The sequence below is a fragment of the Oscillibacter sp. MSJ-31 genome (assembly GCF_018918025.1).
Lineage (GTDB): Bacteria > Bacillota > Clostridia > Oscillospirales > Oscillospiraceae > Hominicoprocola.
Genome location: NZ_JAHLPT010000018.1, coordinates 1 through 46289 on the forward strand (window position 1 = coordinate 1; position 46289 = coordinate 46289).

The window sequence follows — 46289 nt, forward strand, 5'->3', positions numbered from 1 at the left end:
AAAGCGCTTGGAAACGGTGTCGATGACGACGATGTTCTCCGGCGCTTCCTCGGCAAAGGAGCCGAAGGACTGCAGCGGCTCGCCGCCGTAGACGAACTCGCGGTACGCCTCATCGCCGATGAGGAACAGATCGTGCTTCTTGGCGAGGTCAACGAGCATCTTCATCTCGTCGTCCGTCAGCACCACGCCGGTAGGGTTGCCGGGGTTCGTGACCATGATGGCGCGGGTGTGCTCATTGATGAGCAGCTCGATCTTCTCGCGCTCGGCGTAGTGATAGCCCTCCTCGGGGCAGGTCGGGATGGGGGTGATGGACGCGCCGCAGGTGCGCACCATGGTGTTGTAGTTGGGGTAGAACGGCTCGGGGATGAGGATCTCGTCGCCGTCGTCGAGGATGCACTGGAGCGTGATGGCAAGCGCCTCGCTGCCGCCGGTGGTGATGTAGATCTCGCTCTTATCGAAGTGCATATCGAGCTTATCGTAGTAGCCCTTGATGGCGTCGATCAGCTCGGGGATACCGGGGGAGGGAGCGTATTCGAGCACGGGCTGCTCAAACTTGCGGATGGCTTCAAAAAAGGCGGGAGGTGTCTGCACGTCGGGCTGGCCGATGTTCAGGTGATAGACCTTGATGCCGCGCGCCTTGGCCGCCACCGCATAGGGGTGGAACTTACGCATCGGGGACTGGCCGCATTTTTCGACCTTGCTGGAAAACTTCATGAAAAATTCCTCCTCATTTTTTAGATACGCCTTGATCCCTGGAAAGTATTCATAACCACATGAAATTATATAATAGAACGAGTGAAAAAACAAGTCGGACGAGCGCCAAAAGCGCAGGAAAAAACTTAGGTAGAATGACTAACAGAGCATAAAAGTTCCGTTAAGCTTTGTTCACCTTCACCATAGACCGTAATGCCGTTCGCCTTCAGAAGCTCCGCCGTCACGCCGTCTCCGGCGGTGAGCGCGCCGGTGAACGTGCCGTCGTAAATTTCGCCGCTGCCGCAGCTCGGGCTGCGCTCCTTGAGCACGGCGGCGAGGACGCCCTCGCGCCGCGCCGTCTCCAGCGCACATTCCGCGCCGCGGCGGTATTCCGCGGTCACATCGCGCCCGTCCTTCCGCACCACGCACGCGCCGCGCCGCTCGCTCGGCGTGCGCGGCGTGGGCAGTCCCCCGAGTACCTCGGGGCAGACGGGGATCAGCTCGAACCGTTCCGCGAGAGCGCAAACGGCCTCGTTTTTCTTCGACTTGCCGTCATAGCGGCAGGGCGTGCCGAGCAGGCACGCGCTCACGAGCAGCTTCGGCTTCATCGTCCTACCTCCAGCGGTGCTCCGTTAAGCTGCGCGAGTACGAGCGTGTCGCCCTCATACTTGAGCTTGAGCGAGAAGAACGGTTCGTCCGTGTCGAGCAGCCGCAGGAAGATCTTGTCGCCCTCCCAAAGCCTGAGCTTCAAAAGCTCGCTCTTTTTGATCCATGCCAGTTCGCCCTCGTCGCACTCCTTCGGCGTGCCGGTCCAGCCGTCGGCGGTGAAGAGGTGCATATACTCCGTCTCGTAGCGATCGGAGACAAAGGTCACGAGACCGCGGTAGCGCCAGCGCGTGAGCGTCAGACCGGTCTCCTCCCGCGTTTCGCGCAGGGCGCAGTCCTCGGGCGACTCGCCGTCCTCAAATTTGCCGCCCACGCCGATCCATTTGTCGCGGTTGAGGTCATTCTCCTTTTTCGTGCGGTGCAGCATCAGATATTCGTCGCCGCGCTCGAGATAGATGAGCGTCGAGTTGACGGCGCGGAAGATGTTCGTTCCCATGGCGTGCCTCCTTGCATTTGCTTGCCCATAGTATAAAAGCGCGGCGGCGAAAATGCAAGCGCCGCGGACAGGCAAGTTTCCGCCCCCGCGCGCATACCCTTGCCTGACAGGGACAAACGCACAGGGAGGTAGCGCAATGGATGTGAACGGAAGGGAATATCTGGCCCGCATGGCGGAGCTGTTCGATCTGCCCGCCGACGTGGCGGCGGGACTGAGCCACATGGAGCTGCTCGGCGACCGACAGCTCCTTTTGGAGGGGCACGAGGGCCTGCTCGCCTACGGCACGGAGCTTATCGACGTGAGCGTGGGCGGCGCGGTGCTGCGCGTGACCGGCGAGGGGCTGACGCTCAAAAGCATGACCGAACGCGAGGTGCGCATCGGCGGACGCATCGACGGCGTTGAATTTCTGCGGTAGGGAGGAGGGAGAGGACTATGGATCGTGCGGCCCGACTGCTGCGCGGCACGCTGCGCGTGCGCGTGGAGAGCGCCTTTCCCGAGCGGGTGCTCAACCTCTGCGGCGCGCACGGCATCGCCTTTTCCGACCTCCGGTGGGAGAGCGCGAGCGCGCTGTCCTTCACCATCCGCGCCGCCGAGCGAAAAAAGCTCGAACGGCTCCTCGCGCCGCTCGACGCCGCGCTGACCGTCGAGCGCGCGGCGGGTGCGCCCTTTTTCCTGCGCCGCTTTCGCCGCCGCTATACGCTGCTCGCGGGGCTGGCGCTCATGCTCGCGCTGTTCTTTGTCAATTCCTTCTTCATCTGGGATTTCGAGGTCAGCGGCAGCGAGACCGTTCCGGCGGAAAAGATTCTGCGCGTGCTGGAAAAGCAAGGGCTGCGCCGCGGCAGCTTCGCCTACTCCTTCCGCCCGCAGGACATCTGCAACCGCGCCCTGCCGGAGCTGCCCGAGCTTGCGTGGCTGACGGTCAATGTCCGCGGCTGCCGCGCCTACGTCAGCGTTCGCGACCGCGTGCCCAAGCCCGAGCTGGCGGACGACCGCACGCCCACGAACGTCGTCGCGAAGCGCGACGCCCTCGTCACCGAGGTGCGCGCTTACGACGGCAGGGCGATGGTGAGGAAGGGCGGCACCGTCACGGCGGGTCAGCTCCTCATTTCCGGCGCGGTGCAGACCGAGGGGCCGGAGCGCCCGAACGTTCCGAGCCGCCTGCTCGCCGGGCGCGGGCAGGTCCGGGGCCGGACGTGGTATGAGCTTTCGATCCGGGTCCCGCTGCAATATGAGGAAAAGTGGTACACCGATGACGAAAAGCACAGCTATGCGCTGCTCGTGGGCGAAGGACGGGTAAAATTTGGCGCAAAAGGGAGTAGCAATTTGCAGGGCAGTTGTGATAAAATAATACATCAAACAAAATTATCTCTGCCCGGCGGTATGGCGCTCCCGCTCACCTGGGAGGAAACGACGCTGCACCCCTACGAAACGCGCACCGTCACAAGAACGCGCACAGAGGCCGAGGAGCTCGGCGCGCGGACGCTTTCGGCGTATCTTCTCACGAGGATCGACGGCACCGTGACGACGACGCGCGTCGCCTCGGCGGTGCAGGGGGATTGGCTGCTCGTCACGCTCTCGGCGGAATGTCTGGAGCAGATCGGCGAGACCGTGCCCATTTTAACGGATTGAACGCATTTTCCTGCGGCGCTGCCGCAGGAGCTTATGAAAGGACAAGCTTTTCTATGGAACAGCGCATCAGCATTGAACGCCTGGAGCAGGCGATCAACCTCTTCGGCTCGTTTGACGAGAATATCCGCCTCATCGAGTCGGAATTTCACGTCACCGTCGCCAACCGCGAGGGCGAGCTGCGCGTCAACGGCGAGCCGGAGGACACCATGCTCGCCTGCAAGGCCCTCTCCGCGCTTTTGACGCTCTCCAACCGCGGCGAGGCCATCAACGAGCAGAACGTCCGCTACGTCATCGGACTGGCCCGCTCGGGACAGGAGGAGAAGATCGGCGAGCTGACGCAGGATGTCATCTGCATCAGCGCCAAGGGCCGACCCATCAAGCCCAAGACCATCGGCCAGAAGGAGTATGTGGACTCCATTTCTCAGAATACCGTCACCATCGGCGTCGGCCCCGCCGGCACGGGCAAGACCTATCTCGCCGTCGCCGCCGCGGTCGCGGCGTTCCGCGAGCGGAAGATCAACCGCATCATTCTCACGCGCCCCGCGGTCGAGGCGGGCGAGCGGCTTGGCTTTCTGCCCGGCGACCTGCAGAGCAAGGTCGATCCCTACCTCCGCCCGCTCTACGACGCGCTCTTTGATATGCTCGGCGCGGAGACCTATCAGAAGTATCTCGAACGCGGCAACATCGAGGTCGCGCCTCTCGCCTATATGCGCGGCCGCACGCTCGACGACAGCTTTATCATTCTCGACGAGGCGCAGAACACCTCCTGCGAGCAGATGAAAATGTTCCTTACCCGCATGGGCTTCGGCTCGAAAATGGTCATCACCGGCGACGCGACGCAGATCGACCTGCCCGCCGATAAGCTGAGCGGTCTCAAGCAGGCGGTGCGCGTGCTCAAGAATGTCGAGGGCATCGGCATCTGCGAGCTGACCGATCAGGATGTGGTGCGTCACGTCATGGTCCAGCGCATCATCAAGGCCTACGCGGACTATGAGGATGCCCGGAACGAAAAGAGGAAACGATAATGGCAAAGAGACACTATATTCCCATCACCGCGGATGTACCCGGAGCAGGCGAGAGCAAATGCGCCTTCATCCGCAAGGTGATCCGCACGGCGCTTGCCGCCGAGGGCGTGGATTTTCCCTGTGAGATCGACGTGCGGCTGACGAACGACGAGGCCATTCACGCGATCAACCGTGAGATGCGGCAGGTGGACCGCGCAACGGACGTGCTGAGCTTTCCGATGTTCGAGCTTACCCCCGGCGAGCTTCCGGGCGAGGAGGACGCCGACCCCGGCACGGGCCTCGTCCCGCTCGGCGATATGGTCATCTCGCTCGAGCACGTCGCCGCGCAGGCGAAGGAATACGGACACTCGAACCGCCGCGAGCTTGCCTACCTTGTGACGCACTCCGTGCTCCACCTTTTAGGCTACGATCATCTGGACGAAGGCCCCATGAAGGCGCAGATGCGCGAGCATGAGGAAGCCATCATGAAGCGGCTGGACCTCGAGCGGTAGGATACGGAAAACGCTTGTACGCCGCAGCAGCGGCGACGCACAAAACAAGAATTGTTCAACATGAAAGAAAGTTGAGGATCACCTATGCAAAAGACAAAAACCGCCATGATCACCCTCTGCGGGCGTCCGAACGTCGGCAAGTCCAGCCTGACCAACGCGCTCGTCGGCGAGAAGATCGCCATTGTCTCCAATAAGCCGCAGACCACGCGCAACCGCATCTACGGCGTCGTGACCGAGGGCGATACGCAGCTCGTTCTGCTCGACACCCCGGGCTTTCACAAGCCGCGCAGCCGTCTGGGCGACTACATGGTCAAGGTCGCGCGCGATTCCATCGCGGACGTGGACCTTGTCGCCCTGCTCGTCGAGCCGGTGCCGCACGTCGGCATCCCCGAGCAGGAGCTGATCGAGAAGATCCGACAGTCGCGTCTGCCCGCCATTTTGTGCATCAACAAGATCGACACCGTTGCAAAAAAGGACGATCTGCTCGCCGTCATCGCCGCCTACAGCGAGGCGTACCGGTTCGACGCCATCTTCCCCATCTCCGCGCGCACGCGCGACGGGCTGGACGAGCTGCTGGACGAATTCAAGAAGTACGCCGTCGAAGGCCCGCAGCTCTTCCCTGACGGCATGACCACCGACCAGCCCGACCGTCAGGTCGTGGGCGAGATCGTGCGCGAAAAGCTGCTGCGCAACCTCGACAAGGAGATTCCGCATGGCACGGCCGTGGAGATCACGCGCTTCATCGAGCGCGACGACGAGGTCATCGAGGTCGACGCGACCATCTACTGCGAAAAGGCCAGCCACAAGGGCATCATCATCGGCAAGAACGGAGCGATGCTCAAAAAGATCTCCACCGAGGCGCGGCAGGATATCGAGCGCTTCATGGGCACGAAGGTTTACCTCGAGACCTGGGTCAAGGTCAAGGAAAACTGGAGAGATAATATGAACTACATCCGGAGCTTCGGCTACAACGACCAATAAAAATTTTCCAGCCATATTCTCCGCGCTTCTCCTCATGCTAACGCCGAGAGGTGAAGCAAATGGACAATGGCTACTATCGGCTTTTTCTGCAAACCGGGAATCCGACCTTTTATATGCTGGCAAAGCAAGCGGAGGAGTGTGAACAGCCGCCCAATGCCCGATAAACTTGTCACCCGCGGCCTCGTGCTCCGTGCAACGGAGACAAAGGAGGCCGACTACATCCTGAACGTCCTCACCGCGGAGCACGGACGGCTCGCCGTCATTGCGCGCGGCGCGCGGCGGCGCTCGAGCAAGCTCGCCGCGGCCTGCCAGCACCTTGCCTTTTCCGAGCTGGTGCTCTACCGCCGCGGGAGCTGGTACTATCTCGACGAGGCCTCGACCATCGCGCTCTTTGACGGCCTGCGCGCCGATCTGGAAAAGCTCTCCCTCGCGTCCTACTTCGCCGAAATGGCCGAGGCGGTCACGAGCGAGGACCTGCCCTCCGGCGAGGTGCTGTCCCTGCTGCTCAATTCGCTCTACGCGCTCGACACGCTGGACCGCCCGAACGAGCTGGTGCGCGCCGCCTTCGAGCTGCGCCTGCTCGCGCTCTCCGGCTATGAGCCGCTGCTCGATGACTGCGCCATGTGCGGTAGGGCCGATCCCGTCGAGCCGGTGTTCGACGCGGCGCAGGGCGTGGTGCTGTGCAAAAAATGCGCGGGACCGGCAGGCGGTCTGCCGCTCGACGCGGGAGCGCTCGCCGCGATGCGCCACATCGTCGGCGCGCCGTCCAAACGCCTGCTGTCGTTTACCTTAGAGCCGCCGTCCGACAAGCGGCTGAGCGCGGTGTGTGAGAGCTTTGCCGCCGTGCAGCTCGACCGCCGCTTCAGGACGCTCGACTTTTACAAATCCATAAGATCGACATAGGAAATCACCATGACAGAACTGTTTGAAAAATCCATCCGCGTGCTCGAGCTGCCGCAGCTTTTGGAGCGCCTTTCGCAAAAGGCGGTCAGCGAGGCGGCAAAGGAGCGCGCCCTGCGCCTGACGCCCTCCACGGATGCGGACGATGTGCGCCGCTTACAGGATGAAACGGACGCCGCCCGCGCCCTCATCGGCCTGCGCGGCAGTCCGTCGTTCTCCGGCGTGAAAGATGTGCGCGAGGCACTTGCCCGCGCCGAGCGCGGCGGTATGCTCAATCCCCGCGAGCTGCTGACCATCGCGGGACTGCTGACGAACTCCCGCCGCGTGCGGGAATACTACGAGGCCGACCAGGGCGAGGGCACCGTCCTCGACCGGATGTTCGACTCGCTCCACGCCAATCGCTTTTTAGAGGATAAGATCACGACCTCCATCCTCTCCGAGGACGAGATCGCCGACGCCGCCAGCCCCGAGCTGGCGGATATCCGCCGTCACAAGCGTGCGGCAAGCGCCAAGGGCAGACAGATCTTGCAGAAGATCATCTCCTCGCCCAGCTACAAGAGCACGCTGCAGGAGGCGCTCATCACGCAGCGCGACGGGCGCTTCGTCGTGCCCGTCAAGGCCGACCACCGCGGCGACCTGCCCGGCCTTGTTCACGACATTTCCGCCTCGGGCGCGACGCTCTTCGTCGAGCCGATGGGCGTCGTGCAGGCGAACAACGAGCTCAAGGAGCTGGAGGCCAAGGAGAAGAAGGAGATCGAGCGCATCCTCTTTGCCCTCTCCGCCGAGGCGGCGGGCTTCTCCGAGGCGATTCTCTGGGATTACGATATTCTCGTCCACCTCGACCTCATCTTTGCCCGCGGCGAGCTGAGCTACCAGATGGACGCCGCGCGGCCCGAGATCCGCACGGACGGCAGCGTTTCCCTCCGCCGCGCCCGCCATCCGCTGCTCGATCCCGCCAAGGCTGTGCCCATCGACATTGAGGTGGGCCGCAGCTTCGATACCCTCGTCATCACAGGCCCCAACACCGGCGGCAAGACCGTCAGCCTCAAAACGCTCGGTCTCCTCTGCCTGATGGCGCAGTGCGGACTGCACATTCCCGCGGGCGACCGCAGCGCGGTGAGCGTGTTCACCGGCATTCTCGCCGACATCGGCGACGAGCAGAGCATTGAGCAGAGCCTTTCCACCTTCTCCGCGCACATGAAGACCATTGTCAATATCCTCGACGAGGCGGACGGCGATTCCCTCGTCCTCTTCGACGAGCTGGGCGCGGGCACCGACCCGGTCGAGGGCGCGGCCCTCGCCATCGCGGTCATCGAGCACGTCCGCGCCCGCGGCGCGAAGGTCGCCGCCACCACGCACTACGCCGAGCTCAAGACCTTTGCCATGACCACGGCGGGCGTCGAGAACGCGAGCTGCGAGTTCGACGTGGAGACGCTTTGCCCCACCTATAAGCTCCTCATCGGCATCCCCGGCAAGTCCAACGCCTTCGCCATCTCCGCGCGGCTCGGCCTCGACCCGCGCGTCATCGAGACGGCGAAGCAGCAGATGGACGCGGAGAGCATCCGCTTCGAGGACGTGCTGACGCAGCTGGAGATCAAGCGCCAGCAGCTCGAAAAGGAGAAGGAGGAGATCGACCGCCTGCACGCGAAGCAGGAGGAGGACTCCCGCCGCGCCCGCGAGTTCCGCGCCCAGATGGAGCGCGCCAAGGAGAACGCCCGCAGCCGCGGCGAGGCTGAGGCCAAGCGCATCCTTGCCGACGCCAAGAGCGCGGCGGACGCCGCCTTCCGCGAGCTGGACGAGCTGCGAAAAGCGCAGAAAAAGCAGCTCGACGCGCAGGCGATGAACGAAAAGCGCGTCGAGATCGTCTCCGAGCTCAACGCCGCGCGCGAGCGCGCCGGTGTGCGCGACGAATCACGCGAGCCGATCCCCGCGCCGTCCCGTCCCATCCGCGCGGGCGACCTGGTGGAGATCCCCGGCACGAACCGCCCCGCCGAGGTCACCGCCGTCAAGGGCGACCGGCTCGTGCTCAAGGCGGGCGTTCTCTCCATGACGGTCAAGAACGACGAGGTGCGTTTGATCGAGGACGACGAGCGCGCCGCCATGAAAAAACCGTCCGTGCCCGCCTCGCCGACCCGCCGCATCCTCAACACCGCGGCAGCCGCCCGCGAGCTGGACCTGCGCGGCATGGAAACGCTCGAGGCCGAAAGCGTGCTGGAGAATTATCTCGACGCCGCCCGCCGCGCCCACCTCGAGACCGTCACCATCATCCACGGCAAGGGCACCGGCGCGCTGCGCAAGGCCGTGCAGGCATACCTGCGCCGCGATAAAACGGTCAAGTCCTTCCGCCTCGGCAATTACGGCGAGGGCGAGAGCGGCGTGACCGTTGTGGAGTTCAAGTGAGCACTGTCCGCCTGCTGCGGACAAACCGGCACTTTCGGCAGACTGCCCGAACGAAACACCCTGTTTTTCCCGAAGTTTGTAAAAAAGTGGATTGACGAATGGGGTTTGGATGGTATAATATACTCAATATCCCGTTAGTCTGATTTGGGAGGATGAGAGAATGGTTACACAGGAAGTCACCATCAACAATGAGGTTGGTCTGCACGCACGCCCCGCGACCTTTTTCATTCAGAAGGCCAACGAGTTCAAGAGCGGCATCTGGGTGGAGAAGGACGAGCGCCGCGTAAACGCCAAGAGCCTGCTGGGCGTGCTGTCCCTCGGCATTACGAAGGGCACCACCATCACCCTGCTTGCCGACGGCAGCGACGAAAAAGAGGCGGTCGCCGCACTCAGCGAGCTGGTTTCCGGCAACTTCGGCGAATAAACGATCATAGTTTCAAGGAAAGGCGGTTTCGCACAGGGCGGAGCCGCCTTTTTCCGCGGAAAGGAGGGAGCGCATGACCAAGGAGCAGCTGCTTGAAAAGGCCAACGACCTGCCGCTTGCTCCGGGCGTCTACCTGATGATGGACGCATCGGGCAAGGTCATCTACGTCGGCAAGGCGAAAAAGCTCAAAAACCGTGTCAGCCAGTATTTCCAGCTCGGCACGGGCCACAACGAAAAGACCCGCCGCATGGTCTCGCAGGTCGACCATTTCGACACCATCTTTGTCTCCAGCGAGTTCGAGGCGCTGATCCTCGAAAACTCCCTCATCAAGCAGCATCAGCCGCACTACAATATTCTGCTCAAGGACGATAAGGGCTACCCCTTCGTCCGCCTCTCCTGCGGGCCCTACCCGCGCTTCACGCTCGCCAACAAAACGGCGGATGACGGCGCGCGCTACTTCGGGCCCTTCGGCGCACGCGGCGAGACCCGCGCCGCCATCGACGCGGTCTGCGCCGCCTTCCGCCTGCCGACCTGCACGCGCCGGTTCCCGCGCGACATCGGGAAGGAGCGCCCCTGCCTCAATTACCACATGGGCCGCTGCGACGGCTTCTGCCGCGGCGAGCCGGACGCGGAGGAATATCAAAAGCGCATCGAGCAGGCGTGCTCGCTCCTCTCGGGTCACTATAAGACGCTCGCACGCGAGCTGAAGACCGAGATGGAGCACGAGGCGGAGCAGCTTCACTTCGAGCAGGCCGCCGTCCTGCGCGACCGCATCGCCGCCATCGAGGTGCTCGGCAAGCGGCAGAAGGTCATCGCCGGCGTTTGCGCCGACACCGACGTCTGGGGCCTCTACACGGGCGCCGCCAAGTCCGGCTGCGCTGTTGTCCACGTCGAGGATGGCAGCGTCACCGGCCGCGAGACGAGCATTTTCACTGCCCCCACCGACGAGACCGAGGCCGATACGCTCTCGGCGCTCCTGTCGCAGTATTACCTTCCGCGCGGCGTGCTGCCGCGGGAGATCCTGCTGCCCTTTGCCGTGGACGAGCTTTCCGGGCTGGAAACGGTGCTCACCTCCCGCGCGGGGCATCGCGTCACGCTGCGCGTGCCGCAGCGCGGCGAAAAGGCGGAGCTGCTTGCCATGGCCGAACGCAACGCCCGTGAGGAGGTCGAGCGCGTCACCACCGCCGCCGAGCGCGAGGACAAAACGCTCAGGAGCCTTGCCGCCATGTGCGGTCTGAGCGCCGCGCCAAAACGCATGGAATCCTACGATATTTCCAACACCGGCGCGAGCGACATCGTCGCGTCGATGGTCGTCTACGCCGGCGCGAGGCCGCTCAAGCGCGACTACCGCCGCTTTAAAATGAAGTCCGTCACGGCGCACCCCGACGACTACGCCTCGATGGAGGAGGTCCTGACCCGCCGCCTGCAGCGCTACGCTGACGGCGACGAGAAATTCGCGCCGCTGCCCGACGTGTTCCTCATCGACGGCGGCATGACGCACGCCGCTGTCGCGGAGAAGGTCTGCGCGGCGTTCGGACTGCACATTCCCATTTTCGGCATGGTCAAGGACGACCGCCACCGTACACGCGCCCTCACCACCGCCGAGGGCCATGAGATCGACCTGCACGCCGACCCCGCCGTTTTTGCCCTCATCGGGCAAATTCAGGAGGAAACGCACCGCTTCGCCATCACCTACCACCACGAGAGCCACACGCGCTCGTCCGTCGCCTCCGCGCTCGACGGCATCCCCAACATCGGCGAGGTGCGCAAGCGGAAGCTGCTGGCTCGCTTCAAGAGCGTCAAGGCCATCCGCGAGGCGGAGCTGCCCGCCCTGCAATCGGAGCTGGGCCGCGCCGCGGGCCGCGCGGTGTACGACCATTTTCACCCCAAGGAGGAAACGCCATGACCGGCAAGCTCTACGGCACGCTCGGTCCGAGCTGTGCCGATCCCGATACCCTGCGCGCCCTGCTGCGCGCGGGGATGCGCGGCGTGCGCTTGAACCTTTCCCATGGTCCCCTCGCCGAGCGTGCGCCGTGGCTGGAAAGCCTGCGCCGCGCCGAGACCGCGGAGGGCGTTTCCTGTGACTTGCTCATCGACCTGCAGGGCCCCGAGCTGCGCGTCGGCGCGCTTTTCGCGCCGCTGACGCTGCGCGAGGGCGATACGCTCACGCTCGGCGAAGCCTTTCCTGCCCCGCCGATCCTGACCGGAAATCTGCAAGACGGCGACGAACTGCTGCTCGACGACGGCGCGCTCTCTCTGCACGTTCTGGACGCGCGGGCGATGACCTGCCGCGTGGAGCGCGGCGGGGTGCTCCGATCCCGCAAGAGCCTTGCCGTCGCGGGCCGTGAGCTGCCCGCGAGCGCGCTCACGGAGATGGATATGGAAAATCTCCGCCATGCCAAGGAGTATGGCGTCACCGCGCTCATGCAGCCCTTTGTCCGCGGCGCGGACGATCTGCGCGCCGTGCGCGCCGCCCTGCGCGAGACCGGCGCGCAGGAGCTGAAAATTTTTGCCAAGATCGAGAACATGACCGGACTGCATCGGCTCGACGAGATCCTTCCGCTCGCGGACGTCGTTGTGATCGCCCGCGGCGACCTCGGCAACGCCATGCCGCTCTGGGAGCTGCCCCGCGCGCAGACGCTCATCGCAAGCAAATGCCGCGCGGCGAAGCGTCCCTTTATGGTCTCCACGCAGATGCTCCACTCGATGCACCACGCCGCCGTGCCCACGCGCGCCGAGGTCACGGACGTCTATCAGGCGGCGAGGAGCGGCGCGGACTATCTGCTCCTCACCGGCGAGACCGCCGTGGGCGAGTATCCGGTCGAGGCCATGACCTATTTTGCGAAAATCGCCGCGAACGGCTGGGCCGACGCGGAATGAGAAGGGAGGACGGAGAGATGGACAAGGCGCTGCTGCGCAATATCCCCAAGGTGGACGAGCTGCTCGCCCCCGTGCGTGCGCTCTGCCCCAACGCCTCATCCGCCGCCGTGACGGCGGCGGTGCGCCGCACGCTCGACGCGCTGCGGGAGAGCGTCCTTTCCGGCGAAGCGCCGGAGATACCGGAGACCGCGGCGCTCTGCGCCCTTGCCGCCGACGCCGTCCGCCGGGCGGAAACGCCCTCGCTCCGTCCGGTCATCAACGCAACCGGCGTCGTGCTCCATACGAATCTCGGCCGTGCCCGCCTGAGCGGGCGCGCGGCTAAAGCCGCGGCGGACGCCGCGGAGCACTATTCTACCCTTGAATACGATGTGGAAAGCGGCGGACGCGGCTCGCGCAATGCCCATGTCGAAGCGCTCCTCTGCCGATTGACCGGTGCGGAAAGCGCTTTGGTCGTCAACAACAACGCCGCCGCCGTGCTGCTGCTCCTCACGGCGCTGACCGCCGGCGGCGAGGTCGTCGTTTCGCGCGGCGAGCTGGTCGAGATCGGCGGCAGCTTCCGCGTGCCGGAGATCATGTCTGCCTGCGGCGCGACGCTGCGCGAGGTCGGCACGACCAACAAGACCCGCGCCGCGGACTATGCCGCCGCCATCGGCGAGCATACCCGCGCGCTGATGAAGGTCCACACCAGCAACTACCGCATCGTCGGCTTTACCGAGAGCGCGAGCCGCGAGGAGCTTGCCGCGCTCGCTCATTCCCGCGGCCTGCCGTTTTTCGAGGACCTCGGCAGCGGCAGCCTTTTTGACCTTGAAGCGTTCGGCATACACGGCGAGCCGACGCTGCAGGGCTCCGTCCGCGCGGGCGCGGACGCGGTCACCTGCTCGGGCGATAAGCTCCTCGGCGGCCCGCAGGCGGGTATCCTTGTGGGGAAAAAGTCCTGCCTTGACGTGCTCAAGCGCCACCCGCTCCTCCGCGCTCTGCGCGTGGATAAAATGACGCTCGCGGCGCTGGAGGCGACGCTCCGCGCCTATGCCGACGGCTCCGCTGCCTCCACGCTGCCGACCCTCGCCATGCTCGCGGCATCGACCGAGGAGCTGCGCGCGCAGGCGCGGACGCTCTGCGAGAAGCTGACGGAGCGCGGCATTTCCGCCGAGGTCCTCGCGGAGGAGGACGCGGTCGGCGGCGGCAGCGTGCCGGCGCAGACGCTGCCCGGGTTCGCCGCGGCGGTCACGCCGCGGCATTGCCGCATGGACGAGCTGGCGGAGCGCCTGCGGCAGCGCGAAACGCCTGTTGTCGCGCGCATTGCGCACGAACGGCTGCTGCTCTGCCTGCGCACCCTCCGGCCGGAGGAATACGACGAGCTCGTGCGCGCCGTCGCGGAGAGCGACCGATGAAGCACGTCGTCATCGGCACCGCCGGTCACGTCGACCACGGAAAAACGGCGCTGGTCCGCGCCCTCACCGGCGTGGACACCGACCGTCTGGCGGAGGAAAAGCGGCGGGGACTCACCATCGAGCTCGGCTTCGCGCGGCTCGACTTTCCCGACGGCAGCTGTGCCGGCGTGGTGGACGTGCCGGGTCACGAGAAATTCATCAAAACCATGCTCGCCGGCGCGGGCGGCATCGACCTTGCGATGCTTGTCGTCGCGGCGGACGAGGGCTTCATGCCACAGACGGTCGAGCATCTGAATATCCTCTCGCTTCTCGGCGTGCGCCGCGGCGTGGTCGTCCTCACCAAATGCGACCTCGCGGACGCCGACTGGCTCGTCATGGCGCGCGCGGAGCTCGCCGCGCGCGTGAAGGGGACCTTTCTGGAAAACGCGCCGGTCGTTGAGACCTCCGCCGCCACCGGGCAGGGGATCGAAGATCTGCGGGAAATGCTGCACGCCCTTGTGCGGCAGACGCGGGAAAAAAGCGCCCGCGTCCCGTTCCGTCTGCCCATCGACCGCGTGTTTTCGGTGGACGGCTTCGGCACCGTCGTCACCGGCACGCTCATCGAGGGCGCGCTGCACGTTGGCGGCGAGGCCGAGCTGCTGCCCTCCGGCACGCGCAGCCGCGTGCGCAATTTGCAGGTCCACGGGGAAAATACGGCGATCGCCGTCGCCGGTCAGCGCGTGGCGGTGAATCTGGCTGGCATTAAAAAGATTGACGTTATCCGCGGCGATACGCTGGCTGAGCCGGACAGCGTCCGCGTCTCGCGCCTGCTCGACGTGCGCCTTTCCTGCCTGCGGGATTCGGAGCGCACCGTTGAAAACGGCTCGCGCGTCCACTTCTGCCACGGCACGGCGGCGCGGCTTGCCAAGGTCGTGCTGCTTGACCGCGACGCCCTCGCCCCCGGCGAGAGTGCCTATGCCCAGCTCCGCTTCACCGAGGACGTCGCCGCGAAGTGCGGCGACCGCTTCGTGATCCGCTTTTATTCGCCGCTCGAGACCATCGGCGGCGGCATCATCCTTGACGACGCGCCTGCGCGTCATAAGCGGAACGACGCCGCGGTACTTTCCGCCCTCGCCGTGCGGGAAAACGGCAGCGGCGCGGAGCGCGTGCTGCAAGCGCTGACTGCCTTTGATACCGCGCTGCCCTCGGCGGCGCAGCTCGCCGCCCGCCTCGGCATGGAGGAGACGCGGCTCGCGCCGGAGCTTGACGCGCTGCTCGCGCACGGCGAGGCCGCCGCGCCGCTGCCGGGACGCTTCATTGCCTCTGCCGTGCTCGACGCGCTCTGGGCGCGCTGTGAGGCGCTGCTGACCGATTACCACGCAAAAAACCCGCTCCACGCGGGCATCCGCGCGGCGGAGCTGCGTCAGAGACTTTTCCGCGCTGTCGAGCCGGAGCGCGCAGATGCTCTGCTCGCGCTCTTTGCGCGCGAGGGGAAGCTCCGCTTCGCCGCGGAGCGCTACGCCCTCGCGGACTTTACCGTGCGCTACACCAGACGCCAGACCGCCTTGCGCGCCGAGCTGCTGGCGCTTTACCGCGCGGCGGACCTGCGTCCCGAGCGCACGGACCGCGTGCTCGCCCGCTTTGACGCAAAGGACCGCGCCGAGGCGGAGCGTGTGCTCGAGAGCCTGCTCACCGGCGGCGAGCTGATCGCGCTTGCGCCGCGGCTCTGCCTACACCGCGAGGTCTACGTGTGCGCCTGCGCGCTCGTGCGCGCTTATTTTGCCGACCACGAGACGCTCACGCTCGCGGCCTTCCGCGACCTCCTCGGCACCTCGCGCGACAACGCGCTGTTGGTGCTCGAATGTCTTGATCGGAACGGCCGCACAAGGCGGGAGGGCGATCTGCGCCGCCCGGGGCGGCGCCTGTACGAATAGCTTTTCCATGGGGGTGGATGGGTGCTGGTGTGCCCCGCGGTCTTCAAAACCGTCTGCGGGAGGCTCAAAACCTGCCGGATGAGTTCGATCCTCATACACCCTCGCCAGAAAAAAGGGAGAGCGGCGGCTCGGCTGAGCCGCCGCTCTCCTGCTCTTTTTGTTGCGGAAAGATACGATATCTTGTGGGAAATGGGCGATTCCTGCCGCAAAATGTTGTCATCGACACGCACGGCTTGACAAACGGCGGGGAATAGGGTATACTCCTCGGAGTTTAAAAGGTTACAAAATGGTTACAATAAAATGACAATTGTAACCATTTTGATGCGCCGCCTGTTCGGCGCACAGCAAACTTCGGAGGTCAACTATGTTAGCAAACTGGAAGAAGCGGGTCTTCCCGCTCAACCGGCGGCAGGCGGTTTTCGCCATGCTGCTGTGTCTGGTGCTGGCTGTGAACGCGGTCCCCGCTCTGCGCGCAAGCGCGCTCTACCTCATCACCGATGGCGAGGCGACCACGGCGGTCGAGCTGGCCGAGCCGGTGACGGCGGATAAACTGATCGTCGTCGGCGCGGCGGACGGCTCGGCCGAGCTGCGCTTTGAGGGCGGACACAAGGTCACAGTCACCCACGGTACGGACGCGGAGCAGTACGCCACCACCCGCACCAACGAAACAGCCGACGCGCTCTTAAAGCGCATGGGCATCTCGGTCGGCCCGATGGAGATGGTCAAGGTCGACGTGAGCGAGCCGGAGATCTTTATCGAGATCGCCGCGAGCTTCACCTACTACGAGACGCTCACCGAGCCGGCGGAGCACGCCACGGTCTACACCAGGAGCTATAAGGTCCCCAAGGGGGAGACGCAGGTCTGGCAGCAGGGCATGAACGGTACGCGCGAGGTGGTCTATGAGGTCGTTTACGCCGACGGCGAGCTGGTCTCGCGTCAGGCGGTCGCCGAGCAGAACAATACCAGCGTCACCGAGTACGCCTACGTCGGCACCCTCGTCAAGGAGGCGCAGGCGGGCGATACCATTGCCTCGGTCGTGAAGAACAGCGACGGCAGCGGCTATCTGCTCATGCAGTCCGGCGACGCGCTGCACTTCACCGGCTCGATGGAGGTCAAATGTACCGCCTACACCACCGGCTACGACGGGGTTGGCACCATCACCGCGACCGGCACCACGGTCGCGCGCGGCTGCGTGGCGGTGGACAAGAGCGTCATCCCGCTGGGGACGACCATGTTCATCACCTCCGGGTCCTACACCTACGGTATGAGCCATGCGGAGGATACCGGCGTGCGGGGCGCGAAGATCGACCTGTTCATGGACACCTACAACGAGTGCATCCAGTTCGGGCGGCGCAATTCCGTCGCCTATTTTCTCGACTGAGAGCATGAAAAAAACCGAGGGCGGCTGCCCTCGGTTTTCTTTTCGCTTTTCTCAGAACAGCAGCTCATAGAGCATCTTCACGAACAGCAGGCCCAGCACCAGAAACATCACGCTGCGGATCTTCTTGCTGCCGCCGCGGATGGCGTAGAGCGCGCCGAGATAATTGCCGGCGATGCTGCACGCGAGAGCGGGGATCGCCAGCGCCCAGAGCACCTGCCCGTGCAGGATCCACACCACGGCGGAGGCGGCGCAGGAGGCCAGGTTGCTCGCCTTGGCGCAGCCGCCCGCGGTGATGAGGTCGAGCGAGAGCAGCGCCGTGAAGCCGAGGATCATAAAGGTGCCGGTACCCGGGCCGACCAGCCCGTCGTAGCAGCCGAACACCAGTCCGATGAGGGCGGAGCGCAGCAGCTCCTGCCGCGGCGTATAAACGGGACGCTCCTCGGCGGGAATGTCCCGCCCGAAGTCCTTTTTGACGCTCAGAAAGACAGCCACGCAGGGCAGGGCCACGAGCATCAGCGTCTCGAGCGTCTGCTCGGAGATGAGGGCCGCCAGCTCCGTGCCGACAGCCGAGCCGATGAGCGCGCACACCGCCGCCGTGACGGCGGGACGCAGCAGGACCTTGCCGCTGCGGAAATACTTCAGCGCGGCGACGAGCGTGCCCGTGCCGTTGACGACCTTGTTCGTGCCGGCGGCCAGGTGGGCGGGGATACCGGCCATCAGATAGGCGGGCAGCGAGATGATCCCGCCGCCGCCGGCGACGGAGTCCACAAAGCCCGCGAGAAACACGAGCGGCAGGACGATGAGATAGGTGACAGGCGTCAGCTCCATAAAAACGACCTCTTTCTGCAAATATCGGCAGAATCATAGCACAGGCGCGAAAAAAATGCTACTCTTTTTCGCCCCTCTGTGGTAAAATATTTTCGATTCTTTCACCTGCAAAGGAGACACGCATGGAGCATTGTGACTTTGCCGCCATCGAGGCGCTGCTGCGCCGCCACGGCTTTCATTTCAGCAAGTCCATGGGGCAGAATTTCCTCATCGACGCCTCCGTCCCCGCCGCCATCGCCGAGGCGAGCGAGGCGGGGGAGGGAAACGGCGTGCTGGAGATCGGCCCCGGCATCGGCGCGCTCAGCCACGAGCTCTGCCGCCGTGCGGGCAGGGTCGTCGCGGTCGAGCTGGACAAGGCGCTGCTGCCCATTCTGGATGAGACGATGGCGAACTTCGATAACTTCGAGGTCGTCTCCGCCGATATCCTCAAGACCGACATTCCCGCCCTTGTGCGCGAAAAGCTCGCGGGGCTCACGCCCATCGTCTGCGCGAACCTGCCCTATAACATCACGACGCCCGCCATCACGGCGCTGCTCGAGTCAAGGTGCTTTGAGAGCATCACGGTGCTCGTGCAGAAGGAGGTCGCCGAGCGGCTCTGCGCCGCGCCGGGCACCGCCGCCTACGGCGCGTTCTCGGTCTATATGCAGTACCACACCGCGCCGCGCCTGCTCTTCGAGGTCGGTCGCGAGTGCTTCCAGCCGCAGCCGAAGGTGACCTCCGCCGTCCTGCGCGCCGAGGTGCGTAAGACGCCGCCGGTCGCGGTGGAGGACGAGAAATTCTTCTTCCGCGTCGTCTATGCCGCCTTCGCCCTGCGCCGCAAGACGATCGTCAACAGCCTGATGACCGGCTTCGGCAGCCGGCTCACCAAGGAGCAGGTGACCGAGGCGGTCGTCTCCGCCGGTCTTGCGCCGACGGTCCGCGGCGAGAAGCTGGGGCTGGAGGAGTTCGCCCGTCTGACCCGCGCGCTGGCTGAGCGCCTGCCGGCTTGACGGCGGGACGCCATTTATAGAAAATAATAATGAGTTGATTTATTGCTATTGAAGAACCTTTCTGCTAAACTGCTGAAGCAGGAGGACTCTCAATAGCAATTTTTCTCTGTGCATCGGTCAGCTCCCTCTCCCGTCCGGGATGCAAAGCGAACCACACAGCCACGGGGTAAAAATTTTCTTATCATTTGCCTCGCGGATATGCTGAAGAGGAAAGAAACGAGATGACAAAACCCGAAAGCAAGACCGCTCTGAAGTGGATGGACGCGGCAAGCGCCCTCACGAAAAACGAGGCCGTTCTCCAGTGGATGGAGGAAATGGCCGCCATGACGCAGCCGGACAAGATCGTCTGGATCACCGGTGAGGAGGAACAGCTCGAGGCGCTGCGGAAGCAGGCCGTCGAGGAGGGCATCCTCATCAAGCTCAACGAGTATAAGCTCCCCGGCTGCTATCTCCACCGCACCGACCCGGACGACGTCGCCCGCGTCGAGGACCGCACCTTCATCTGCTGTGAGCGCGAGGAGGACGCCGGTCCCACCAACCACTGGATGGACCCCAAGGAAATGTACGAGAAGATGTACGCTCTCGCTGACGGCGCCTACAAGGGCCGCACGATGTACGTCATTCCGTACTCCATGTCCATCATCGGCTCGCCGTTCGCCAAGTACGGCTTTGAGCTGACGGACTCCATCTACGTCGTTCTGAATATGGCGATCATGACCCGTATCGGCAAGGCCGTGTGCGACGCGCTCGGCGACGATACCGGTTTTATCAAGGGACTGCACTGCCAGTGCAGTCTCGATAAAGAGAACAAGTACATTGTCCACTTCCCGCAGGACAATACCATCATTTCCATGAACTCCAACTACGGCGGCAACGTGCTCCAGGGCAAGAAGTGCTTCGCCCTGCGCATTGCCTCCAACCTCGGCCGGCAGGAGGGCTGGATGGCGGAGCACATGCTCATCCTCGGCATCCAGAATCCCCGCGGCGAGATCAAGTACATCTCCGCCGCCTTCCCCTCCGCCTGCGGCAAGACGAACCTTGCCATGCTCATCCCGCCCGAGGGCCTGCAGCGCTGGGGCTGGCGCGTGTGGTGCGTGGGCGACGACATTGCGTGGCTGCGCATCGGCAAGGACGGCCGCCTCTGGGCGGTGAACCCCGAGAACGGCTTCTTCGGCGTCGCGCCGGGCACTTCCATGAAGTCCAACCCGAACGCCCTCATCTCCACGCATAAGGACACCATCTTCACCAACGTCGCCCTCGACCTGAGCGACAACACCGTGTGGTGGGAGGGGCTGAACAAGACCCCGCCCGCCCGCGCGATCGACTGGCGCGGCCGTCCCTGGACGCCGCAGAGCCCCGAAAAGGCGGCGCATCCCAACAGCCGCTTCACCGCGCCCGCCCGCAACTGCCCGTGCCTCAGCCCCGAGTTCGACAATCCCGAGGGCGTGCCCATCAGCGCCATCATCTTCGGCGGCCGCCGCGCCAAGACCGCGCCGCTGGTCTACCAGTCCTTCAACTGGCAGCACGGCGTGTTCGTCGGCTCCATCATGGCGTCGGAGACCACCGCCGCCGCGACCGGTCAGGTCGGCGTCGTGCGCCGCGACCCCATGGCGATGCTGCCCTTCTGCGGCTACCACATGGGCGACTACTGGCAGCACTGGCTGGATATGGGCAAGAAGATCCCGCACCCGCCCAAGATCTTCAATGTCAACTGGTTCCGTACCGACGACGAGGGTCACTTCGCATGGCCCGGCTTCGGCGACAATATGCGTGTGCTGCAGTGGATCATCTCCCGCGCGGACGATGAGATCGGCGCGGCGGAGACTGCGCTCGGCTACGAGCCCAACACCCACGACATCGACATGGAGGGCCTTGAAATGTCCATGTACGATATGCGCCGCCTGCTCTCCGTCGACCGTGACCTCTGGCTGCAGGAGTGCTCCGACGCCCGCGCCTACTACGAGAAGATCGGCAAGGTGCCCGAGGAGCTCTACGAGGAGCTTGACGCCCTTGAGATGCGTCTCAACCGCGGCTACAAGAGAAAGTAACACCGAAAAACACAACAAAGGACGCTGCCCGCCGGGCAGCGTCCTTTTGAGCTTAGCGTGATTCGTCCGCTTCGGCAGTCTCCGCGGCGGCCTCGCGCGCCGCGGACACGGCGTCAAGCACCTCCTGCAGCGTCATGCCCTCGCCGGTGAGGTCGGCCTCCAGCACCGGATCGAGCGGCACACAGAGGTACATATTGTTGCCGTAAACGTATGCGCCGGTCGTGACGGCGACGGCGCGGCCGTATTCGTTGAGCAGCGCGCCGCCGCTCGAGCCGCGCGAGATGGTCGCGTCGCTGACGATGCAGGGCAGCGTCGAAAGGTCGGCCTTGTGCGCCGTGGCGCTCACGATGCCCCGGCTCATGGCGAGACCCAACCCCAGCGGATTGCCGAGCGCGTAGACCGTGTCGCCCATGCGCACCTCCTTCGCGCCCGCGAGCGCGATGGCGTGAAAGCGCGGAACGGTCTCGCCCTCTGCGGTCGTGCGCGCGATGCGGATAACGGCAAGGTCGATGTCGGCGTCGTAGTAGATCACGCGCTCGATCGCGCACGCTTCGCCCGTGATGAGCGTCGCGCGCCCGCTGATCGCGCCGTCGATGGAGTGGTAGTTCGTCACGGCAAGACCGTCCAGCGAGATGAGGAAGGCGCTGGCGTTGGCGGTCGGTTCATCGGCCTCGATGGCCTCCTCGTCCGCGAAAAGGTCAAGGCAGAGAATGGCGGAGAGGTGGCGGTCGGCGGCCTCGCGAGCGGTCAGCGTCTTGCGGCGCAGACCGAGCGCTTCGACCGCCGCGGCGGTGCAGAGCCCCTTCGCGAGCAGACCGTCGAGCAGCGTGCCGCCGTTCTTCGCGGGATAGGTCAGCGCGGCGAGCGCCGTTTCAAAGAGATCGCCGCGCGTGAGCGTGCCCTCAAGCGGATGGGAGATAAGGCCGATGCGCAGCGCGGTCCGCGCCGCGCTGCTTCCCAGCTCGGAGCCGCAGCCGAGTGCGCGCAGCAGCATGGCGCACCAGAGCTCTGCATCCAGCGCGCCGCCGGCGCGGTATTCGCTCCAGTCGATCAGGCCATGAAAGGCACAGTAGTTCACCGCGCTCCGCGCCCAAGAGGGAATACCTGCCCAGCCGCAGCTGCGGCGGTCGGCCTTTGCGGCTTTCTCCGCGCCGAGCAGACGCACGAGCAGCGCGGCGGCCTGCTCCTGCGTCGCGGCGTCCTCGGCGGCGTAGCCCGCTCCGGTGCCGGTCACAAGACCGAGGGATGCGAGGGCCTCCGCGGCGCGCGTGCCTTCGCCCTCCAGCGCCTGTGCGGCGGGGAGCAGAGAGATCGTCAGCGCGAGCGCGCAGACGAGGGACAATAGTTTCTTTTTCATGGGATACCTCCGATGCTTGCGAGTCTGCTGCCATTATGACACACTTCTCGTCAAAGGGCAACTCTTTTCCGCCGCGGGCGGACATAGGCGGCGGGTGCGCGGCATAGGTATGAGAAGATCATTCTGCATGGAGGCCGCCCTATGAAAAAGCTCGCCGCGCTGCTGCTCAGCGCTCTGTTCCTGCTCCCGCTCACCGCCTGCCGCACGAAGGAGACCGCCTCCCGCGCGGAGACGGTGCAGGAGCGCTATGCCGCGCTCACGTCCTACACGGCTGCCGCTGCGGTCGAGCTTGCGGACGAGGAGGAGAACGTGCGCTATACGCTCCGCTTCGACGCCGACGCGGAGGAGACAAGGGTCACCGTCCTCGCGCCGGAGCTGCTCGCGGGCGTGACGGCGCACCTCGCCGCCGATACGCTCAAGCTCGAATACGACGGCCTTGTGCTCGACGCGGGCGGGACGCCGGGAGGCGTCAGCGCCGTGACCTGCGTGCCCCTCGCGCTCCGCGCCGCCGGGGAGGGCTGGCTGACCGAGCGCAGCGAGGAGGAGATCGAATACGGCGGCGGGACGGTCCGCGCCCTGCGGCTGTGCTTCGAGAGCGAGGCGGGCGGCGAAACGATCCAATGTACGCTCTGGTTCGGCGCGGATGACGCGCCGCTGCGCGCGGAGATCGCGGAAAAGGATAAAATTACCGCATATATGGAGTTTACGAGCTTTGCTTTTTGTGATACAATAGCGGCGGACGAAAGCGAAGCCGGCGGCTGAGCGTTTCTCCCTGCCGCGCGGAACGCCTTGCGTTACACTTGGAAGGAAAGCAGTGAACTTATATGGAGAGTACACTGAAGCGCACATGGGCGGAGATCAGCTTGGATAATCTCACCCATAATTTTGAGACCATTCGCCGTCAGGTCGGACCGAAGGCGAAGCTCCTCGGCGTGGTCAAGGCGGACGCCTACGGTCACGGCGCGGTGCGCGTGGCGAAGCATCTTGAAAGGCTCGGCGCGGGCTATCTCGCCGTGTCGAACCTCGACGAGTGCGAGGAGCTGCGCGTGAACGGGATCACGCTCCCCATCCTGATGCTGGGCTTCACGCCCGCCGATCAGGCCGGGCGCATCCTGAAAAACGACATGACGCAGGCCGTGCCGAACCTCGCCATCGCCGAGGCTTATTCCTCCGCCGCGGTCCACGCGGGCGGAACGATGAAGGTCCACATCAAGCTCGACACCGGCATGGGCCGTCTCGGCTTCCAGTGCGACGACGCGCACTTCGACGCGAGCCTGCGCGACATTCTGAAGATCCTCACGCTTCCGGGGCTGGACGTGGAGGGCGTGTTCACGCACTTCTGCGTCAGCGACGAGGCGGCAGACGAGTGCGTGGAATTTACAAAGGTCCAGCACGACCGCTTCCTGCGCATGATCGACGCCGTGGAAACGCAGGGCAATTTCCGATTCCGCCTGCACCACTGCTGCAACGCCGGCGGCATCGCCAGCTACCCCGAGTGGGCGTGGGACATGGTGCGCTGCGGCATCATTCTCTACGGCACGGGCGACCTTGCCGAGCGGATGGGCATGAAGCCCGTCATGACGGTCAAGACCACCATTTCCACCATCAAGGACTTTGACCCCGACACCTCCATCAGCTACGGCCGGCAGTTTTTCACGACAAGACCCAGCCGCATCGCGGTGCTGCCCATCGGCTACGCCGACGGCCTTTTCCGCGCCCTCTCCGGCAAGCTGCGCGTGCTCACGCCCTACGGCGAGGCGCAGCAGGTCGGGCGCATCTGCATGGATATGTGCATGATCGACGTGACCGACCTCCCGCAGCTCAGGGTCGGCGACGAGATCGAGGTGTTCGGCGAGCATCAGCTCATTGAGACCGCCGCCAAGCAGTGCGGCACCATCAGCTACGAGCTGCTTTGCGCCGTCAGCAAGCGCGTGCCGCGGTATTATTACCTCGGCGGCAAGTGCGTTGACCGCAATCTCCAGCTCCTCGGATAAGCACCGCCCCCGCGCGCCGCGCATAGGATAGCGTGGGCGGGGGAGCGGAGAAATTCGGTACGCTCCGTATAAATCCCGCCCGAGTGTGGGAGAATGAAAGTGACCGGCCGCGAAGGACGCGGCGGGAACTTCTTCTCGGAGTGTGAACGAAGCGTGGATACCAATGTCAGACGAGGCGATATCTATTACGCCGACCTCTCTCCCGTGGTCGGGAGCGAGCAGGGCGGCGTGCGTCCGGTGCTCATCATCCAGAACGACACCGGCAACCGCTACAGCCCGACGGTGATCGCCGCCGCGATCACGTCCCAGACGAACAAGGCGAAGCTGCCGACGCATATCGCGCTCTCTGCGCCGGACCACGGTCTGCCGCGCGACAGCGTGGTCCTGCTCGAGCAGGTGCGCACGCTCGACAAGCGCCGCCTGCGCGAGCGCATGGGCCGTGTGGACGGCGAGCTGATGGAGCGCATCGACGCCGCCATCGCGGTGAGCTTCGGGCTTGGCAATACGCAGCTGATCTGAAAAGGCCCGAAAGAAGGGGACGGCGCGTCCTCTTCTTTCGCGGCGGCTTTTGCCGCGACATACCCCCTGCACAAAAGAAAAGGAAGGTACATCATGAAAAAGACTCCTCACGCGCTCACACGGCTCTTTACGCTCCTGCTTGCGAGCCTGACGATCCTCTCGATCTCCGTCGCCGCGGCGGGGACGGCGGGCTCCTCGTCCGATCCGCTCGTGACGCTCAGCTATCTCAACGAAAAGTTCCTGCCGGAGCTTATGACCAGGGTGGACGAAAAGCTCGCCGCGCGCACGGACACGGCCTCGAAAGAGCTGCGCGCGCAGGTGGACGCCAACATCAAACAGCTTGAGGAGAAGTACGGCTCGCAGACATCAGGCGAGGGCGCGAGCACCGGCACGGCGGACAGCTTTGTGGTCGTCACGATGACGAACGGACAGGTCCTCTACGGTGCGATCGGCTGCGAGGTCATGCTGCGTGTCGGCACGGCGTCGGTCGTGTCGCCCTCCAGCCCGGGCCTTATTGACTCGACCGGCGGCACGACGCTGGACAACGGCGCCGGCCTGACGAAGAACCATCTTTACATGATGACGATCTCCGACCGCGGCGTCAAGGCGACTGCGGCGACGACCAAGCTGCTCGTGCGCGGCACCTATGAGGTCAAGTAAAAACCGAAATAAGCAAGGCTGCCTGTGCATAGAGTGTACAGGCAGCTTTTTTGTGGGGAGGCGGGAGCATGGACGATCAGGCGGTCTGGCGGCGCGGCGCGCCGGTGCGCTTTCCGAGCGCCCGCTGGGAGCTGACCTTTTCCCGCGCCCTGCGGCGCGAGAACGGCGGACGGTTGGAGCTTGCCCTGCCGTATTCGCCCGCGCGGCCCTGGCCGCTCCCGGAGCTGTTCTGCTTCGCGCGCGTGGAGGAGATCGGCGGAGAACCCCACATCATCTACGCCTTTGACCGAAGGAAGGCCCCTATATTTTGAAAAAACTGAAAATTATGTCTACCATTTTGCAAAGGACTGTGCTACAATAAAACTGGAAGTATATCCAAACCAAAGAAAATGAGGTGCGAGCCCATGAAATGCCCCTACTGCGGTTACAAGGAAAGCAAGGTCGTCGACTCCCGCCCGGCGGAGGAGGGCAGCAGCATCCGCCGCCGCCGCGAGTGCCTGTCGTGCGAAAAGCGTTTCACCACCTATGAGACGGTGGAGAGCCTGCCGATGGTCGTCATCAAGAAGGACGGCAGCCGCCAGAGCTTCGACCGGAGCAAGGTCCTGCGCGGCATGATCCGTGCCTGCGAAAAGCGTCCCGTGTCGTTCGACGAGCTCGAGCGCATCAGCGAGGAGATCGAGCAGAACCTGCAAAACTCCCTCGAACGCGAGGTCTCGACCGAGGCCATCGGCGAGCAGGTGATGGACAAGCTGCGCAGCGTGGACGAGGTCGCCTACGTCCGCTTCGCCTCCGTCTACCGCCAGTTCAAGGACATCGACACCTTCATGCACGAGCTCAACAAGCTCCTTGCGGACAAGACCTAAGGCGACACCGCACAATTGCGTCTTCGTGCTTCACCGAATCGCGCGGTGCCGCCTTAAAGTATATTCTTGATCGAGATTTCCTCCATCTCGTCGAGCAGCCGCAGCTGCGTGAGCAGCTCGGCGGTGTTGGCGCGGAACTCTGCGCCGTCCTCGCTTTCGGCGAAGCTGTGCGAAACGGCGAAAAGCGCCTCCGCCGCGTCCAGCTCCGCGTGCTCGACCATGATGTGAAAGTAGGTCTGCCGCGCGTCCCAGGAGGCATACACCGCGCCGAGCGCTTCGCGCGCCCCCTCCCAGTCCTCCGCCTCGGCGGCGGCAAGGGAGACCTCCACGCCCGCGCACCAGCCGTCCACGCTTTTTGAGACGTAACGCGCGTTGGCCATCGCGCCGCCGAAGAGCAGCGCGAGCACCAGCAGGGGAGAGAGCCAATGCCTCATTTCGCCCCCTCCTTTCCGATGCAGAGGATCTTGCCCGCGTCGTCGATGGTGAGGAGCAGCACCTCCGAGGGGCTGCGATAGCCGCGCGAGGAAAGCTCCTGCGTGAGCCAGCCGCGCGTCAGGCCACGATAGGCAAGGCCGCCGTCGAGCACGCGCCCGTCGTTGATGAGCACCTGCGGGAGGAAAAGATCGTCCTTCACCGCGCGCCCAAGCTGCTTCGGCGTCGCCGGCTGCTCGGCGGGGTAGAGCAGCACGGAGAGCTGCCCGTCCGTCTCCAGAATGGCGTACTTCACCGTCGTGAGGTCGGTCACGCCCTGACTGCGCAGCGCCTCGATGAGCTCGTCGAGCGTGAAGCGGTTCGCCCGCATGGCGGCTTGCTGAAGCTGACCGTCCTTGATGAGCGTGGTCGGGCTGCCGCACACGAGCCGCCGTAGCCGGATGGAGCGCATACAGCCATACGAGAGCAGCATCGACAGCGCGAGCAGCGTCACGATCGGCACCACGCCGTTGAGCAGCGGGATGCCGAAATCCTGCATCGGCACGGCGGCAAGGTCGGAAATGAGCATCGTGAGCACCAGCTCGGTCGGCTCCAGCTCGCCGATCTGGCGCTTGCCCATCAGCCGCAGACCGAGCATGATGATGAAGTATAAAAGGATCGTGCGCACAAAAGCGGTGACCATGGCGGAGCCTCCCGTAAGGATTTTTCGCCTTATTTTGCCCCGTGTGGGAACATTTTATTGCCTTCCACCGTCATATCCTGACGGTGGAGATAGATTCCATTTTCAAAGCACAGACAAAGAAAGGAGTTTTCGGCTCAAAACCGACAAAGCGCCATGAGCCTCCCTCGCGGAGGACGACGAGGCGGGAGGTGATCGAATTTTTCGGCGGATGCCTCCCCGTGCGGTTCCGGCGCGCACACAGCCGACAAATACGCGGGCGACCGCGGAACAAAGGGACTGTGACGGAACGGAAAAGGTGAAATCTCTGTGCGTTTCCCTTTTTGATCGCGCAGGGCGTATTGCGCCCTGCGGCGGAGCCCTGCGCTCCGCAGAGACTTTTGTGATCATAAAGGAGAACTTTTTTATGTGTGGTATCGTTGGATACGTCGGCAGCGAGCAGGCTGCCCCCATTTTGCTCGACGGCCTCGCCCGTCTGGAATACCGCGGCTATGACAGCGCCGGTATCGCGGTCGTTTCGCCGCGGCATGAGCTTCAGGTCAAAAAAACCGTGGGCCGGCTCAAGGCCTTGAGCGACCTCGTCCACGGCGGCGCGGATGTGGAGGGCACCATCGGCATGGGCCATACCCGCTGGGCGACCCACGGCGCGCCGAACGACGTCAACTCCCACCCCCACGTCAGCGAGAACGGCAAGTTTGCCGTCATCCACAACGGCATCATCGAAAACTATGTCGAGCTCAAGGAATTTCTGATCTCGCAGGGCGTGACCTTCAGATCCGAAACGGATACCGAGGTCGTGGCGCAGCTGCTCGAGTTTTACTACAACGAGTGCGGCGACTTCTTCGAGTCCGTGGGCCGCGTGCTGCGCCGCATCGAGGGCGCCTACGCGCTCGGTATGCTCTGCGCCGATTGTCCCGACCGCATCATCGCCGCGCGCAAGGACGCGCCGCTGCTGCTCGGCTTCGGCGAGGGCTGCAGCTTCCTCGCGAGCGACGCGACCGCCATCATCAAGCACACGCGCGACGTGGTGTATATGGACGACGGCGAGATCGCCGTGCTCACCCGCGGCGGCATCCAGCTCTACAACGCCATGCAGCAGCCCATCGAAAAGGAGCATCACCACATCGAGTGGGAGGTCAGCGCGGCGGAGAAGGGCGGCTATCCGCACTTCATGCTCAAGGAGATCATGGAGCAGCCCGATGCCCTGCGCCACGCCATCGCGCCGCGTCTGCGCGGCGGCGAGGTCGTGTTCGACGATCTCAAGCTCACGCCGGAGAAAATTCGGGGCTTTGACCGCATCTTCATCGTCGCCTGCGGCTCGAGCTACCACGTCGGCATGGTCGGCAAGTACAATCTGGAGCATCTGCTGCGCCGCAACGTCGAGGTCGCGCTGGCGAGCGAGTTCCGCTACAGCGACCCCATCGTGGACGATAGGACGCTCGTCATCATCATCAGCCAGTCCGGCGAAACGCTCGACACCATGGCGGCGCTGCGCGAGGCGAAAAAGCGCGGCGCGTACATCCTCTCCATCGTCAACGTGGTCGGCTCGTCCATCGCCCGCGAGAGCGACGACGTGCTCTACACCTGGGCTGGCCCCGAGATCGCCGTCGCCACCACCAAGGCGTATTCCACGCAGCTCGCCGTGCTGGATATGGTCGGCCTCTGCTTCGCCAAGATCCTCGGTACGGTGAAGGAGGAGGAATACGCCGACACGGTGCGTGAGCTTGCGCTCCTGCCCGACAAGGTGAAGGAAACGCTCGGCCATTGCGAGGACATTCAGAAGTACGCCGCGCAGCACTTCCACCACGAGAGCGTCTTCTTCATCGGCCGCAACCTTGACTACGCGCTCGGCCTCGAAGGCTCGCTCAAGCTCAAGGAGATCAGCTACATCCACTCCGAGGCCTACGCCTCCGGCGAGCTCAAGCACGGCACGATCTCTCTCATCGAGGACGGCACGCTCGTCATCGCGCTGGGCACCTACGGCCCGCTCTTTGATAAGGCGATGAGCAACGTCGTTGAGGTCAAGGCCCGCGGCGCGGATGTGCTGGCACTCACCACGGAGAGCCACCGCGGCGAAATGGCAAAGACCGTCGATCACGTCCTCACCATTCCCGATACGGCCGCGATGCTGCTGCCCTCGCTCGGCGTCGTGCCGCTCCAGCTCTTCTCGTACTACATCGCGCTCCAGCGCGGCTGTGACATTGATAAGCCCCGCAACCTTGCCAAATCCGTCACCGTGGAATAAAAGAATAAAAAGGGAAGCTCCGGCAGCCGCCGGAGCTTCCCTTTTTGCGGGGAAAATGCCCCACAACGCTTATACTATATCATTTCGCGGTTTACCGTGTCAACACAAAACTGCGCGAAAGCGAAAAGTTCAGAGCCATGCACAGTTTTCTCCCTGCCTTTTTCGTGCGTTCGGCGGCTTGTGCGGGGCGCGGAGATGTGCTATAGTAAAAGCACCTCAAGAAAGGGTGAGTCCAATGTACAGCTGATCCCGAAGGCACCGACGACCGGTCCCGGCACTCTCGAATGTTGAAACGTCATAAACGGAGTTCACCGCCTCCTGCGGTGTTGATATAGAGCGAGAGTGACACCATGAGCAAGCGTTATCCGGTGCCGCCGACTTTGCAGAAAGAGAGGTAACCAAGGATGTTAGATAATAAGAGCGCAGAGAAATAGCCCTTGACCGCGCGAGAGAAAAAGCGGTCAAGGGCTGTTTCTTTTTTGCCGTAAAGCTGCCGGAGGGCGGCTTATTTTTTTACATAATAGGCGTAGTATTCCTCGAACGTGAGATCGTTTTCATAGATGAACGTCGCGACGTCGACGCCGACGTAGCGGTAGTGCCATGGCTCGAACTTGTAGCCGGTGATGTACTCCATGCCGTCGCCGTAGCGCAGGATGAAGCCGAAGCGGTGGGCGTTGTCGCGCATCCAGACGAACTGCTGTGTGTTCTTGAAGCCGTTGAGCGTACCGCCGGGAGCGATGACGTCCAGCGCAAGACCGGTCTGATGCTCGCTGTAGCCCGCGCGGGCGGAGAAACGGTCGGTCGTTGCCTCGCTGTACTGCGTGCGGTAGCGGGCGTAGAGGTTCTTCTGCGTCTGGTAGCTGCGGTAGGGCGAGGCGTTGACAAGGTGCAGCCCGGTCTCCGCCCACATGGCCTCGACCAGGTCGCAGAAGGCGTCGTTGACCTCGCTCTTGAGCTTGCCGCCGTTGGAGTAGGCGGGCTCGACCGTCACAAGCCCCTCCGGCACATAGTCGCTCGCGAGACGGCTATATTTGTTGACCAGAATGAGATCGCCGTCGTCCGGGTCCGCATCCACCGCGGCGGTAAAGCGCGGCAGATCGTTGTCCGTGTTCACGATGCGCAGCACCTGCTCGAGCGTCCAGGCGCCGCCGGTGCGGTAGGCAAGGTAACGCTGCGCGCGGGTCTCGTCGTAGTGCGGCAGCTTCGACAGCGCGTCCAGCAGGGCCGGCTCGTCGAACCACGAGGCGGGCGTCTGCGCGAGCGCGGCAAGCTGCTCCGCGCTGAGGGCGGGCTGCTCCTCGACGGCGGGGGCGGGCTCCTCCTCGGGCGCGGACTTTTCCGCCGCCGGCAGAAAGGGAGCAAGACTGATGAGCAGGCTCAGCGCAAGCGCGATCAAGGGTTCGGAGGGCATGGTAGGGTCATCTCCTGATTTATTTTTATTCCAAAGTAAAATTTGCGGGGGAGAGCTTGTCCTCCTCGACCGTCAGCACCCCGTAGGACGGGCGGCGATGGTCGCCGATGCTGCCGGGATTGACGAGCCACAGCCCATCGTGGTAGTCGATGTGCGGGATGTGCGTGTGCCCGTAAAGCAGCGCCTGCGCGCCGCGCTCTCGCGCCTCGTAGGACGCGCGCAGCAGCGAGGACTTCACGCCCAGCGTGTGCCCGTGGCAGAGCAGCACGCGGCAGTCGCCGAAGAAGACGACGCGCTCGCGCTCCTCAAAGCGGCCGAGGTCGCAGTTGCCCGGCACCTGCTCGAGCGGGATGCGGGGATACAGGCGGTGCAGCGCCTCCGCGTCGCGCCAGCCGTCGCCGAGGTGAACGATGGCGTCGAGCGTGGAGGGGCGCTCACGCTCCACGGCGCGGATCATGTTGTCCTCATTGCCGTGGGAGTCGGAAAAAACGAGAATTTTCATAGCAGCGCAGCAGCTCCGTAGGTGAGAAGTGAAATGATGATGCCCGCAAGGAACACGCCGGCGGTGATGGCGGGCACGGCAAGCTTGAGCCGCAGATCGAGCAGCGCCGCGATCAGCGCGCCGGTCCACGCGCCCGTGCCGGGCAGCGGCACGGCGACAAAGAGCAGCAGCCCCCACGCCTGATAGCGCACGACCTTATCGCTCTTGCTCCAGGCCTTCTGCTCGATCCGGTCGACCCAGCGCCCGAGGCGCGGGATATGGGCGCGGATCCACGCAAAGCCCCTGCGCGCAAAAAGGATGATAAACGGAACGGGAAGCAGATTGCCGAGCAGCGCCGCGAAAAAGGCATCGCGGAGCGGAAGCCCCATTGCTACGCCGGCGGGCAGCCCGCCGCGCAGCTCGATGACCGGCAGCATCGAAATGAGCACGGTCGCAAGGAATTTTCCCTCGCCGGCCGAGAGCAGCCATTGCACGATCGCGTCTGTCATGCGCCGCTTCCTTTCCTGAATGATAACGCACCTATTATATAAAACCTCACCGGAAAATACAAGAAAAGATTTGCGGGAAGAAACACGGGAAGGGGACGGCCTCGTGCCGTCCCCTTCCCATTCTTATGCAAGCTCAGCGCTGGTTGGTGTTCTGGTTCTGCTCCTGGTTCTGATTGGTGTTCTGCTCCTTGTTCTGGTTCTTCTCCTTCATGTGCCCGCCTCCTTTCCTTTGTTCTGCTACGGCAGATAGTTTTTCCGCGCGGCGGAAAAACTATACACGGCGCGCAAAAATCCGCAGCGCGGCCGAAAAATGGAAAAATTTCTTCTTCACGGCATTTTTCCGCAAATTATCGTTGACAAACGGCGGTGGAGGTGGTATCATACCTACGCAAAACAAAGAAGAACGGCAGCATCCGTTCTCACCTTTAGCGAAAGCGAGAAGGTCAATGATCGAAAAAGCGCGTGGGCGCTTTGCGTTTGTTGTACGGGTGCGGCATGGCTGCGCTCGTTTTTGTTTGGTCAAATCATTTAATGGAGGTGCTTCGGTATTAGCAAGGATGTGCATCAGCTCAATGAGGACATTCGAGACAGCGAGATCCGTCTGATCGGTTCCACCGGTGAGCAGCTCGGCATCATGTCTGCCGCCCAGGCGCAGCGGATCGCCGACGAGCAGGGGCTTGACCTCGTCAAGATCTCCCCGCAGGCTACGCCCCCCGTGTGCAAGCTCATGGACTACGGCAAGTTCCGCTTTGAACAGGGCAAGCGCGAAAAGGAAGCGAAGAAGAACCAGCACGTGGTCGAGATCAAAGAGATCCGTATGTCGCCCGGCATCGATGTCGGCGATTTCAACACAAAGCTCAAGAATGCCCAGAAGTTCCTTGCCGACGGCAACCGCGTCAAGGTCTCGGTCCGCTTCCGCGGCCGCGAGATGGCGCATACCGACATCGGCAAAGACCTGTTGGTGCGCTTCGCCGAGCAGTGTGCCGAGGTGGCGACATTGGATAAAGAGCCCAAGCTGGAAGGACGCAGTATGTCCATATTCCTTTCCCCCAAGACCGGAAAGTAACACAATATACGAAAAGGAGAAACTACCATGCCCAAGCTGAAGACCCACAGCGGTTCCAAGAAAAGATTCAACCTGACCAAGACTGGCAAGGTCAAGATGGCCAAGGCCTTCAAGAGCCACATCCTGACCAAGAAGCCCACCAAGCGTACCCGTCACCTGCGTGCGGGCGGCTATGCCGACGCTACCGTTGCCGGCACCATCCGCAAGATGATCCCCTACAAATAAGATAATTACGATACGCTTTAAGGAGGCTTACTGATATGGCACGTGTTAAGGGCGCGATGATGACGCGCAAAAGAAGAAACAAGACTCTGAAGCTCGCGAAGGGCTACTGGGGCAACAAATCCCGCCACTTCAAGATGGCCAACCAGGCCGTGATGAAGTCCCTGACCTACGCTTACACCGGCCGCAAGCTCAAGAAGAGAGATTTCCGCAGCCTGTGGATCACCCGCATCTCCGCCGCCTGCAAGATGAACGGCATGAACTACTCCACCTTCATGCACGGTCTGAAGGTCAAGGGCATCGAGATCAACCGCAAGATGCTCAGCGAGATGGCGATCAACGACGCCGTCGCGTTCACCGCTCTTTGCGACCTCGCGAAGAACGCGTAAAAAGTGCAAACGAAAAGAGACGCTGTAAGGCGTCTCTTTTTTTTATAACAAAGGGGTCATTCTCTACCGTAGAGAATGACCCCTTTGAAACCCCAAGAGAGCGCAAGGGCTGCGCCCTTGACCTGCCATCGCCGGTTTTCTACGAAGCTGCGACTGCACGCGCTGTGCAAAATACTGCCTGCAATGCTTGGCGCGGCTTTCGATTTGGTCTGCTCCTTGCGGCCGCTGCCGCTCTGCGGCGGGGTTTCGGGTCTACCGCTCTATGAGGTCATAGGGGTTTCGGAAGCACTCGTAGACGTCGTTTTTGCCGACGATGACACGACGCATTTTTTCAGTGACCTCACGCGCCTGCGTAAGCGTCTTTTTTGCCGCGCCGAAATTTTGCTGTTCCAAGTCCTGCAGCGCCTCGCGGATCGAGTGCTCGAGATAATAATACATATTCTCATAAGTCGGCATAAAAATCACTCCTTATAGCACATTATAACCTGAAACAGGTTACGCTGCAATACCCTGTTTCAGGTTGCCGTATAGTGCTGACGGGGTGATAAGAATGTATCAGCGTTTGCGCGATCTGCGCGAGGATAGAGACTGGACGCAAAAAGAGCTTGCAGCCATGCTCGGTATGTCGCAGACCGGATATTCAAAATATGAGACGGGAGAAAATGATATTCCGACTTCTATTTTATTGAAGCTTGCGGATATTTACGGAACGACGACCGATTATCTCCTTGGCCGTACAGACACGTTTGCTCCGCCGAAAAAGAAATAGTCCGTGACCCCGCCGCAGAGCGGCAGCGGCCGCAAGGAGCAGCCCAAATCGAAAGCCGCAACAAGAAGCTGCACGCACTCCTTTGCGCAGCGCGTGCAGTCGGCCTATTGTCAGGCTTCCGATGGCGGGGTTGAGGGGGTGCGCCCCCCGCGCGTTTTCTCACCGCTTTTTCGCGCAAAAAAGCGGTGCCGCCGAAGGCTGATGCCTTCAGTCCTCACCGCAGAGCGGCAGCGGCCGCAAGAAGCAGCCCAAATCAAAAGCCGCAACAAGAAGCTGCACGCACGCCTTTGCGCAGCGCGTGCAGTCGGCCTATTGTCAGGCTTCCGATGGCGGGGTTGAGGGGGTGCGCCCCCTCGCGCGTTTTCTCACCGCTTTTTCGCGCAAAAAAGCGGTGTCGCCGAAGGCCGATGCCTTCAGTCCCCACCGCAGAGCGGCAGCGGCCGCAAGGAGCAGATCAAATCGAAAGCCGCAAAAAGCGCGGCTGCGCCGCGCCGATGCACTCTCATACGGTTGCTGAAAGCTGATTTAATATGAGCGGCTCGGGGGTCAAGGGGCTTGCCCCTTGCGCTCTCTTGGGGTTCTAAAGGGGGTATTCTCTACGGTAGAGAATACCCCCTTTGCTATACGCCGCGCGTTGCGCGGCCGTTATTCTTCCTCCGGCTCCTCCCACGGCGTCATCGTGGCGACTAGACGGTGGATGGGCGTGCCCAGCTCGTGGAATTTCGCCTCGTAGTCGGTCATCACACCGACGGCGCCGTTCGCGTGCAGATCGTCCGTGACCTCGGAGAGCGTAAAGCCAAACTGCGGGATCTCCTCCACCGACCAGGCGAAAAGCGGGGCGTTGTCCGTCTTGAAATGAATCTGCCCGCCGTCCTTGAGCACCTTGCGATAGAGCTTGAGGAAATTGCCGTGCGTCAGGCGGCGCTTGGCGTGGCGCTTCGTCGGCCACGGGTCGCAGAAGTTGATGTAGATGCGGTCGACCTCGCCCAGGGCGAAAAACTCGGGCAGGATGTTCGCGTTCGCGTCGATGAAGCGGACGTTCAGAAGCCCCTCGGCGGCGCAGCGCTCCATGGCGACCACCATCGCGTCGGGCACCATCTCCACCGCCACGAACAGCACGTCGGGCTCCGCGGCGGCGGTGCCCGCGGTGAAGCGTCCCTTGCCGCAGCCCAGCTCAACACGCAGCTCGCGGGCCTCCGGCATCAGCTCGCGCCAATGGCCGCGGTGCGCGATGGGGTCCTTGATCTGCAGCGCCGCGCAGCGCTCCATGCGCGGCAGCAGGTTCTTTTTCTTTCTCATTCGCATGGGGAAATACCTCGCTTTTTGCGTTCATTTCCTGCCTATCATAGCGGAAACGCGGCGATAACACAAGAGAAAAATGAAGTCTTTCCGTCAGCAAAGAGGAATTTGCCGCAGGAACTGCGTTACATTGTCAGAAATGAATCAATTCTTGCAAAAAATGTGATCAAACTGGAAATAATTTCAAATGAAATGATATTCCTCTTGCAAAACGCGGGGGAATTGCATATAATAGCCCCATTAAGAGAAAACAAGGAGGGCATACCATGTCTTTCGTGACCTATGAACCGCAGGGCGCGGTCGCGTATCTCATCATCAACCGTCCCGAGGCGCTCAACGCGCTCAACTCGCAGGTGCTCGCCGACCTTGACGCGGCGCTCGACGCCATTGACCTCGACGCCGTCCGCTGCCTGATCGTGCGCGGCGCGGGGGAGAAGTCCTTTGTCGCCGGCGCGGACATTGCGCAGATGAAAGGCCTCACCAAGGCCGAGGGCGAGAGCTTCGGCAAGCAGGGCAACGACGTGATGCGCAAGCTCGAGACCCTGCCCATTCCCACCATCGCGGCGGTCGGCGGCTACGCGCTCGGCGGCGGCTGTGAGCTCGCCATGAGCTGTGATTTCCGCATCTGCTCCGATACCGCCGTGTTCGGTCAGCCCGAGACGGGTCTCGGCATCACTCCCGGCTTCGGCGGCACCCAGCGCCTCGCGCGTCTGGTCGGCCCCGGCATGGCCAAGCAGATGGTCTACACCGCCCGCAACATCAAGGCGGACGAGGCCCTGCGCATCGGTCTGGTCAACGCCGTCTATCCGCTCGCGGAGCTTTACACTGCGGCGGAGAAGCTCGCCTCTCAGATCGCTGCGAACGCGCCCATCGCGGTGCGCGCGGCGAAGAAGGCCATCAACGAGGGGCTTGACCTCCCGATGGACGAGGCCGTGGTGGTCGAGGAGAAGGCCTTCGGCTCCTGCTTCGGGACCGCCGACCAGCAGGAGGGCATGGGCGCCTTCCTCGAAAAGCGCAAGCACGAACCGTTCACCAACAAGTAAGCGTTACTTGACAATTTATAAATTTCAATTCATAGGAGGAACACAAAAATGAAAGTTGCAGTTTTCGGCGCCGGCACCATGGGCAGCGGCATCGCGCAGGTCTTCGCGGCACACGGCCACACCACTCTGATGTACGCGTCCAGCGTCGCTTCCGCGCAGCGCCACAAGGACAAGCTCGACGCTTCCCTGCAGAAGCGCGTCGAGAAGGGCAAGATGACTCAGGAGGCCAAGGATGCCCTGATGGCGAATATCTTCGTGGAGGAGAAGTCCGCCGCCGCCGATGCCGACCTCGTCATTGAGTGCGCCAAGGAAGAGATGGCGTACAAGCGCGCCATGCTCAGCGAGCTGGATGAGCTGTGCAAGGAATCCACCATCTTTGCCACCAACACCTCCTCTCTGTCCGTCACCGAGATGGGCCTGGGCCTCAAGCACCCCGTCATCGGTATGCACTTCTTCAATCCCGTTCCCAGCATGAAGCTCGTCGAGGTCATCCGCGGCGCGAACACCACGCAGGAGACCTTCGACTTCATCTACAAGCTCTCCGAGGAGATCGGCAAGCAGCCGGTCGAGGTCGCCGAGGCTCCTGGCTTCGTCGTCAACAAGATCCTCATCCCCATGATCAACGAAGCCATCGGCCTCGTTGAGACTGGCGTCGCCTCCGTCGAGGATATCGACAAGGCCATGATGCTCGGTGCGAATCATCCCATGGGCCCCCTCGCCCTCGGCGACTTCATCGGCCTGGACGTCTGCCTCGCCATCATGAACGTGCTGCTCGAGGAGACCGGCGATCCCAAGTACCGTCCCGCCCTGCTGCTCAAGAAGATGGTCCGCGGCGGCCAGCTCGGCAAGAAGTCCGGCAAGGGCTTCTATGATTACAGCAAGTAATTTTTCGACAAAATATAACAGAAAAAGAGCCGGTTTCGACCGGCTCTTTTTCTCAACACCGGAAAGGGGAGGAACACCATGAGCGAAAAGAAGTGCGTTTGCGGGCACGAGCTGGAAAGCGGCGGATTTTTCTCCGGCCTTTTCGGCGGCAGGGACGACGACAAGCCGCGCAAAAATCAGCCACCCGGGTTCTGAGCCTGCCCCTTGACAAATCCGCGGCGACGGCGTATACTGCTATCCATCAAACCAGCATCGACGGAGAAGAAACCGCAGAGCACCGCACAGAGAGGGACGCATTTCGGTGCAAGCGTCCTGCGTGAGCGGCGGCCGTACCACTCCCGAGCAGCCCGCGACGAGCGGGACGGGTTCGCCCGTTACAGCGGACACAAGCGGCGCAAACGCGCAAGCAGGGTGGAACCGTGGAGTATAGCAATGCTTCACCCCTGATACCGTCGGGGGTGAAGCATTTTTGCACCCTCAGAGTCAAATGGAGGTAACTGAAATGTCCGAAGAAGTCAAGATCAACGAAGAAAACCAGTACAGCTTTGAAAATCCCGAGTACCGCAAGACCTATTGGCACACCTGCTCCCATGTGCTGGCGCAGGCGGTCAAGCGCCTGTGGCCCGAGGTGAAGCTCGCCATCGGCCCCAGCATCGAGACCGGCTTCTACTACGATCTGCTCGCTCCCTTCGCCTTTACGCCGGAGCATCTGGAGCAGATCGAGGCGGAGATGCGCAAGATCTGCAAGGAAAAGCTCAAGCTCGAGCGCTTTGAGCTGCCGCGCGAGGAAGCCATCAAGTTCATGGAGGAGAAGGACGAGCCGTTCAAGGTCGAGCTCATCAACGATCTGCCTGCCGACGCGCACATCAGCTTCTATAAGCAGGGCGAGTTCACCGACCTCTGCGCCGGCCCGCATCTCGATTCCACCGGCCGCATCAAGGGCAACGCCATCAAGCTGACTGCCTGCAACGCCGCCTACTGGCGCGGCGACAGCAAGCGTGAAACGCTCCAGCGCATCTACGGCGTCGCTTTCCCGAAGAAGGAAGAGCTGGACGCCTACCTCAAAGAGCGCGAGGAGGCCGTCAAGCGCGACCACAACAAGCTCGGCCGCGAGCTCGAATATTTCACCACCGTCGACTGCATCGGTCAGGGTCTTCCGGTGCTGCTGCCCAAGGGCGCGCGCGTCGTGCAGGTGCTCCAGCGCTGGGTCGAGGATACCGAGCAGAAGCGCGGCTATCTTCTCACCAAGACCCCGCTGATGGCCAAGCGCGACCTTTACAAGATCTCCGGCCACTGGGATCACTATCTCGACGGCATGTTCATCCTCGGCGACCCGTATGACGAGACGAAGGAGTGCTTCGCCCTGCGCCCGATGACCTGCCCGTTCCAGTATCAGGTCTACCTGAACCGCCAGCGCTCCTACCGCGACCTGCCGATGCGCCTGGGCGAGACCTCGACGCTGTTCCGCAACGAGGATTCCGGCGAGATGCACGGCCTCATCCGCGTGCGTCAGTTCACGATCTCCGAAGGTCACCTCGTCCTGCGTCCCGACCAGCTCGAAGAGGAGTTCAAGGGCTGCCTCGACCTTGCCAAGTACTGCCTCGGCACCGTCGGCCTTCTTGACAAGTGCACGTTCCGCTTCTCCCAGTGGGATCCCGCGAACCCGAACAACAAGTACGAGGGCACGAAGGAGCAGTGGGATCACGCCCAGAGCGTGATGGAGCGCATCCTCAAGGACCTCGACGTCGACTACACCATCGGCATCGACGAGGCCGCATTCTACGGCCCGAAGCTCGACATCCAGTATAAGAACGTCTACGGCAAGGAAGACACCCTCGTCACCATCCAGATCGACATGTTGCTCGCCGAGCGCTTCGGCATGTACTACATCGACGAAAACGGCGAGAAGAAGCTGCCGTACATCATCCACCGCACTTCTCTCGGCTGCTACGAGCGCACGCTCGCCTACCTCATCGAGGAGTATGCCGGCGCGCTGCCGACGTGGATGGCGCCCGAGCAGGTGCGCTTCCTGCCCGTCACCGATCGCGCCGCCGACTACTGCGCCGAGCAGGCCAAGAAGCTCGAAGACATGGGCTTCCGCACCGAGGTCGATTACCGCAACGAGAAGATCGGCCGCAAGATCCGCGACGCGCAGACCGAGAAGGTGCCCTACATGGTCATCGTCGGCGACCGCGACATGGAGAACGGTACCGTCTCCCCGCGCCACCGCGCGGACGGCGATCTCGGCGCGATGAGCGTGGACGAGTTCTCCGCCCTGCTCAAGCGCGTTGTGGACAACAAGGAGCAGAAGTAAACCGATCTTTTTGGAAAAACAGTCACTCGTCAGAGTGACTGTTTTTTTGCCTTGGATTTAGCCAAAATGACGGACGGTGAAGGAAAACTTGCATAAATTCGAATAAGGTGCATGAAAAATTTATATATGAAGAAAAAGTAAAAATTTGTCGTCACCAAAAAATTTGTGTGAAATAACGGAACGAGCGGAAAAAGAAAGGGCTAAGAAAAATGGATTCCGCCTTAATTTTGTGCGAATAGCCAAAAGTGCAAAAGTATCTTGCAATAAAACTTGCAATAAGTTATAATGGCTATGCCTCAAAGAGGTACATTGGCCGTTTTGCAAAACGAAGAAGCGCCGGCCGACGCTCATGCACAACATTGGACAACGTTGTGCAGAATGCTCCCGACCGGCGGTAACGTTGCCGAAACGGTAAAACGAAAAGGAGATTGCGTATGAAAAAGTTCTTAGCCCTCATCCTGTCCGTCGCTATGATCTTCGCTCTTGTTGCCTGCGGCAGCAAGGAAGGTGGTACCCCCAACACCGACGGCGACACCCAGCAGACCGATAACCCCGCCGCTCCCGTCGACATCGTCATCGCCACCGGCGGCACCACCGGTACTTACTATGCCGTTGGTAACGCGCTCGTCACCACCATCGGCGACAAGCTGAGCCTGTCCAAGCTCACCGCTGTCGACTCCGGCGCCTCCAAGGCGAACGTCCAGCTCGTCACCGCCAACCAGGCCCAGATGTCCATCCTGCAGTCCGACGTTCTGAACTATGCTCACAACGGCTCCGGCGGTGAGACCATGTTCGACGGCGCTGCCGACAAGAACTCCCTGTGGGTCGCGGGCGTTTACAACGAGACCGTCCAGCTCGTCACCGCTCCCTCCATCACCAGCATTGAAGACCTCAAGGGCAAGACCGTCTGCGTCGGCGACGTCGGCTCCGGTACCGCTCTGAACGCGGCTCAGGTCCTCGAGGCCTACGGCATGACCTTCGACGATATCAAGGTCATGTACGACTCCTTCTCCGGCGGCGCTGAGGCCCTCAAGAACGGCCAGTGCGATGCGGCCTTCACCGTTTCCGGCGCCCCCACCCCCGCTCTGACCGACCTCGCCACCGCCTACAACTTCAATATGCCCTCCCTCAGCGATGAGGCTGTTTCCTATCTGACCACCAACTATCCGTTCCTCGTCCAGGATAACCTGCCCGCCAACACCTACACCTGCGTTGCGGACGAGACCGTCTGCGTCGCCGTCAAGGCCGTCTTCACCGCCTCCAAGGACCTCAGCGAGGATGTCGTCTATGAGATCACCAAGGCCATGTTCGACAATCAGGCTGACCTGGCCAAAGCTCAGGCCAAGTTCGGCTTCCTGAGCCCCGAGGGTGCTGTTGCCGGCTCCTTCGACCTGCATCCCGGCGCCGAGAAGTACTACAAGGAGATTGGCGTTCTGTAAGAACACCCAATCCTGAAAGAGTGCGAAAGTGCAACTGCGACAACGCATAAGCATGGCCGCTGCAATAGTCTTGATTATTGCAGCGGCCTCCCTCTTGATTCCCCGCGCCGGCTATTACCTGACGCTCCGCAATAAGGACAGCGGCGAGCTCTATGCGCGCTACCGCATGGACGAGGGGGATCGCTTTTCCATTACCTTTAAGCATTCCGTCAACCAATATCCGCTGACGGACACCTTTGAGATCAGTGAAGGAAAGATCTATGCCGAGGAGTGTAAGTACTATGCTTACGGCGCCGGCGTGCAGGTGGAGCTGAATCCCGGAGAGGAGCTCAGCTATACCGACGACGGAGCCATGCTCATCACCGGCATACATCAGGATAGAACCGGAGTCTGTTATGCCGTGGCCACCGTTTACGACTTCTTTTTGAAGGTAAAGGACGGTCCGGATATCAGTCTGCGTGATTTGTGTGGAAGAAATTCGCTGGTGACGCTCAATTATGAGTTCTTCCTCTATTGACGTCACAGTGTTCACCAATAAAAAGGAGGAGAAAAACACCAATGACTGACGCTGAAAAGAAAGTCTTGGACGAAGAGGTCGTCGTTGAAAGCGTAGACGTTGAAGTCGGTACGATGGAAGACGTTGACGCGATCATGAAAAAGTATGACCGCGAGTCCAACACCCGTGTCTGGGAGGGCACGCCGAAGAAGATCCTGCGCTATGTGCTGGCCGCCTTTATGCTCTTTATGGTCTACATGAACCTGTGGGCCACCTGGAGCGGCCAGATCCGCCGCTGCCTGTTCGTCGGCTTTGTGATCCTGTTCACATTCTTTATCTACCCCGTGAAGAAGGGCAATGTAAAGCCCAACTCCATGCCGTGGTATGATATCCTGCTCGCTGTCGCGGGCTGTATTCCCTATTTCTACTATGTTGCCAACTTCAAGAGGATTGTGGCGATGGGCATCGCCATCGGCCAGACCGAGGTCATCCTTGGCATCATCGGCACGTTGGTGCTCGCGGAGTGCTGCCGCCGCGCGGTGGGCCTTCCCATTCTGGTCGTGGCGGGCTGCTTTGTGCTCTACGCCTTCATCGGCCGCGGCATGAGCCTGGACCTGGTGGTCTACAACATCTTCTATACCACCAACGGCATCATCGGTACGCCGATCTCCGTCTGCTCGACCTACATTGCGCTGTTCCTGCTGTTCGGCGCGTTCCTTGAGGCGACCGGTGTCGCCAACTTCTTCATCGACTGCGCGAACGCGCTGGTCGGCTGGGCGTCCGGCGGTCCCGCGAAGGTCGCGGTCGTCTCCTCCGCCCTGTGCGGCATGGTCTCCGGTTCCTCCGTCGGCAACACCGTTACCACCGGTTCCGTGACCATCCCGATGATGAAGAAGACCGGCTATCCCCCCGAGTTTGCCGGCGCGGTCGAGGCTGCGTCCTCCACCGGCGGCCAGATCATGCCCCCCATCATGGGCGCTGCGGCGTTCATCATGGCGGAAATGACCGGCTATGAGTATGCCGACATCATCGTCCGTGCGATCCTGCCGGCGTTCCTCTACTTCCTCGGCATCTTCCTCGGCGTCCACTTCAAGGCGAAGAAGCTCGGCCTCGTCGGCCTCAAGCGTGAGGAGCTGCCCAAGTGGAAGCTCCTGCTGCCGAAAATCTATCTGCTCCTGCCCCTGATCGTCCTGACCTGGATGGTCGTCGCCGGTCAGACCATGGCCAAGAGCGCCATCTACGGCACCATCGTTGCCATCGTGGTCGGTATCATCAATAAGGACGACCGCATGACCCCGAGCAAGTTCGTCAACGGCCTTGAAAACGGCGGCAAGAACTGCCTGTCCATCGGCATCGCCTGCGGTATCGCCGGCATCATCTCCGTGTGCATCACGATGACCGGTCTCGGCGGCAAGCTGATCACCTATGTGGTCAAGCTCTCCGGCGGCAACCTGTTCATCGCCCTGTTCCTCACGATGATCTGCTGCATCATCCTCGGCATGGGCGTGCCCACCACCGCGAACTACATCATCATGGCCTCCACCTGCGCGCCCATCCTCATCAACGGTATGAACATGCACATTCTGGCTGCCAATATGTTCGTGTTCTACTTCGGCATCGTCGCCGACATCACGCCTCCCGTTGCGCTCGCGGCTTATGCCGGTGCTGCCATCGCCAAGGCGCCCCCGATGAAGACCGCGCTCAACGCCACACGTCTGGCGATCGCGGCATTCATCATCCCCTACATCTTCGCTTATAACAATGCGATGATCTTCGTCGGCGATGTCACCTTCTTCGGCGTTGCCTCCATCGTTATCTCCGCGACGCTCGGCATGGCCTCCATCGCCTCCGGCTTCATGGGCTATCTGATCCACGACCTGAAGTGGTACTCCCGTATCGCGCTGATCGCCGGCGGTCTGCTGATGGTCATCCCCGGTACGGTCACCGACCTTGCCGGCCTCGCCATTCTGATCGTTATCCTGCTCATCCAGAGGGCTGAGAACAAGAAGGAGAAGAAGGCTGCGGTCTGATCTCCCGAAAACACGAGAAAATAAAGAGACGCTTCGGGGTTCTACTGGTAAAGCCCACGACTTCAAATGTTAAATTTAGAGGCAGTTACCAGAAAAACGACCCGAACTGACACAATTCAATAGGCGAAAAAGGCACGATTTGATGTAATTTTCAAATCGTGCCTTTTTCATGCCCGCAGGAGGTGAAAAAAATGACAGAGATGCTGCTGACCGATTACTTTTACGGCGATGAATCCGAACAATTCAGCTACTTCCGAATCCCTCGCCTGCTTATCACAAGTCCGCGCTTCAAGGGACTATCAACAGACGCGAAGCTGCTCTATGGTATGCTGCTTGACCGTATGAGCCTGTCTGCAAAGAACGGCTGGTACGACGAGCAAAGCCGCGTCTACATCTACTACACCGCGGATGAGATTAGGACAGACATGGGCTGCGGTAACGATAAGGCGCTCAAGCTGCTCTCCGAGTTGGATACGAAGAAGGGCGTTGGCCTGATCGAACGAATCAAACAGGGACAGGGTAAGCCGACGAAAATATATGTCAAGCGCTTTACGACGCGGGAGCTTCCAGCGGACACGGCTGAGCCATCCGCGCAATGCCCTGATACCGGCAGAGGTGCAGACATCGATTTTTCCGACTTCCAGACATCGGAAAAGTCGATGTCAAGACCTCGGCAATCCCGATGTGCAGACCTCGGAAAAACCGATGCAAGTTATCCTAATAGAAATAAACCTGAGTTTAGTTATCCTGATCCATCTATCCAATCCCACGAAATGGAGATGGAGCGATACGAGTGCAGAAAAGAAGTCATGGAGCAGATCAACTACGTTGACCTACAGAAAAGCTATCCGTATGACGATGTGGACTGCCTGTTGGAGCTGATCGTTGATACGCTTTGCAGCACATCGACGACCATGCGTATCGGCGGAGACATTCTTCCGGCGAGCGCCGTCAAGGAGCGATACCGGCAGCTTGACGCCGAGCACATCAGGTACGTCATCGACGGTCTGCGCCAGACGACCACACAAATCCGAAACATAAGGGCTTATCTGCTTACGACGCTTTACAACGCGCCGCTGACGATGGGCCCTTATTATTCTGCCGCCGTGCGGCATGACACCGGTTAGAAATGTGTCCCACGGTGGGACGCAATTTTAGCATAAATCAAAAAACATGGAGGTATTGAAATGGCAACTGAAACCAGCAAAACCACATCCCCTGGCAACGCACCCCCTACACCCCAGCAGATCCCGCTCGCGCAGATACGCGATCTCCCCGGCATTGTGAACATCCGCACCTACACGCCAAAGGACTTAGGCGGCCTTGTCAGCAGTATCCAGTCGGTCGGCGTCCGTGAGCCGATCATCGTCCGCCGCAGCGAGGACGGAATGTATCAGCTTTTGGCAGGTCAGCGCCGCCGCAAGGCGAGCGAGCTTGCCAAGAAAACCACGATCCCTGCTCTTGTATACGAAATGACATTGGAAGAGGCGCGGTTTTATCACAAGGCGCAGTCGCTCGACCCAAAGGCAGTTATCCCTGGCAAGCTGGTGACGCTCTCTGCGGACGAGCCGAGCAGATCGGAGGAGAAGCCGCCCGCTGTTCCTGCCGCTGATAAGGACAAACAGAACGAGAAACCCGCGCCTACAGCTCCTATCAAGTCTGATCCGACCAAAGCGGAAGAGAAAACGCCTGTTGTACCCCTTGTGGCTGACAAGGACAAAGAAACCGAAAAGTCTGCGTCTGTGGTTCCTGCCAAGAGCGAGGCGGTCAAGGCGGAAGAGAAACCGGCCGACGCTCCTGCCGAAGCTGACAAGAGCAAAGAAACCGAAAAGCCAGCGCCTACGACCACTACCAAGGGCGAGACAACGAAGATGGAAGAAAAAATGTCTGCTGCACCTGCCGTAGCTGGCAAGGACAAAGAAGCTGAAAAGCCTGCGCCTGCGGCTTCCACCAAGAGCGAACCGGTCAAGGCGGGAGAAAAAGCATCCGCCGTGCCTGCCGCAATGGATAAGGGCAAGGAAGCCGAGAAGTCCGCTCCCGCAGCTTCGACCAAAGCGGCACCGGCTAAGCCCGCGGCAATGCCTGCCGGTCCCGCCGCCGTCGGTCCGACCG

Annotated in this window: 46 protein-coding genes and 1 tRNA gene; 35 read left to right on the plus strand and 12 right to left on the minus strand. The window is 62.2% G+C overall.

The genetic code is table 11. From position 1 onward, the window contains the following. The 3 genes from KQI17_RS10535 to KQI17_RS10545 all read right to left on the minus strand — a co-directional run. The coding region (locus KQI17_RS10535) for an aminotransferase class I/II-fold pyridoxal phosphate-dependent enzyme (protein WP_216496192.1) at positions 1-714 on the minus strand (714 nt) is incomplete at its 3' end. Positions 715-839: 125 nt separating this feature from the next. Then, positions 840-1301 carry a DUF523 domain-containing protein gene (locus tag KQI17_RS10540; RefSeq protein ID WP_216496194.1) on the minus strand — a complete coding sequence of 154 codons (462 nt, stop codon included), beginning with the start codon at positions 1299-1301 and terminating at the stop codon, positions 840-842. After that, positions 1298-1795 (minus strand): 8-oxo-dGTP diphosphatase, encoded by a 498-nt coding sequence (locus tag KQI17_RS10545; protein WP_216496195.1) that lies wholly within the window; start codon positions 1793-1795, stop codon positions 1298-1300. The genes KQI17_RS10540 and KQI17_RS10545 overlap by 4 nt, the downstream gene beginning before the upstream one ends. A gap of 136 nt (positions 1796-1931) precedes the next feature. On the opposite strand from KQI17_RS10545, the gene KQI17_RS10550 reads away from it, so the two are divergent. The 14 genes from KQI17_RS10550 to KQI17_RS10615 all read left to right on the plus strand — a co-directional run bounded on the left by KQI17_RS10550 (position 1932) and on the right by KQI17_RS10615 (position 17210). Continuing rightward, on the plus strand, positions 1932-2210 hold the full coding sequence (locus KQI17_RS10550; protein ID WP_216496197.1) for a YabP/YqfC family sporulation protein: 279 nt from the start codon (positions 1932-1934) through the stop codon (positions 2208-2210). Positions 2211-2227: 17 nt separating this feature from the next. Next, complete coding sequence (locus tag KQI17_RS10555; protein ID WP_216496199.1) at positions 2228-3424, plus strand: sporulation protein YqfD; 1197 nt, start codon at positions 2228-2230, stop codon at positions 3422-3424. 53 nt (positions 3425-3477) lie between these two features. Further along, positions 3478-4449 carry a PhoH family protein gene (locus KQI17_RS10560; RefSeq protein ID WP_022018646.1) on the plus strand — a complete coding sequence of 324 codons (972 nt, stop codon included), beginning with the start codon at positions 3478-3480 and terminating at the stop codon, positions 4447-4449. Then, positions 4449-4940, plus strand: a complete 492-nt coding sequence (ybeY, locus tag KQI17_RS10565) for an rRNA maturation RNase YbeY (RefSeq protein WP_216496201.1) — start codon at positions 4449-4451, stop codon at positions 4938-4940. Before KQI17_RS10560 ends, ybeY begins: the two co-directional genes overlap by 1 nt. Positions 4941-5024: 84 nt before the next feature. Then, positions 5025-5921 carry a GTPase Era gene (era, locus tag KQI17_RS10570; RefSeq protein ID WP_216496202.1) on the plus strand — a complete coding sequence of 299 codons (897 nt, stop codon included), beginning with the start codon at positions 5025-5027 and terminating at the stop codon, positions 5919-5921. A gap of 153 nt (positions 5922-6074) precedes the next feature. Next, entirely contained in the window at positions 6075-6824 is a 750-nt protein-coding gene (recO, locus tag KQI17_RS10575) for a DNA repair protein RecO (RefSeq protein WP_216496204.1), read from the plus strand. A gap of 9 nt (positions 6825-6833) precedes the next feature. Next, positions 6834-9221, plus strand: coding sequence for an endonuclease MutS2 (locus KQI17_RS10580; protein ID WP_216496205.1), 2388 nt, complete (start codon positions 6834-6836; stop codon positions 9219-9221). Between the two features lie 160 nt (positions 9222-9381). Then, on the plus strand, positions 9382-9645 hold the full coding sequence (locus KQI17_RS10585) for an HPr family phosphocarrier protein (protein WP_022019226.1): 264 nt from the start codon (positions 9382-9384) through the stop codon (positions 9643-9645). Positions 9646-9718: 73 nt separating this feature from the next. Continuing rightward, positions 9719-11551 carry an excinuclease ABC subunit UvrC gene (gene uvrC / locus KQI17_RS10590; protein WP_216496207.1) on the plus strand — a complete coding sequence of 611 codons (1833 nt, stop codon included), beginning with the start codon at positions 9719-9721 and terminating at the stop codon, positions 11549-11551. Continuing rightward, positions 11548-12525 carry a pyruvate kinase gene (locus KQI17_RS10595; RefSeq protein ID WP_216496208.1) on the plus strand — a complete coding sequence of 326 codons (978 nt, stop codon included), beginning with the start codon at positions 11548-11550 and terminating at the stop codon, positions 12523-12525. Before uvrC ends, KQI17_RS10595 begins: the two co-directional genes overlap by 4 nt. Before the next feature lie 17 nt (positions 12526-12542). Continuing rightward, the gene (selA, locus tag KQI17_RS10600) at positions 12543-13916 is read left to right on the plus strand and encodes an L-seryl-tRNA(Sec) selenium transferase (RefSeq protein WP_216496209.1); all 1374 of its coding nucleotides are present in this window, start codon (positions 12543-12545) and stop codon (positions 13914-13916) included. Next, positions 13913-15829 (plus strand): selenocysteine-specific translation elongation factor, encoded by a 1917-nt coding sequence (gene selB / locus KQI17_RS10605; protein ID WP_216496210.1) that lies wholly within the window; start codon positions 13913-13915, stop codon positions 15827-15829. The genes selA and selB overlap by 4 nt, the downstream gene beginning before the upstream one ends. A 9-nt stretch (positions 15830-15838) precedes the next feature. Then, positions 15839-15936 (plus strand) — tRNA-Sec (locus KQI17_RS10610). 257 nt (positions 15937-16193) lie between these two features. Further along, positions 16194-17210 (plus strand): 3D domain-containing protein, encoded by a 1017-nt coding sequence (locus KQI17_RS10615; protein WP_216496211.1) that lies wholly within the window; start codon positions 16194-16196, stop codon positions 17208-17210. A gap of 51 nt (positions 17211-17261) precedes the next feature. Here the strand turns inward: KQI17_RS10615 and KQI17_RS10620 are convergent, their stop codons facing one another. Continuing rightward, complete coding sequence (locus KQI17_RS10620) at positions 17262-18038, minus strand: TSUP family transporter (protein ID WP_216496212.1); 777 nt, start codon at positions 18036-18038, stop codon at positions 17262-17264. Positions 18039-18160: 122 nt separating this feature from the next. On the opposite strand from KQI17_RS10620, the gene rsmA reads away from it, so the two are divergent. After that, positions 18161-19027 carry a 16S rRNA (adenine(1518)-N(6)/adenine(1519)-N(6))-dimethyltransferase RsmA gene (rsmA, locus tag KQI17_RS10625; RefSeq protein ID WP_216496213.1) on the plus strand — a complete coding sequence of 289 codons (867 nt, stop codon included), beginning with the start codon at positions 18161-18163 and terminating at the stop codon, positions 19025-19027. Between the two features lie 221 nt (positions 19028-19248). Then, positions 19249-21075 (plus strand): phosphoenolpyruvate carboxykinase (GTP), encoded by a 1827-nt coding sequence (locus KQI17_RS10630; RefSeq protein WP_371821989.1) that lies wholly within the window; start codon positions 19249-19251, stop codon positions 21073-21075. Positions 21076-21127: 52 nt separating this feature from the next. Here KQI17_RS10630 and KQI17_RS10635 read toward each other — a convergent pair whose 3' ends face one another. Beyond that, complete coding sequence (locus KQI17_RS10635; RefSeq protein WP_216496214.1) at positions 21128-22432, minus strand: S1C family serine protease; 1305 nt, start codon at positions 22430-22432, stop codon at positions 21128-21130. 141 nt (positions 22433-22573) lie between these two features. Here KQI17_RS10635 and KQI17_RS10640 point away from each other — a divergent pair, with 141 nt between their 5' ends. The 6 genes from KQI17_RS10640 to nrdR all read left to right on the plus strand — a co-directional run bounded on the left by KQI17_RS10640 (position 22574) and on the right by nrdR (position 26468). Continuing rightward, entirely contained in the window at positions 22574-23194 is a 621-nt protein-coding gene (locus KQI17_RS10640) for a hypothetical protein (protein WP_216496215.1), read from the plus strand. Positions 23195-23256: 62 nt separating this feature from the next. After that, positions 23257-24426, plus strand: coding sequence for an alanine racemase (gene alr / locus KQI17_RS10645; RefSeq protein WP_216496216.1), 1170 nt, complete (start codon positions 23257-23259; stop codon positions 24424-24426). 153 nt (positions 24427-24579) lie between these two features. After that, complete coding sequence (locus tag KQI17_RS10650) at positions 24580-24945, plus strand: type II toxin-antitoxin system PemK/MazF family toxin (RefSeq protein ID WP_371821990.1); 366 nt, start codon at positions 24580-24582, stop codon at positions 24943-24945. Between the two features lie 93 nt (positions 24946-25038). After that, the gene (locus KQI17_RS10655; protein WP_216496217.1) at positions 25039-25605 is read left to right on the plus strand and encodes a hypothetical protein; all 567 of its coding nucleotides are present in this window, start codon (positions 25039-25041) and stop codon (positions 25603-25605) included. Positions 25606-25673: 68 nt separating this feature from the next. Beyond that, positions 25674-25916, plus strand: coding sequence for a hypothetical protein (locus KQI17_RS10660; RefSeq protein ID WP_022018733.1), 243 nt, complete (start codon positions 25674-25676; stop codon positions 25914-25916). Positions 25917-26009: 93 nt separating this feature from the next. Then, positions 26010-26468 carry a transcriptional regulator NrdR gene (gene nrdR, locus KQI17_RS10665; protein WP_022018734.1) on the plus strand — a complete coding sequence of 153 codons (459 nt, stop codon included), beginning with the start codon at positions 26010-26012 and terminating at the stop codon, positions 26466-26468. 53 nt (positions 26469-26521) lie between these two features. Here the strand turns inward: nrdR and KQI17_RS10670 are convergent, their stop codons facing one another. Then, the gene (locus tag KQI17_RS10670) at positions 26522-26902 is read right to left on the minus strand and encodes a DUF4363 family protein (protein ID WP_216496218.1); all 381 of its coding nucleotides are present in this window, start codon (positions 26900-26902) and stop codon (positions 26522-26524) included. Further along, positions 26899-27582, minus strand: coding sequence for a DUF421 domain-containing protein (locus tag KQI17_RS10675; RefSeq protein ID WP_216496219.1), 684 nt, complete (start codon positions 27580-27582; stop codon positions 26899-26901). The genes KQI17_RS10670 and KQI17_RS10675 overlap by 4 nt, the downstream gene beginning before the upstream one ends. Before the next feature lie 403 nt (positions 27583-27985). Here KQI17_RS10675 and glmS point away from each other — a divergent pair, with 403 nt between their 5' ends. After that, positions 27986-29824, plus strand: a complete 1839-nt coding sequence (glmS, locus tag KQI17_RS10680; RefSeq protein ID WP_216496220.1) for a glutamine--fructose-6-phosphate transaminase (isomerizing) — start codon at positions 27986-27988, stop codon at positions 29822-29824. 505 nt (positions 29825-30329) lie between these two features. Here glmS and KQI17_RS10685 read toward each other — a convergent pair. From KQI17_RS10685 to KQI17_RS10695, 3 genes are read right to left on the minus strand one after another with little or no spacing between them, the layout of a single operon-like run. Continuing rightward, on the minus strand, positions 30330-31235 hold the full coding sequence (locus tag KQI17_RS10685; RefSeq protein ID WP_216496221.1) for a D-alanyl-D-alanine carboxypeptidase family protein: 906 nt from the start codon (positions 31233-31235) through the stop codon (positions 30330-30332). Between the two features lie 25 nt (positions 31236-31260). Continuing rightward, positions 31261-31737, minus strand: a complete 477-nt coding sequence (locus KQI17_RS10690) for a metallophosphoesterase (protein WP_216496222.1) — start codon at positions 31735-31737, stop codon at positions 31261-31263. Continuing rightward, the gene (locus KQI17_RS10695; protein ID WP_253285787.1) at positions 31734-32225 is read right to left on the minus strand and encodes a small multi-drug export protein; all 492 of its coding nucleotides are present in this window, start codon (positions 32223-32225) and stop codon (positions 31734-31736) included. The genes KQI17_RS10690 and KQI17_RS10695 overlap by 4 nt, the downstream gene beginning before the upstream one ends. Before the next feature lie 559 nt (positions 32226-32784). Here KQI17_RS10695 and infC point away from each other — a divergent pair. The 3 genes from infC to rplT are packed head-to-tail and all read left to right on the plus strand — an operon-like array spanning position 32785 to position 33902. After that, entirely contained in the window at positions 32785-33291 is a 507-nt protein-coding gene (gene infC, locus KQI17_RS10700) for a translation initiation factor IF-3 (protein ID WP_022018741.1), read from the plus strand. 27 nt (positions 33292-33318) lie between these two features. Then, entirely contained in the window at positions 33319-33516 is a 198-nt protein-coding gene (rpmI, locus tag KQI17_RS10705) for a 50S ribosomal protein L35 (RefSeq protein WP_022018742.1), read from the plus strand. A 35-nt stretch (positions 33517-33551) separates the two neighbouring features. Continuing rightward, on the plus strand, positions 33552-33902 hold the full coding sequence (gene rplT, locus KQI17_RS10710) for a 50S ribosomal protein L20 (protein ID WP_022018743.1): 351 nt from the start codon (positions 33552-33554) through the stop codon (positions 33900-33902). A 252-nt stretch (positions 33903-34154) separates the two neighbouring features. Here the strand turns inward: rplT and KQI17_RS10715 are convergent, their stop codons facing one another. Next, positions 34155-34358, minus strand: coding sequence for a hypothetical protein (locus KQI17_RS10715; RefSeq protein WP_216496223.1), 204 nt, complete (start codon positions 34356-34358; stop codon positions 34155-34157). A gap of 94 nt (positions 34359-34452) precedes the next feature. Between KQI17_RS10715 and KQI17_RS10720 the strand changes: the two genes are divergently transcribed. Then, entirely contained in the window at positions 34453-34671 is a 219-nt protein-coding gene (locus KQI17_RS10720; RefSeq protein WP_216496224.1) for a helix-turn-helix domain-containing protein, read from the plus strand. 645 nt (positions 34672-35316) lie between these two features. Here the strand turns inward: KQI17_RS10720 and trmB are convergent. Next, positions 35317-35970, minus strand: coding sequence for a tRNA (guanosine(46)-N7)-methyltransferase TrmB (trmB, locus tag KQI17_RS10725; protein WP_253285788.1), 654 nt, complete (start codon positions 35968-35970; stop codon positions 35317-35319). Between the two features lie 266 nt (positions 35971-36236). On the opposite strand from trmB, the gene KQI17_RS10730 reads away from it, so the two are divergent. The 8 genes from KQI17_RS10730 to KQI17_RS10765 form a co-directional block, all read left to right on the plus strand. Next, positions 36237-37013 carry an enoyl-CoA hydratase-related protein gene (locus tag KQI17_RS10730; protein ID WP_216496226.1) on the plus strand — a complete coding sequence of 259 codons (777 nt, stop codon included), beginning with the start codon at positions 36237-36239 and terminating at the stop codon, positions 37011-37013. Positions 37014-37061: 48 nt separating this feature from the next. After that, positions 37062-37898, plus strand: coding sequence for a 3-hydroxyacyl-CoA dehydrogenase family protein (locus KQI17_RS10735; protein WP_216496227.1), 837 nt, complete (start codon positions 37062-37064; stop codon positions 37896-37898). Between the two features lie 502 nt (positions 37899-38400). Then, positions 38401-40212, plus strand: coding sequence for a threonine--tRNA ligase (gene thrS / locus KQI17_RS10740; protein WP_253285789.1), 1812 nt, complete (start codon positions 38401-38403; stop codon positions 40210-40212). Between the two features lie 434 nt (positions 40213-40646). Continuing rightward, a complete protein-coding gene (locus KQI17_RS10745; protein ID WP_216496229.1) occupies positions 40647-41651 on the plus strand; it encodes a TAXI family TRAP transporter solute-binding subunit in 1005 nt (334 codons plus the stop codon). Positions 41652-41721: 70 nt separating this feature from the next. Further along, positions 41722-42168 carry a DUF1850 domain-containing protein gene (locus KQI17_RS10750; RefSeq protein WP_216496230.1) on the plus strand — a complete coding sequence of 149 codons (447 nt, stop codon included), beginning with the start codon at positions 41722-41724 and terminating at the stop codon, positions 42166-42168. A gap of 41 nt (positions 42169-42209) precedes the next feature. Beyond that, positions 42210-44177 carry a TRAP transporter permease gene (locus KQI17_RS10755; RefSeq protein ID WP_216496231.1) on the plus strand — a complete coding sequence of 656 codons (1968 nt, stop codon included), beginning with the start codon at positions 42210-42212 and terminating at the stop codon, positions 44175-44177. Positions 44178-44368: 191 nt separating this feature from the next. Beyond that, on the plus strand, positions 44369-45304 hold the full coding sequence (locus KQI17_RS10760; protein WP_216496232.1) for a DUF6017 domain-containing protein: 936 nt from the start codon (positions 44369-44371) through the stop codon (positions 45302-45304). Positions 45305-45364: 60 nt separating this feature from the next. After that, the coding region (locus KQI17_RS10765) for a ParB N-terminal domain-containing protein (protein WP_216496233.1) at positions 45365-46289 on the plus strand (925 nt) is incomplete at its 3' end.

Excerpts from the sequence above, each read along its gene's own strand:
- KQI17_RS10540 (WP_216496194.1), bottom strand. The coding sequence starts at position 1,301 with ATGAAGCCGAAGCTGCTCGTGAGCGCGTGCCTGCTCGGCACGCCCTGC.
- KQI17_RS10545 (WP_216496195.1), bottom strand. The coding sequence starts at position 1,795 with ATGGGAACGAACATCTTCCGCGCCGTCAACTCGACGCTCATCTATCTC.
- KQI17_RS10550 (WP_216496197.1), top strand. The coding sequence starts at position 1,932 with ATGGATGTGAACGGAAGGGAATATCTGGCCCGCATGGCGGAGCTGTTC.
- KQI17_RS10555 (WP_216496199.1), top strand. The coding sequence starts at position 2,228 with ATGGATCGTGCGGCCCGACTGCTGCGCGGCACGCTGCGCGTGCGCGTG.
- KQI17_RS10560 (WP_022018646.1), top strand. The coding sequence starts at position 3,478 with ATGGAACAGCGCATCAGCATTGAACGCCTGGAGCAGGCGATCAACCTC.
- ybeY (WP_216496201.1), top strand. The coding sequence starts at position 4,449 with ATGGCAAAGAGACACTATATTCCCATCACCGCGGATGTACCCGGAGCA.
- era (WP_216496202.1), top strand. The coding sequence starts at position 5,025 with ATGCAAAAGACAAAAACCGCCATGATCACCCTCTGCGGGCGTCCGAAC.
- recO (WP_216496204.1), top strand. The coding sequence starts at position 6,075 with ATGCCCGATAAACTTGTCACCCGCGGCCTCGTGCTCCGTGCAACGGAG.
- KQI17_RS10580 (WP_216496205.1), top strand. The coding sequence starts at position 6,834 with ATGACAGAACTGTTTGAAAAATCCATCCGCGTGCTCGAGCTGCCGCAG.
- KQI17_RS10585 (WP_022019226.1), top strand. The coding sequence starts at position 9,382 with ATGGTTACACAGGAAGTCACCATCAACAATGAGGTTGGTCTGCACGCA.
- uvrC (WP_216496207.1), top strand. The coding sequence starts at position 9,719 with ATGACCAAGGAGCAGCTGCTTGAAAAGGCCAACGACCTGCCGCTTGCT.
- KQI17_RS10595 (WP_216496208.1), top strand. The coding sequence starts at position 11,548 with ATGACCGGCAAGCTCTACGGCACGCTCGGTCCGAGCTGTGCCGATCCC.
- selA (WP_216496209.1), top strand. The coding sequence starts at position 12,543 with ATGGACAAGGCGCTGCTGCGCAATATCCCCAAGGTGGACGAGCTGCTC.
- selB (WP_216496210.1), top strand. The coding sequence starts at position 13,913 with ATGAAGCACGTCGTCATCGGCACCGCCGGTCACGTCGACCACGGAAAA.
- KQI17_RS10615 (WP_216496211.1), top strand. The coding sequence starts at position 16,194 with ATGTTAGCAAACTGGAAGAAGCGGGTCTTCCCGCTCAACCGGCGGCAG.
- KQI17_RS10620 (WP_216496212.1), bottom strand. The coding sequence starts at position 18,038 with ATGGAGCTGACGCCTGTCACCTATCTCATCGTCCTGCCGCTCGTGTTT.
- rsmA (WP_216496213.1), top strand. The coding sequence starts at position 18,161 with ATGGAGCATTGTGACTTTGCCGCCATCGAGGCGCTGCTGCGCCGCCAC.
- KQI17_RS10630 (WP_371821989.1), top strand. The coding sequence starts at position 19,249 with ATGACAAAACCCGAAAGCAAGACCGCTCTGAAGTGGATGGACGCGGCA.
- KQI17_RS10635 (WP_216496214.1), bottom strand. The coding sequence starts at position 22,432 with ATGAAAAAGAAACTATTGTCCCTCGTCTGCGCGCTCGCGCTGACGATC.
- KQI17_RS10640 (WP_216496215.1), top strand. The coding sequence starts at position 22,574 with ATGAAAAAGCTCGCCGCGCTGCTGCTCAGCGCTCTGTTCCTGCTCCCG.
- alr (WP_216496216.1), top strand. The coding sequence starts at position 23,257 with ATGGAGAGTACACTGAAGCGCACATGGGCGGAGATCAGCTTGGATAAT.
- KQI17_RS10655 (WP_216496217.1), top strand. The coding sequence starts at position 25,039 with ATGAAAAAGACTCCTCACGCGCTCACACGGCTCTTTACGCTCCTGCTT.
- KQI17_RS10660 (WP_022018733.1), top strand. The coding sequence starts at position 25,674 with ATGGACGATCAGGCGGTCTGGCGGCGCGGCGCGCCGGTGCGCTTTCCG.
- nrdR (WP_022018734.1), top strand. The coding sequence starts at position 26,010 with ATGAAATGCCCCTACTGCGGTTACAAGGAAAGCAAGGTCGTCGACTCC.
- KQI17_RS10670 (WP_216496218.1), bottom strand. The coding sequence starts at position 26,902 with ATGAGGCATTGGCTCTCTCCCCTGCTGGTGCTCGCGCTGCTCTTCGGC.
- KQI17_RS10675 (WP_216496219.1), bottom strand. The coding sequence starts at position 27,582 with ATGGTCACCGCTTTTGTGCGCACGATCCTTTTATACTTCATCATCATG.
- glmS (WP_216496220.1), top strand. The coding sequence starts at position 27,986 with ATGTGTGGTATCGTTGGATACGTCGGCAGCGAGCAGGCTGCCCCCATT.
- KQI17_RS10685 (WP_216496221.1), bottom strand. The coding sequence starts at position 31,235 with ATGCCCTCCGAACCCTTGATCGCGCTTGCGCTGAGCCTGCTCATCAGT.
- KQI17_RS10690 (WP_216496222.1), bottom strand. The coding sequence starts at position 31,737 with ATGAAAATTCTCGTTTTTTCCGACTCCCACGGCAATGAGGACAACATG.
- KQI17_RS10695 (WP_253285787.1), bottom strand. The coding sequence starts at position 32,225 with ATGACAGACGCGATCGTGCAATGGCTGCTCTCGGCCGGCGAGGGAAAA.
- rpmI (WP_022018742.1), top strand. The coding sequence starts at position 33,319 with ATGCCCAAGCTGAAGACCCACAGCGGTTCCAAGAAAAGATTCAACCTG.
- rplT (WP_022018743.1), top strand. The coding sequence starts at position 33,552 with ATGGCACGTGTTAAGGGCGCGATGATGACGCGCAAAAGAAGAAACAAG.
- KQI17_RS10715 (WP_216496223.1), bottom strand. The coding sequence starts at position 34,358 with ATGCCGACTTATGAGAATATGTATTATTATCTCGAGCACTCGATCCGC.
- KQI17_RS10720 (WP_216496224.1), top strand. The coding sequence starts at position 34,453 with ATGTATCAGCGTTTGCGCGATCTGCGCGAGGATAGAGACTGGACGCAA.
- trmB (WP_253285788.1), bottom strand. The coding sequence starts at position 35,970 with ATGAGAAAGAAAAAGAACCTGCTGCCGCGCATGGAGCGCTGCGCGGCG.
- KQI17_RS10730 (WP_216496226.1), top strand. The coding sequence starts at position 36,237 with ATGTCTTTCGTGACCTATGAACCGCAGGGCGCGGTCGCGTATCTCATC.
- KQI17_RS10735 (WP_216496227.1), top strand. The coding sequence starts at position 37,062 with ATGAAAGTTGCAGTTTTCGGCGCCGGCACCATGGGCAGCGGCATCGCG.
- thrS (WP_253285789.1), top strand. The coding sequence starts at position 38,401 with ATGTCCGAAGAAGTCAAGATCAACGAAGAAAACCAGTACAGCTTTGAA.
- KQI17_RS10745 (WP_216496229.1), top strand. The coding sequence starts at position 40,647 with ATGAAAAAGTTCTTAGCCCTCATCCTGTCCGTCGCTATGATCTTCGCT.
- KQI17_RS10755 (WP_216496231.1), top strand. The coding sequence starts at position 42,210 with ATGACTGACGCTGAAAAGAAAGTCTTGGACGAAGAGGTCGTCGTTGAA.
- KQI17_RS10760 (WP_216496232.1), top strand. The coding sequence starts at position 44,369 with ATGACAGAGATGCTGCTGACCGATTACTTTTACGGCGATGAATCCGAA.